We start from the raw sequence: 57,671 nt of genomic DNA on the forward strand, positions 1-57,671 counted from the left end.
CATGACGTACAAGAGAAGCGTCACCCCGTCCACCAAGAGCCAGTGACAAAGCATCAAGTAAAATAGACTTCCCCGCACCCGTTTCTCCAGTTAAAATAGATAAACCCGCTGTAAAATGAATATCGAGCGTTTCGATCAAGACAATATTATGAATCGAAAGCTGTATTAGCATAGAGAATCAACGTGCCTTATTCTTATCGCCACTTAAAGCATGTGAGATCCAAGAAGATTTATGCTCCCGTGGCGACATACTATTCTTTTGCAATAGATTATAAGAAAATTTATACCATTCACTTTTAGGATAATTACGTCCTAAAATAGCAGCAGCTGTCTGCGCTTCCTCAATTAAACCAATAGCAAGATTAACTTCTGTCAAACGGAAAAGCGCCTCTTCAACTTGATTTGTATCAGAATACTCCTCAACCACTGTACGAAATCTTCTACTTGCAGCAAGATAACGTCGCTCTTCTTCATAATAACGGCCAACCTGCATCTCTTTACCAGCTAACTGTTCTCGCCCAAAACGTATTTTAGCTTTAGCGTCATTAACATATTCAGAGTTCGGATAGCGCTCTATGAGAAGCTGCATAGCAGCAATAGCACGTTTTGTATCGCGTTGATCCCGTGTAACATCAGGAATCCGACGAAAAGAAGAAAGACCGATAATATAATAAGCGTAAGCAGAGTCATCTGCCCCTGGATAAAGAGTAATATAACGCTGAGCCATACTAATAGAATCATCATACTTTCCGAGCCGGTAATTCGTAAAAGCACCCATCACCAGAGATTTACGACCCCAGTCCGTATAAGCGTATTGCTTTTCAATTGTAAGAAACTTTTTCGATGCGTCCACAAGCCGCCCACTATCAAGACTAGCAAGTGCCTGGTTATATAAAACATCTGGTGGGTCTATTTTTAAAACATATGCAGACGGATCAAGGGTATTTTTCTCCTTAAATAAACAACCCGCTAATACACAGGTGCTCCCCAAAAACATCATCCCTAATATCTTACGTAAAATGTTAGATTTCTTATATGCTACATTTTTAATAGATACATGAGATTTTATCATAATTTTTTCGGCCTCCAGAGACTGTCATCTTGTTGTAGCAAAAACTGTTCATTAAAGGTTTTTATACCATATCACGTCAAAAACCACTAACCAATTTAATGGCTTAAGGTTAATCATCCCCTTAAAAATCAAACAAATTGCAACAAAATTTTTTCAATTTTTCTTTCACTCTTCCTATAAATGACTTTTTTCGTAACATGATTCATTGGCCAAAACAGCTTTTACCAATTGCGAATTCATTCTATGCCCACTACAATAAGAGCGAAATAATCCAATAAAAGGAGCTCCAAGCAAAGCAGTATCACCAATTGCATCAAGCATTTTGTGCCGAACACATTCATTCTTCCAATAAGGTCCATCTGAATTCATGATTTTGTCATTAAGCCCGATAATGAGAGAATTTTCTAAAGAAGCTCCTATCCCCTTTCCAGAAATCCATAATTTTTCCACGTCTTTGACAAAACCAAAAGTGCGCGCACGTGACAAGTCATCTCGAAAGCTTTGTGGGGTAAGATCAAAAGTTAAATGTTGTTTACCAATAGAAAAAGAGGGAAAAGAGATCGTTATATCAAAACGGCGCCCATCAAAAGGTAAAAACTCTGCAACACCACTAGTGCTCTCGATCCGCAACGGCTTTTTTATAACGAAATAGGAACGCAACACATTCTGCTGTACAACACCAACTTCTTCAAAAGCTTGACAATACTGCCATGAAGAACCATCCAAAATCGGAATCTCATAATTCGACACTTCAATAATAAGATTATCCAAATTATAAGCAGCAATCGCAGCCATCAGATGCTCAATTGTTTCAATTCTGAACTCTCCATGCCCAAGCGCTGTTGATAATTCAGTCGCTCCCGTTTGTGACGCATGTGCTTGAAATATTCGCTGTGTCCCATTCACTGTAAAACGCTTAAAAACAATACCACACCCAACGTCAGCTGGACAAACCTTCACTACAGATAAACAACCACTGTGAACACCAATACCTTTAAATGTCACTGTTTTTTTAAGAGTTGACTGATATTTTTGCACCAGATTCATCCTATTACTTCATTGAAGAGTTTTTACGTCTTTTAAAAATATTTATAAAACGATAAAGATTACATTCATAGCAAATAATAAACCCGCTTAATAATAAGCGGGTTTATAAAAAACAGAATACTTCTCCCCCAAAATACAATATTACTGTACGAAACTTTTACTCATCATAAAAGAAGAAAAGTATCTTTCTTCTTTTCGATTTTTACCAATTAATTTGCCTGACGACGCAAAAACGCTGGTATGTCCAACTGATCTTCTTCACTTATAAAAGTACGCTGATCTTGCGAAACATGGGGATGCAACTCACCAGAACGACGTGGAGCATAAACAGAAGCATCTTGAGCAAGCACCTGAGAATTTTTATTATAAACACGGACTTCCTGCTGCTGAGAAGATCTTACAGCCGGCTCTAGTTTGGCTTCTGGCTCGACCTCCTCACGATGCGTCAAACTTTGTTTCAAACGCTGCCAAAGATTGCGAGGCCCCTGGTCAGCAGATGACTTCTCACCTTGACCATAAACAACAGGAGGAAAATCCTTTAACTCAGGCATACGCATAGGTGAACGCGCTTGCATTTGTTGTACTTGCCTTTCTTTCTGCTGCACAACCCCTGCCATCTCATCAAGAACATGCGCCGTCGCCTCCATACTCACTGGTGCAACCATAGATGGTTGCGAACTACGGCTCACTTGCATACGTGGCACATTTGATATCTGCCCATGCACAGCACTTGATCCATAAGCAGCAGCATTCGCATTTCGTGCAGCAATAGTTTCTATAGGCTGTGCAAAAATTTGACTTTTAGGACGAAACTGTTCTCCAACCGCTTTGCTCTTTTCTATTTCAAGTGCTTCGATCACTTCTACCATCGTCTCAGAACGCAAGGGAGGTGACTGAACATGAAAAGAACTTTGCGGTATTCCGGGATCGTTCTTACGAATTGAAGTCGCGTGTTTTTGAAATTGAGAATGAGAAGGTTGAACTACATCACTAACCTCACGATCAATCCCCGTTGCAACTACAGAAACACGGATCACACCCTCTAGTGACTCATCATCAATAGCACCAAAGATAACATTGGCATCTGCATCCACTTCTTCGCGAATACGATTAGCAGCTTCATCGACTTCAAACAAAGTCATATCACGACCACCAGTAATAGAAATTAAAAGACCACGAGCGCCGCGCATAGAAGTATCATCCAACAGCGGATTAGCGATAGCTGCTTCAGCAGCAGCCAAAGCACGCCCTTCACCAGATGCCTCACCGGTTCCCATCATCGCACGACCCATTTCGTGCATAACAGAACGAACGTCAGCAAAATCAAGGTTAATAAGGCCTTCTTTAATCATTAAATCCGTAATGGAAGCAACACCAGAGTAAAGTACTTGATCAGCCATAGCAAAAGCATCAGCAAAGGTTGTTTTCTCATCCGCAATACGAAAAAGATTCTGATTAGGTATAACGATCAATGTATCAACAGATTTTTGTAATTCTTCAATACCAGCCTCTGCCGTTTTCATACGGCGAGCACCTTCAAACTGAAATGGCTTTGTCACAACACCAACGGTCAAAATACCTTTTTCACGAGCAGCGCGTGCAACAACAGGTGCTGCCCCTGTTCCCGTACCTCCACCCATACCAGCAGTAATAAAAACCATATGGGAATCTGCGAGATGGTCGATAATTTCATCAATACATTCCTCTGCAGCCGCTTGTCCAACTTCTGGTAAAGCACCAGCGCCTAAACCTTCTGTAACTGCTGCACCAAGCTGGATGACACGTTCAGCCTTTGACATAGCCAAAGCCTGTGCATCCGTATTAGCAACAACAAAATCAACTCCCTGAAGACCAGCATTAATCATATTATTCACGGCATTCCCGCCACCACCGCCAACACCAAAAACGGTAATACGTGGCTTTAATTCCGCGATATCTGGCCGATGCAGATTAATCGTCATTTCCTTTTCCTTCTCATAAGACATCGCAAGCCAAAGCGATGAAATTTAACTTTACCTCTATAGACTTACTTAAAAACTCTCACGCAACCACTGACCAACACGCTGAAAATACCTACGCGTGCCACTCGATAAATGATTCACTGCAGTCTGCATTGTTTTTTCTTCAAACCCCACCAATTGCGGATAAATTAACAATCCAACAGCAGATGTAAACGCCGCCCCTTTTGCAAGAGAAGGAAGCCTCGAAATACCTAAAGGCCGCCCTATACGAACATTTCTTCCCAATATAGTACGTGCCATTTCTGGCAATCCTGTTAACTGGCTTGCTCCCCCAGTCAAAATAACACGCTTACCAATGATATGACCAAAACCAGAACTATTTAAACAATCACGCACCATCTCTAAAATTTCTTCAACACGTGCACGAATGATACGCCCTAGAACAGCACGTGGATACTGGATTTCACGATGCTCGTTGCCAATCTCTGTCACATTAATCATATGCCGTTCATCAGCACTTGTAAAAAGCGCAGAACCATATACAACCTTTAAACGTTCTGCCTCTGGAAGGGACATAGAGAATCCACGCGCAATATCAAGAGTCACATGATGTCCCCCAATGGCAAGTGCATCAGCATGAACAAATTTTCCCTCAGAAAACACTGAAAATGTTGTTGTTCCACCGCCAAAATCAATACATGCCGCTCCTAAATGTGCCTCATCATTCATCAAAACAGCAAGACCACTGGCAAAGGGAGTTGCAACCATTGCTTCAACACTCAAATGCGCACGATTAATGCAAGTTTCTAAATTACGCAAAGACGCTGTTTCTACCGTTACCACATGCACATCCACGCCAAATAAATCCCCGATCATTCCAATAGGATCAGAAATTCCTTTATCTCCATCCAAAACATAAGAAACCGGAACTGAATGTACGACATGGCGCTCAGCATCAAAAGCTTTGCGTGAAACATCTGCAAATGCCACACGTACATCACGCTTAGTGACTTCACGACCATTCAAACGTACCATACCATTGATAAGAGCACTTTGTAATCGGCTTGAAGAAAAGTTCACAATCACCGAATCCACCACCAAACCAGCCATTTTTTCTGCCGCATCCACAGCTAAACGTATTGATTGCTCTGCTGCAAATATATCCATCACAACACCGGATTTAATACCGCGTGAACGCTGCACTCCAAATCCTAAAATTTCCATAGAATGTGTACGGCCATGTAAATAATGTGCATGCTTCAAAGGACGCAAACAAGCAATAAGACACACAATTTTACTTGATCCGACATCAAGAACCGTCAAAAAACGTGTTTTGCGCCCCCCGCCATGATGTGACTTGAGCAACATCATAGTTTTCCTGCCTTTCGCGTCTTTAAAACGCGTTCTTCTTCTGCCACAAAAGCACGATGACGTTCTAACGTCTCATCGGATAAGGCAACTGTAATACGATCAGAAAGACGTAAATCAACACGTAAAACATCACGAGAGAAAAAATTTTGCATCGTACCTGATTCAATAAGAGAATTAAGCCTTTCAAAGGCACCATTTTCAGGCAACATAACGCGTACCCCATTATCCAAGATAAGATCCCAACGCCGATCACCTACACGAACATAAGCACGAACATGATCGTACACTTTCGGATATGCCGAAAGCTCTTGAAGAAAGCCTTTGGCAGCATTTTGTGCACCTTGACCAACTATAAAGGGCAAATTCTGAACTATCCCTGTTTGAAAGGGCACAATAACGTGACCTGTACTATCAACAATATCCACCACGCCATCATGCTGCCAAATTGCATATGGCTTGCGCTCCACAACTGAAATACGCACGCGATTGGGATAAATCTTCTGAACATTAGCCGATTGAATCCAAACCTGCTTTTCTAAAAGAGAACGCGCCCTATCAACATCAAAAGTGAATATGGATGGAGCAACATCAAGCCCTAAAATCTTCAAAACCTGCTGTTTGACCACACGTTTATTGCCACTAATACTGACATCGGTAACCACAAAACCAATATCCGATAGTGCAGTCTTCACAATCATCTCCATACGACCACTCAATGAAAGGCCATAAAGCAACGTAAGAGAGAAAAAAAACAAAACCGCAAAAGAACCTAAATGGCGAGGCACATGCACACTGGTGAAGACAAGCCCAAATATGAACCAGAGAAAGCGACGATAAAGACGTGGCAAAACTGGCACTGAAAATACCACCATCGGAACATTTGTTTTATTAACATTCAACGCATACACGACGCGTCCTCCACCATCCACTGAACAATATCGCCGTAAGTACGACCACTCGCTTTTGCAATATCAGGGAAAAGAGATGTTGGTGTCATACCGGGTTGTGTATTAATTTCAAGCCAAACCACCTCTCCCGTTTCCTCATCAAAACGAAAATCAGAACGGCTAATACCTCGACAACCTATCGCCTGATGTGCTGCTAAAGACATTCTTTGCACATTTTGGTAAATATTTGATGAAAGTTGTGCAGGACAAATATGAAAAGAACCACCAGAGTTATATTTTGAGTTATAATCGTAGAATTGAAAGTGCTTTTCAGGAAGAATTTCACAAACACCCAGTACTTCATTTCCCATAACAGCACAAGTAAGCTCACGCCCAGGAATATATTTTTCAACAATCACTGCATCTGCATAAACCCATTCAGATCCCAAAATATTCAACGGTGGCACAGACTCACTTTCTTTTACAATAACTACACCAAAACTTGACCCTTCACAGACAGGCTTAATCACGTAAGGAGGCTCCATAGGATGCTCTTTCCCAACAGCAAAACGACTCATGACACAAGAAGGGGCAACAGAAACCCCAACGCTCGAAACAACAATTTTTGCACGCCCCTTATCCATTGCCAATGCTGATGCCATCACGCCAGAATGCGTATAAGGAATTTTTAAATATTCAAGAATACCCTGAATACGACCATCTTCACCAAATGGACCATGTAACGCATTAAAAGCAATATCAGGCTGCAACTGTTCAAGAACAGAAGCGATATGACCATCAACATCCACACGGCTCACACGATACCCCTGCGCTTCAAGAACATCAGCACAAGCAGTACCTGAAGACAAACTTACAGACCGTTCAGAAGAGAATCCCCCCATCAGCACAGCTATATGCTCATCTTTCATAACAACTTATCATCCTTTGCATACTATATATAGACAACACAGAAATCACTCATACCACATACAGGAAAGACCAAGATTTATCCTTGCGAATCAATAATCTAGCATTTTGCATAATGAATCAGACTGAGACGCATGACGCAAGAGTTTCTTTGTTAATTTATTGATTCTTAATAGATTTTTTTTATTATCTCTTTGAAATGACTCAATTTTTTATGATATTTTTTTATAACACTGAACAAATCAATGAAACGGATCAAAAGAAGAGACGATACGACCTTGCTCAAATTGACCGATACGTTGTATCTCCCACTGTAAGAGATGGGCAGAATGAGCAAAAACACGGGCACGCACTGTTTCTCCTAATACTTCAAGATCATAGCCTGTTGCTTGCCCTGTATTAATCATAAAATTACAGTGCATTTCACTCATTTGAGCGCCACCAATCTGCAAACCACGACATCCTGCTTCATCAATAACACGCCACGCAGAGATATCTTTAGGATTTCGGAAAGTTGATCCTCCTGTCTTTTCACGTACCGGTTGTACTCTTTCCCTATGAAAAGTAACTTCATCCATAGCAGCACGAATATTGTCTTTATTTCCTGGCTTTCCCTCTAATAAAGCAGCCGTAAAAATGAAATCTTCAGGAACAGCACAATGACGATAAGAATAATGCATATCTGCCAAACTTAAGGTATGACGCTGTCCTTTACGATCAAGTGCATAGACATCAACAACACGTGCAGCTGTCTCAACACCATTAGCGCCTGCATTCATTTTTAATGCTCCTCCAAGACCTCCAGGAATACCATGATAAAAATGAAAACCTGCAATTCCTGCCTCTAAAGCTGCCACTGCTAAATGTTTATCTGCTGTAGCAGCACCAACCAAAAAGCCCGTTGGAGTAACCTGTTGCACTTGCCCAAATCCTTTGGCCGAAAGACGAATAACAACTCCAGGAATCCCCCCATCACGCACCAAAAGATTAGAACCAATCCCTACAATTGTTACAGGAATAGTTTCAGGCAAATTTTGCAGAAAAAAAGCTAAATCTGCCTCATCAGTAGGCTGATAAAAAAGTTCAGCCAGTCCACCAGTGCGAAACCACGTTACCTTCCGCATATCCATATTAGGCGTAAGCTTTCCCTTTATGCAACCCAACGCAGGTTGCAATTGCTTCAACAGCGCTTCACCATCAATCAGCTGAAAATTCATCATTGTTATCAAATACCGCCAACTGGTTAGGCAAAGCACAAGCCCATTGTGTGATATTGCCAGCACCAAGAAAAACAACATAATCACCAGACTTAGCAAATGTAGAGACAATTGAAACAACATCTTCCAAACAATGAATCAAGCGCACATCACGATGACCAGCCATTTGAATATGTTCTACCAATTCCCTAGCACCAAAACCAGCAATTGGCTCTTCACCAGCTGCATAAACCGGCGCAATTAACACTATATCTGCATCATTAAAACAAGCTACAAAATCATCAAATAAATGATACAAACGTGAATAACGATGAGGTTGCGCAATAGCTATCACGCGCCCTTTTGCACTCTCACGTGCAGCACATAAAACAGCCTTTATTTCGACAGGATGATGTCCATAATCATCGAATATTTCAATGCCATGCCAACTTCCCGTTTGCGTAAAACGCCGTTTTACTCCCCTAAATTCTGCTAAGCCCTTTTTGATAGATTCATTTGAAATGCCAAGTTCATAAGCAATGGCAATCGCCGCAGTTGCATTAGAAACATTGTGTCGTCCAGACATCGGCAAAACCAAATTTTTCAATTCAATCTCTCTACCCGTTTTTCGAGAGCGCATGAAGACATCAAAATACGTTTTTTGACCATCCATAGAAAGATTAAGAAAACGAACATCCGCTTGTGGATTTGCACCATACGTAATTACCCAACGATCATCAATACGACTAGCTAATGACTGAACCTCTGGATGATCAAGACACAAAACAGCAAAACCATAAAAAGGAACATTCTCTACAAATTGCCGAAAAGCCTCACGTACAGCAGAAAAACTCCCATAATGGTCTAAATGCTCACGATCAATATTTGTCACAATAGCGATATCAGCAGGTAATTTTAAAAAAGTACCATCACTTTCATCAGCCTCAACCACCATCCAATCGCCCTCCCCCATACGAGCATTCGTACCATAAGCATTGATAATACCACCATTAATCACCATCGGATCAAAACTCCCGGCATCAAGAAGTGCTGCAATCATTGATGTAGTCGTTGTTTTCCCATGCGTACCCCCCACAGCAATTGCCCGACGAAAACGCATAAGTTCTGCCAACATTTCGGCACGTTTTACAAGTGGTAAATGCTTCTCTCTCGCAGCAATATATTCAGGATTTGTTTTTTTAATAGCAGTAGAAAGAACAACAAATTCTGCATCTCCTAAATTTTCAGCATGATGCCCTATATGAATGTTAATTCCTTTATCCTGTAAACGTTTAACATTAGCGTTATTAATTTGATCAGATCCTTGAACTTTATAGCCAAGATTATGAAAAACTTCAGCAATTCCACTCATGCCAATTCCACCGATTCCGACAAAATGGATAAGGCCTATATTAAGCGGCATTTTCATCAAAAAACTCCTCCTTTACATCTGACAGCGACCGCCCCATAATCAACGCCTCAGCCATATCAGCAAGACGACGGGTTGCATAAGGTTGCCCCACTTTTTTTGCAGCAAGCGCTTGTTTTTCCAATAAGTGCGGTGCACAACAGGCTTCTGTTAAGAGGAAAGCAAGTCTTTGTACGTCCAAATCTTTTTCTGATACAATTTGAGCACCTCCCGCACGAGCAAGCAGTGCCGCATTCGCTACCTGATCATGATCTAAAGCATGAGGGTAGGGAATAAGCAAAGCAGGCCGACCAATCACGGCTATTTCACAAACAGATGAAGCACCAGCACGTGACAAAATAAAATGAGACCATGCCATACGTTCAGCCATATCATCAAAAAAAGGAGCAACTTCTGCTTGCACATCCATCTGGCAATAGATTTTTATCAATTCCTCCGCATCACCAAAAACCTGCTGAACAATCCGCAAACGCTGACGTATCTTCTCATCAAGCAAAGAAATTGCTTTAGGGACAATTCGTGAAAAAAAAGAGGCTCCCTGACTCCCACCAAAAATCAAGAAATGAAACGGCTTCTCACCCTCTGAAGGATAATAAGAAATTTCTGCCGCATTGAGAACAGCCTCACGCACAGGATTGCCAGTCAAAAGTGTTTTATGAGCGTAACGATTATTTTGCGACAAAAACCCCCCTGCTATTGCATACACAAAAGATGCCAACGCCCGATTGGCACGCCCCATAACAGCATTTTGTTCATGAATAAATGTTACACGCCTCATAAAGGTAGCAGCAACAAGAGGAGGAAAGGTAGGATATCCTCCAAAACCACCAACAAGAACAGGACGTAGTTTATAAAAAAGTGCTAAAGATTGTCCCATTCCTTTTAACAATATCCAAAATGTTTTTATAAGAGCAAGAGGGTGACGTCGTGTAAATGTTGCCGATGAAATGATATGTACATGCTCTTCATCAAAGCAGCGTACAAAACGCTGTGCTCTTTCATCCGTTACCAAATGAACATCATATCCACGCCGCCTTAATTCAACAGCAACAGCTTCTGCAGGAAAAAGATGCCCACCTGTACCACCAGCTGCCAAAACAATAACTTTTCTATCAGTCATAAGGGGTATCCAAAACAGAAGGAGAGGAAAAAGCTGAAAGGCGTGCTTCCGGCCAGCGACGTGTTAAATTAAGCAAAATGCCCATTGAAAGTGCAATCGCCACCATAGAAGAACCGCCATAAGAAATAAACGGCAATGTCATACCTTTTGGAGGGATTAAATGAAGATTAACTGCCATATTAATCGCTGATTGAAAACCAATCATCATCGCTATGCCAGTAATACCAAGACGTATAAAGGAATCACGTGTATTCAATGCTATATAAAATGAGCGCATAACAATAAAGCAAAAAAGCATCATAATGAAAAAGCAGAGGATAATACCATATTCTTCAGCAGCAACGGAAAACACAAAATCTGTATGGCTATCAGGAATGATACGTTTTACCGTTCCCTCTCCCGGTCCTTGTCCAAACCAACCACCATTCAAAATAGCTTCACGTCCTACATCAACTTGAAAGGTATCGCCTTCACCTGTCAAAAAACCATTGATACGTTCGCGTACATGGTGCAAAAAAAGATACGCTAAAACAATTCCTATAAATCCTAAAATGAGAAATAAGACAATAATGCTCAGAGATACACCAGCAACAAAAAACAAACCGCCCCATGTTGCACTTATTAAAAACGTTTGACCAATATCAGGCTGTAGAACAAGAAGCACACAACAAAAAGTATAAAGGACAGTAGCGAGCATATAACCGGAAATCCTCCTGCTCCTTATTTGTTCTGAAAAAAGCCAAGCGGACATAACTACAAAAGCTGGTTTCATAAACTCTGACGCTTGTACAGAAAAACCAAAGAGAGGAATCCAACGCCGTGCTCCCTTTATTTCTGGACCAAAGAATAAGGTTGCAATCATAAGAACAACCGTTATAATTAACACAAGAGCGCATAAACGGCGAATATTACGCAACGAGAAAAAAGAAACCGTAACCATCGTAAAAAATGCTGGAATACTAAAAATAATATGCCAGCGAACAAAATAAAAACTATCTGCAATTCCGATTTTTTTTGCAATAGTGGGACTTGCTGCAAAAGACAGCATAATACCAATCCCCATTAAAATCAAACACGCGGCAAAGATAGAGCGATCAATTGTCCACCACCAATTCGCAATTGGATCTCTATCTGCACGCGTAACCATTATATTCATTTTATCCTTGTCATAATTCTACTCAAAGTGACATAGCTCCCCACTTTTTTAGCAAACACTTCAAAAACGGAATTACACGAGAAAAGATTCCGGAAGATTAACGCAAAAACATTTTTTATAATTTATGTTTCTTTTAACTGCATAACAAAAGAAATAAATGCTTCCCCACGCACTTCATAATTTTTAAATTGATCATAACTTGCACAAGCAGGTGAAAAGAGGATCACAGCTTCTTTCGCTTTACAACGCACCGCATCAGCTGCCGCCTCATGTACCGCATTTTCCAAAGTTAAACTCATCGAAAAAGGAAAAGAAGATCCAATAACACCAGCAAATTCTTTTGCCGCAGTCCCAATCAAATAAGCTTTGCGAATTTTATGAAAAAATCCTCTAAGAGAAACAATTCCTGCTTCTTTTGCCTGTCCTCCAACAATCCAAAAAATATTATTAAAAGCAGCAAGTGCAGGAGCTGATGCCTCTGCATTGGTAGCCTTGCTATCATTGATAAACAAAACTGACCCCATTTTACGCACCTGCTGCATACGATGAGCTAACCCTTGATAACTTGCTAAATGCTTGTTCATACGTGGATCAGTTATTTTTAAAGCTTGCAATGTTGCTAATGCCATCAGAGTATTTTGCGCATTATGACTCCCACGCAATGCAGCCATAGACGCGAGATCTGCAAGCATACGACGCCGCCCTTGGCAAACAGAAAAGAGCTGTGTTCCATCAGCGTAAAAACCATTTTTAACAAAATGTTCCTTGGAGACTGCTTTAACATTACAACCTTCATGAAGCAATTGTTGATACAAAACCTGACAAGCGGCATCATCAACTGAAATAAAAACATGAGAAGCCCCCGTCACTAAATTCTTTTTAGCTTTCACATAATGAGCAAAGCTCCCATGGCGATCAATATGATCAGGCGTTAGATTCAATAAAAGACCAACAGTTGGCTGAAGAGAAGGGGTGAGATCAATTTGAAACGATGAACATTCAATTACATAAATACGTTTTTTAACAAATGGCTTAAGCGTTAATATTGCAGTTCCAATATTTCCCCCCATCTGCACATCATAGCCCATTTTTTCCAATAAGTGAGCAAGCAAAGCTGTCGTTGTTGATTTCCCATTCGTGCCCGTAATAGCTATAAACGGAACATCCTCATCACAAAAACTATAATGTTGTAAAAAATGGTTACGCGCACGCACAAATAATTCAACATCACCGATAATTTCTATATTTGCTTGACGTGCTTTATCAACAGCCCAATGCGGCTGAGGATAAGTTAAAGGAACTCCCGGTGCAAGAATCAACGCAACAAATTCTGACCAATTTTCATATTGAAGATTTCTCGTTGGAATATTTTCTCTCTGAGCTGCTTGCACACCTGAAGAATTATCATCCCAAGCGATCACTTCTGCACCACCACTCATCAACGCTTGTGCAGCAGCTAATCCGGATTTTCCTAATCCAAACAGAGCAACTTTCTCCCCCTTATAACACGCAACAGAAATCAAAATTTCACCGTAATTTAAGTGTTGAAAGACCAATCAAAGCAAGAACAATCGAAATAATCCAAAAGCGTATCACGACTTGACTTTCCGTCCAGCCTTTTTTCTCAAAATGATGGTGTATCGGTGCCATAAGAAACACACGCTTTTTTGTTAATTTGAAATAACCAACCTGAATAACAACTGAGAATCCTTCCAGAGCAAAAAGCCCTCCAATAAGAGCCAAAACAACTTCATGCTTGGTTGCTACAGCAATACTGCCCAACAGTCCTCCAAGCGCCAATGAACCAGTATCCCCCATAAAAATAGCTGCAGGCGGCGCATTAAACCACAAAAAGCCAAGCCCTGCCCCAACAACAGCTCCCAATAAAACAGCCAATTCACCTGTCCCCGATACATAATGAATTTGAAGATAATCAGCAAAATTGATATTACCAGAAAGGTAAGCAATTAGAGCAAAAGACAAAGCAGCAACCATCACAGGAACAATAGCCAACCCATCAAGACCATCTGTCAAATTAACCGCATTCCCAGTAGCTACAATAACAAAAGCAGAGAAAGGAACGAAAAACCAGCTCAAATTGATAAGGTAATCTTTCACAAAGGGCAAAGCCAATCCAGGCGAACCAACTTGTAAAAAAACAAAAGCAGCAATTGCTGCAACCAAAAACTCTAAACTTAGCCGTGCTTTACCGGAAAATCCTTTCTCCGTTTGTTTGGTAACCTTAAGATAATCATCGTAAAAACCAATTATTCCAAAAGAAAGCATAACGAATAAGGATACCCAAAAATAAATATTTGATAAATTACACCACAAAGACGCTGAGACTACAATGCCGGTTAAAATCATCAAACCGCCCATAGTAGGCGTTCCAGCCTTTTTAAAATGTGTTTGAGGACCATCAGCGCGAATTGGCTGCCCTTTTCCCTGTCGTAATTTAAGAGAGGTAATAATGCTAGGACCAAACAAAAATACAATGAGCCCCGATGTGAGCATAGCTGCTATAGTGCGAAACGTAATGTAACGAAACACACTTACGCCTGGGAGCCAATCACTAAGCGAAGAAAAAAACAGCATCATGATATAAAAAAACCTATTGAAATTACAAAGAAACCACTTCATAGTGATCAAGTAATGCAGTCACAATATCTGATGAATGAAGACTGTGGGATGACTTAATCATAAGGAGATCCCCAGTGGAAATTTCTGCCAAAATAAGTGGTAAAATTTTTTCAATATTTTCAGCATAATGAACCTTAACGTATGCAGCCAGATCAGTGGCTAAAAACTTCATTACCTCACCAAATAAAAAAACTGGATTAGCACCAGAGAGATATACAGGCTTTACTAAATCACGATGAAGTTTTTCACTATAAGCCCCTAACTCCAGCATGTCACCCAAAATAGCAATTCGCCTTCCTTCCACACCGACTGGCCCTATAGCAAGCAGATCAAGTGCCGCACGCATAGATGCAGGATTAGCATTATAGCTTTCATCAATTAAATAAAATTCGCCACCACTTGGCAAAGACAATCTATAACGAACACCACGCCCCTTTTGAAGAGAAAAATAACTCAAAGAAAGCAAAATAGGTTCTAAATCAACACCAATGACATCACAAACAGCAATAACAGCTAAACTATTTTGTGCAATATGTCGTCCAGGAGCACCAATTTTTATTGCCCTATCTTGCCCAGAAATACTGACAATCATACAGGAATAATCTGTTAAAAGACGTATATTTCTCGCCTGATAATCAGAATTTTTAGTCTCACCAAAGCTTAAAATCTTTTTTACACCACATTGCTTTGCTTTTTGAACTAAATAAGGAAAAAAATCATTATCTGCATTTAAAACGGCAATACCCTCCTCATCCAGTCCTTCAAAAATTTCAGCTTTTGCATCTGCTATTTCTTCAAGATTTTTGAAGAAACCCATATGTGCTGCAGAAATATGCGTAATGAGAACAACATGTGGATGGACCAACTTAACCAAAGGGCGAATCTCATCTTTGTGATTCATACCAATCTCAAAAATACCATAGTCACTCTCCGTAAACATTCGCGCCAAGGTAAGGGGCACTCCCCAGTGATTATTCAAAGAAGCAGAATTCGCGTGAACCTTCCCAACAGTTGCTAACACTTGTTTTAGAACTTCTTTTGTCGTTGTTTTGCCCACCGATCCTGTTACCGCTATAATTTTAGCCTTTGAGCGCTTACGTGCAGCTTTTGCAAGTTTTTCTAAGGCTTGTAAAACATCAGGAACAACAATGAGTGGAGCGGATATTTTTTCCATATCAGTCAAACGATTTTCCGCAACAATAAGAACACCTGCACCTCGTTCATAAGCTTGCACTGCAAAATCATGACCATCAAGATGATGTCCTTTGATACAGAAAAAAATATCGCCTTCTATAAGAGTACGACTATCAATAGATACACCGGAAAAAGTTTCCGGTATATCCCCAATTGCATAACCATCAATTGCTGCAATAAGTGATTGTTTATCCCATAAAGCTTTCATTTAATCCGTTCCTGCAAAGCTTCAATCGCTCTCAAACGATCTGAAAAAGGATATGTTTTTTGCCCTATAATTTGACCATTTTCATGACCTTTTCCAGCAATGATTAATGTATCCCCTGCTTTTAAAAGCCCAACTGCATAAGTAATAGCTTCACCACGATCTGCTATTTCGATGGCTTTTGGCGCTGCTTGTAAAATATCTTTGCGTATTTTCGCTGGCATTTCCGTGCGAGGGTTATCATCTGTTACAATAACAATATCAGCCTTATTTTCTGCAATTTTTCCCATTAAAAACCTTTTTCCTTGATCGCGATCACCTCCACAACCAAAAACAAGGATTAACCTCCCTTGCGTAAAGGGACGAACAGAAAGTAACACTTGCTCCAAAGCTTCCGGTTTATGTGCATAGTCTACATAAACAGAAGCATTATTTTCTGTCTTTCCAACCAACTCTAAACGACCGGGCGCTCCCTGCAAAGTTTCAAGAGAACGAAATACCTTATCAGGCGATACACCCGTTGCAATTGCGAGTCCTGCCGCCATAAGCGCATTATTCACTTGAAAATCTCCAGCTAAAGGTAAATTAAACGTATAGATATTATTTTCCAAACGACATTCAACACATTGTTTCGAACGTTGATGTTCAACACGATTAATAGTAATAAATTGCCCTTTACGCCCAATTGTTAAAACACGACGACGCGCTTGTGTAATAGTATCAATAACCTTTTGCGAATAAACATCATCCGCAAAAACCAAAGCAGAAGAGTCTCGGGGTAAAAGCGTATCAAATAACCTCATTTTAGCACGCAAATAATCCTCTACGCTGGTGTGATAATCCATATGATCACGCCCTAAATTAGTAAAGGCAGCAGCAGTAAGACGTACTCCGTCAATTCTGCTCTGATCAAGTCCATGAGAAGATGCTTCAAGGATTGCATGTGTAACACCTTCATTGGCAATTTCAGAAAGAAGACGCTGCAAGATGACTGGATCAGGTGTTGTAAGAGAACCATAATCATTTCGTTTAGGAGAAACAACACCTAGCGTTCCTATACTCGCAGCACATAATCCAACCTCTGTCCAAATTTGCCGAACAAAAGAGGCAACTGATGTTTTTCCACTTGTCCCTGTCACAGCAACGACAGTTTCAGGTTGAGCACCATAAAAACGTGCAGCTGCTACCGCTAAACTATGACGAGCATCCAAAACACGCAAAAGAGGAATAGATAAATTCTCCAGAACAACATCATAATCTGTAACGATTGCTTGTGCACCACGTTTTATAGCATCATTGATATAGTGTCTCCCATCGTCTTGATGACCTTGAAGAGCTACAAAAACATAGCCAGGTAAGATTTGCCGAGAATCTGCACTGATTCCTGTTATTTCCATTGAAGAAAGACGCTCATCTTCAAGACATTCTGTAAAAACTGTTCTAAACAACATAACAACACACCTTTATATGAATTTCATCGTTTTTTAACGAAACTTGAACTGTTCTCTGTGCTTAAAATAGGTTCATATTCTTTCTGAAAATCTGGTTTTATTCCAAGAAAACTCGCTGAACGGCGAATAATGTTAGCAAGCATCGGCCCTGCATTCATTGCTGCTATTGCTGAATACTTTCCATCTTCAGGCTGAGGTTCATCGATAATTGTTAAAACAACATAAGCAGGATCTTCAATGGGAAAAGCAGCGAGAAAACTATTGAAATTTTTTGTTTTAGAATATTTTCCATTTTCAACTTTTTCAGCTGTTCCTGTTTTACCACCAACGCGATAACCTTCTACTTTTGCATTACGCCCAGAACCGATATCACTATTTAATTTATAAAGGTAACGCATATTTTGACTCGTTTTAGCCCGCAGAACTTGTTTTGCATGTTGTAAAGCTTGATCTTTTGTGCGTTTTAAAAACGTAGGAGAAATTAACCAACCACCATTCATGAGAGCAGCAGCAGCTACTGCTGTTTGCAAAGGCGTTGTTGCCATACCATGTCCAAAAGAAATCGTCATAGAATGGATATCTTTCCAATGATTTGGCGTAAGAGGATAGGCAACTTCAGGCAATTCTGTTGTCATTCGATCAAGTAAACCAAGTCGTTTCAAAAAAGCACGATGTCCATCAATCCCTATCGCCATTGCCTCCTTAGCAGAACCAATGTTAGAGGAATAAATAAAAACTTCCCATAATGTTAAGGGACGATTTTTTCCATGAAAATCATGAATAATAAAACCTCTACCTGCTTGTAGAGGTTTTGAAGCATCAATAATACTGTCTAAATGGAATATATCTGAATCAAGGGCCATTGCGGTCGTAAAACTTTTAATGATAGAACCCATTTCAAAAGTTCCAGCAGTCATCCGATTGAAACGATCACTTTTTAAAGAATCAACGGGATTTCCAGGATCAAAATCTGGTAGTGATACTAAAGCCAAAACTTCATTTGTGTGGATATTTAAAATAACAGCTCCTGCAGCAATTGCCTTATAACGCTTCATTGCCTTCATAAGTTCATCATGTACAATTGTCTGAACACGCACATCAATCGAAAGCTCAACTGGTTTTAAGGACTCTTCCGTTGCAAGACCAGCAGCACGCAAATCACTCAAACCAGCATCATCGATATATTTTTCCATACCCGCTATGCCTTGATTATCCACATTAACCATACCGAGAATATGTGAAAGCACAGGCCCACTGGGATAAAAACGACGAATTTCGGTACGAAAACCAATTCCTGGAATACCAAGAGCCATAATTTGCGTTTTCTGCACTGGCGTTAATCCACGCTGAATCCAAGAAAAGCTAGACTTTTTTTTAAGACGTTTATAAGTTTCCTGCCAATTGAGATCAGGCAAAACTGTTGAGAGCAATTCTATTGTTTCATCGATATCAATAATACGTCGTGGCTCAGCAAAAAGCGAATAGGTTTTAATATCTGTTGCCAATAAACGACCATTACGATCAAGAACGTCAGGCCGTGCAGTCAATTGAAGGACTCGTGGTCCTTTTGCTTCTTCAATCTGTCCACCTTCAAACCCATAAGAAATAAGACAAGCCCCTATAACACTATATAAAATAAGAAAACAGAAAGAAGAAAAAAGTAAACGTAGACGAGAAGAATACGAACGACGAACAGAAAAATTATCAATATTGAACTGTTTTTTTAAGCGCTTTTTCTTCTGCGAAAAGAGAAAGTATGATTTCATCACCGCACGCCTTTTCGAACAACACCATTCGCCTGAGAAGTACGATTATTTGCCAAAATATTTTTCCCTTCCTTCAAGAGATTTTTTTTAATCACTTCTTCAATTTGATCATATACACGTACTGGAATACTTTCAAACTCTACAACTTGGTAAGGCTGGATACTCTCTAAACCAAGCTCTTTCTGATAACGTTTTGCAAGTTTTTGCATGCGTGAAGGCTCTATCATCACAGCCCACTCAGCGTGAAACAGACTCACCGTATTTTTTTCTGCAGCTATTTTTTGTTCAAGACGACGAACTTCACTCATTCGTTTTTGGACATCATATTTAACCTTATAAGTAAGACCTGCCATACAAATCATAATCATAACTAAAATCATATCAAATGTACGAAAAACTGTCATCTCTTGCCACCTTCAAAACTGGCAATCTTTGCTAATCTAAACAATTTCATATCTGCAGCAAGACACTCCGCTTCAGTACGTACGCCAATACGCAACCTCGCAGAACGTGAACGAGGATTTCGCTCCAACTCCTCTTTATTTGCAGTTATCCCCCCTTTAAACAAAGGAAAAAATGTTGCTGGAGTCATCTCTATTTCAGGAAGATAGCGAGACCTCATACTCTCTCCTGAACGAGTAGAAAAAAATCTTTTAACCATACGATCTTCAAGAGAATGAAAACTCACGACTCCCAAACGACCTCCTGGTTTCAAAACGCGTTCAGCGGAAAATAAGCCACGTGCAAGTTCACCAATTTCATCGTTCACATAAATGCGAAGAGCCTGAAATACACGCGTTGCAGGATGAATGCGCTCTCCACTTTTATGCCCCACCAACACCTCAATGGCATGAGCAAGATCACCTGTACGTAAAAATGGCTGAATACAGCGGCGCTTTTCAATCATCCGTGCAATTCGCCCTGCATAGCGTTCCTCTCCTAATATTTTAAAGATTCGTGCTAGCTCATCACTTTTTAAACGGTTCACAACATCAGCAGCAGTAAAACCAGTCTGAGCCATTCGCATATCTAATGGACCATCTTTTTGAAAAGAAAATCCTCTTTCAGCTTCATCAAGCTGCATTGAAGAGACACCAATATCCAAAATAACAGCATCCACCTTCTCTTCAACCACGCAATCCAACTGTGAAAAATTCCCTTGCACCAAACGAAGTCGTGGAAAAAATTCATCAACAAGCGATTGTCCCTCACGAATAGCGTGAGGATCACGATCAAGAGCAATAACCTGTGCACCTGCATTTAACAAAGCACGCGTATAACCACCAGCACCAAAGGTACCATCAATCACTTTTGCCCCAACCAATGGTATAAGCCCAGCTAAAACTGGCTGTAATAACACTGGAATATGGCGTTCAGCTCTCTTACCCTGTTTTGTCAAAATAATCCGTCTTGATTTATGCTTTTTTAAATCAATAGCCATCAATGGCAACTCATATCAGGACCACTAAAACTTCACCCCCTCTCTAACAATGAAAAGAAATGAAGCTAAAGTTAACCGGATACATATCCTAACACATTTATACTTAAAGAAATGTTATAATTAAAAAAAACACGCTTTGTTTGAGTGTAAACTTTAAAAAAAAACATACACCCCATAGAAAAACCCCTTATACAATGCTAATTGTGTACAATACCAATAATAAACATAGCATCAATCATAAAAAAATCAGTCGGCCTGTAAGCCGGGTTCTGTATGGTAAAGCGTACACTTTACATGGCAACCATTCATCTGGGACGGATGTTACCATCCGCCTCTTGCAACCTACCCGAATGACTCGCCCGGAAACTGGCTGCAAGTTAAACCTTGCGCGTCATTTCTATTTGGTCTTGCTCCCGGTGGGGTTTACCTTGCCACACTCATTACTGAATGCGCGGTGGGCTCTTACCCCACCCTTTCACCCTTACCTATAAAAATAGGCGGTTTACTTTCTGTGGCACTTTCCCTAGGGTCACCCCCGCCGGGTGTTACCCGGCACCGTTTTTCCGTGGAGCCCGGACTTTCCTCACCTGCCGCCTTTAGGCATTGGACAAGCGCGGCTGCCCAGCCGACTGACGCTTTATTTATAAAACATTTTTCATCAAGTGAAAAGAGTCCTGCAAGATATTTTACAAATCTGAGAAAACCCATTGCTTTCAATGGTCACCTTCATTTTAAAGAAGCCAAATAAGTCTTGACTTTTGAGCAATACTTTTCCGAAATGGAATTCATTTTTTTTGCAGCATGACCTGCATTATATTTAAGGATTGTGCCACATGTATCGCCAGCACTTAGTTTATATGCCCGCGCCAAATAACGCATACCATATTCAAGATTAATCGCAGGATCATAAAGATCTTGCACTGATCCCTTAAAACCCAACCCTCTCGCAGTAGATGGTTTAATTTGCATCAAACCTATTTCGCCAGCAGCCCCCTTTGTAAGAGCCTTGTAATCACTTTCAACTCTTACAACAGCATGTGCCAAATTAACAGGAACATTGTACTTATTCGCAAATTTCCGAATAAGAAGCTCATAAGGACGAATAAGAATCTTAGAAGTAATAATCTCTGAGCCTTCATTTGATCCTGCAACACTTAACACGGTATGAGCCCAACTTACATCAAACACAAAAGATAAAGCAAATACTGCACTTAAAAGAATTTTCAAAAATTGCATTTTCTTTCTCTTCATTAAGACATTCTTAAATCCTACTTAAATCCCAACTGCAACGGCTTGGTGGACGCATTGTACATAGAAAAAAAACGAAAGAGCGGCCTGAAAATGAAAATATTAAGACAATTTCAAGATAAATTTTAGTATTGGAAGAAAACCACTCAATACACGAATTATATATTTCTGTATTTCATAATATAACCAAAAATAAAAAAACTTATAAAACAAACTTTGATATGCTAAATAACTGCAGGATACTTCCTAGGAATAAAAACCGTTACCAACTATTCCTTATGGCTGATAAACACTGACTGAAAAAATTCTCTACCAGACAAATCACCCAGCAAAACCAATCATCATATAAAGGAATCTCATAAACACGCACAAACAGATAGGTCTTCGGCCTATAACAAATTTCAATAATTACTCCCATCTGTTTTTTGAAAAATCCTATAAGCAATTGTACAAACAATCTCAAAACCGCATCAATAGAAATCTCTATTCATCTTCATGCAAATACTTTGTGCATACTGTGATTTTATCAAACTTGCTTAACTCCACACACAATCTCTAGAAATCACAAAAGGAATAAGTATACTAAAATCCGCAAAAAAGAGACCTCAAAACTTTACCATTCTCTATCGCCCTATGATATCAAAAAAATGGGTATTATACCTCTTCTGTAAGCTTTTGAAAACTGCGCGAAAAAATCTTATAAGATTAACCAAAAACACATAATTTCTTAAAGAAACGACTAAAAATAAGCATCAGCAACAGCACCACGAGAAATAGCTCTGGATAAAACCACAGCACCCACCTCACCCAACTTTCGGGCTTGCCCAATACTCTGTCCCTTCGCAGAAGCAATAGCGACGATATCGTGATATACTTGCTCAATCAATTGCTTTTTTTGTTGAGGATTTAACTTAGAGAGTTTCATGATAATACCTGGAAAAGAAACTTCCAATCTCTCTATAATCATCCCTTCTATAACACTAACTTGGTTAGATTCTATAACACTAACTTGGTTAGAAGAAAAAGACCGATTAAATAAAAACAGATAAGTAGAAGGATTCCGAAAAACAAAAAGACTTGCCGCAAAAAATAAAAAGAAAAATACAATGACAAGAACCCTACGCCTGAAGGACTCCGTTACTTCTACCTTATATACCAAAACTCACTCCAACGCTCTTACATGCACCACCCATCAAACTTTAACATTAAATTCCCCAAAGCCTGACTGAGAAAATTCCCAGCCAGGCCAGACAATCTAAGGGATCCACGCGGGGGGGGGGAGGAGGTTCCCCGATCGTCCTCTCGCATCAACCACTAAGAAGGCGATGCAATATTCTTGCTATGGAATAAAAAGCTTTAAACAACAAGAAATTCTTGTCATCTTTCATACAAAAAAGTATAAAAAAACTATAAACTGTCTAAAAATGGAAAATTTTAGGCAAAAAACATTCAAAATGATCCAATTTGGAGCAACTTTATTTCAAAGGTCATCATTAGAATCTATGAACTTCGTTATTTTCATAATAATTTTTCCTCAAAACCCTATGTCCGTAAAAAAATTAAGTTGTATAAACCTTCCTTGCTATGAAGAACAAACACTTAAAACCAAATATAAAGCGCAGATCTTTTAACCATTTGAAATTGCATAAAAATTAAAAACGTAGGTGTAAGGAGGACATAAATTATTCCATTCAAAATGATAAACGAGCACAGTCTAAATAAGATAATAAAGAGAAATAGAAAATCTTCCCTGTTTTCATGATATTTTTTTAAGAATCACCATAAAAAAATATTGTGAAACTGTCTCTGCAGTAACAAGATCAATTGTGAACTCGAATAAAATAAATTTCACGAACAATTTAGAGCTTAGAACGTATTTATTTAGAACCACTAATTATCAGCACTTAAGTTGACAATAAACTCTTTTATTACCAACTACAAATTCCAACGTACTATCATAATAGACAATAATCATTGAAGACATTTCCTTCCCATCTCTCTTCCTTAAAGTGTACTGCACAATGATAAAAGTGCGATTTTTTGTATTCCCAATTATTTTAACATATTATCTTTAGAGAGATTACACAGTACCTATTTTTTATTTTTTGCATTCTTTAATGGGATCGTCCCTTCACGAAGAACGACATAATTATTGCACTGCTCATTCACGCACTTGCTTTAAAAATACAAAGCAATGAACTGTTTACTATAAATCAATATCTTGATCAATTCAACACATGCTGTTTCAATAAGCGATAAATAGCAGTCTTTAACCGACTTTTCTTCTATAAGAATACCTTGTTATATAGCCATAGCAAAATATTGAAGAATCAACGCTCTCATGCACAAAGATACAATACAAGGTAAAAACAACAACACTGCAACGATTTATTAAAATTCTCTCTTTGCACTTTTAAAAATCAAAAAATAAAGTATCTTAACCAACATATTATGCAAACTCTACTTTTTTGTCTTTTATATCATCAACCAATAAACGTGGATCGCGAGCAAGCCAAAGCTTAACTATTAGCCTCTCATTGTTTTCATTTTGCAAAAGAGGGTAAATCATTTTCTCTAGAATAAATCCGGCATTTTAAAGCCATTGTTCTATTTGTAAATCTGAAAATCCAAAAGGCATAGGAGAAAAGATAAGAATGTAAATACTCGACCTCATGGCGAACAAAATCCACAATCAGTAAACGTCCATGAAGACGCAAAGCACCTGCAATCTCATGAAAAACCTCTTCGGGACTTTCAAGAAAATATAAAACCCTATGAAGAATAACCAAATCAAAAGTTGTATTCCCAATAAATAAATGCAAAACATCGCTATCGAGGATAATTTCAACTTCATGCGTATAAAAGCCTGAAAACAATTTTAAGATAGAGGTTGTACCCTTACCAATATCAAGATTGTCTCAAATGGTTTATCACCAATAATTTCGCGTAAAGCGTTTTCTACACCGTAATCTGCAATAGAAGAAAACCGTAACGCATCTCACTACGCCGCATTTTGTAAAAAATACTTTTTTCCCATTTTTCAGTACTGTTTTTTTATATTCTTCAAACGTACTAAATCGTGCGCTCTCACCATATCATGCTCTAGCAAAGCTGAAAAAATAGCCATCACAACATCTTCACCTAAACGATCATGATAAAGCTTAAAATAAATCGATCCGCTTTTCTGATAATGCTCAACCAATTGTGCTTCATACAATAAATGTAAGGTCTGATAACGTTAAATCTCCATGGTACAAAAGTACAAAAATCTGCAAACGACTTTATTCTGCTATAGTTTTCAACAGTATAATCATTTCATCTAAGTTTATTATTTTTTCAACAATACTCCTTATTGCTCAAATAAGCATTTATTTCTATTAATAAAAAATTAAACAGAAAATATAGTGTTGCATCATGTATGTTCATATTTTTTTGATAATAATAAAAAACAAGTAATTGCTAAAAAAATAACAGTACCCTTTCTCGCTATTCTTTCCGTTGGAAACAAAGAGACTGGTACTGCAATCGTAAAATTATAACGAAAAATTACAAGCCTCTATTATAACTTGATGAGAAACAGGTAACCCTCTACGCTATCAGCATATCAAACATGATAACATATTCTGTAAGAATATAACCAGGATTCTACGCTCTATTTCTTTCTTAGATGTGACGAACAAAAACCTCACACTATGGCGGACAACTCTCTTTTTCGAAAAACAAAGATAACACCAGACACCATCACCATTTTTTCAATCAAAATTAAATAAAACAAGCAATGCTAGCGTGTCAGTGGCTTATAATTCATACGTTTAAGATTAAGAGAATCTGCACCAAAACGACGGACTTTATCAGCCTCATATTCGGCAAAATTACCTTCAAACCATTCCACATGACCATCGCCTTCAAACGCTAAAATATGAGTTGCCAACCGATCAAGAAACATACGATCATGCGATATGATAACCGCGCAACCAGCAAAATTCTCTAATGCATCCTCTAATGCACCCAACGTTTCAGTATCAAGATCATTTGTCGGTTCATCAAGAAGAAGAACATTGCCTCCCTCTTTTAAAAGCTTAGCCAAATGTACGCGATTACGCTGACCTCCTGATAAACTTGCTATCTTCTTTTGCTGATCTGCACCCTTAAAATTAAATGCCCCGCAATAAGCACGACTGTTCATTTCATGTTTACCTAATTTAATGACGTCATTACCGCCAGAAATTTCCTCCCAAACGGTTTTATCACCATCCAATGAATCGCGACTCTGATCGACATAACTAATGTGAGCTGTTTCCCCGATGCGGATTTGACCTGAATCTGGCTGTTCCTGCCCCGTCAACATTTTAAACAAAGTAGATTTTCCCATACCATTAGCACCAATGACTCCAACAATTCCGCCAGCAGGAAGCTTGAAAGAGAGACCATCAATCAAGACACGCTCTCCATATGCCTTAGAAAGATTATCAACTTCAATGACAACCTGCCCCAATCTTTCGCCAATAGGAATAATAATTTGCGCCTCTCCAGGACGCCGTTCACGTGCAGCTTGAACCAACTCATCATAGGCTTTAATCCGTGCTTTGGACTTTGCTTGCCGTCCCTTTGGGCTAGAAGCTATCCATTCTTGTTCGCGTGATAACACACGTTGACGAGCAGCCTCTTCACGTCCTTCCTGCGCTAAACGTTTAGCTTTAGTCGCCAAATAAGCAGAATAATTCCCCTCATAAGGGATACCTTTACCGCGATCTAATTCTAAAATCCAATCCGTTACACTGTCGAGAAAATAACGGTCATGCGTCACCAAAAGTACCGCGCCGGAATATTCATGCAGATGCCTTTCAAGCCAAGCTGTAGTTTCAGCATCCAAGTGGTTTGTTGGTTCATCCAAAAGCAATAAATCCGGTTTCGATAAAAGTAATTTACAAAGCGCAACACGCCGCCTCTCTCCTCCTGAAAGCTTTGTCACATCCTCATTTGCTGGTGGACAACCAAGAGCAGCCATAGCCATTGCTACTTGACTTTCTAAATCCCAAAGATTCTGACTATCGATAATATCCTGTAGTTGCGCACTTTCATCAGCCGTTTCCTCACTATAATTCATCATCAATTCATTATAACGCTCAACAATTATCTGCTTATCGGCCACGCCTTCCATCACATTACCACGCACATCTTTACTTGTATCCAGAATAGGCTCTTGTGGAAGATAGCCACAACGTGCCCCTTCAGAAAGCCATGCTTCTCCGGTATATTCTTTATCTATCCCAGCCATAATACGTAAAATGGTTGATTTACCTGCACCATTCGGTCCTAAAATACCGATTTTTGCATCTGGATAAAAAGACAGATGAATATTTTCTAAAATTTTCTTATTGCCGTAAGCCTTGTTAAGACCAGCCATATGATAGATAAATTGACGTGCCATAAATTTCTCTTTAATATTGTGCGTTATAGGAGGTTAGGATTTTGAAAAAACTGCTTTTGCTTTTCTAAACTCTGCAAGAGATAAAGCTTGCGTTACACCAAAAGCTTTTCACTTTATATTGATACGTTTTTTCTAATCTCACAACCCCTCCTAAGGTTTTAAATGCAAAAAAATGCCCCTTATCAAAGCAAAAAACAGCTCTTTTTAGCTGTACCTGAAACTTGTTATCAAACATCTCCTCTCTTTTCTATACCGAATATAATATTGTGTTCTTATCGCATTAAGCCAACTTATCAATGTAATAAGATATCACAAAGAAAACCTATCCTCTATGCCCCCTCCTTTTTCACTTTATGGGCTTTATATTTCGCAGTAAAAAATCCTACTCTTTTTTCATCAATTTTATGTCACGGAAGACAGTGGTCTTCACCCTTTGCTTTAATGTGGCTCAAATTACGTTTACAAAATGACCGCCGTCTTCTAGGATCTGACGTCCCAAGCCCGATGATCATGAAAGCTCTCCACCAACATGTAGCGATGAGTGACTCCAGTGCACTACCCATTGGTACGTGGTTGCAATTGGTAAAAAACTATAAAAAGAATTGTGAAAACTCATCTACTCCCTTTTTTTGGCTTGATAATTATAATACCAATATCCACCAAATTATCTCAAAACTTCAAGATGAAATATAGTCTCTCAAAGAATATCACAAAAATAAATCTCCTATAGGAATATGTTGATGGAAAAAAAAGCCTTAATCGTTATTGATATCCAAAATGACTTTTTACCAGGTGGAACACTTGCAGTACCACAAAGTGATACCATTTTACCGATCGTTAATAATCTCATAGAGCATTTTGATCATGTCATTTTAACACAAGACTGGCACCCTAAAAACCATTGCAGCTTCGCTTCTTCCTACCCTGAAAAAATGCCCTATGATACTATCAATCTTGACTATGGCCCCCAAATACTATGGCCTGATCATTGCGTAGAAGGAACAAAAGGAGCAGACTTTCATACATCTCTCCAAGTTGAAAAAGCACAACTTATCCTCAGAAAAGGTTATAATCAAGAAATTGATAGTTATTCTGCCTTTTTTGAAAATGATCAAAAAACACCAACAGGCTTACAAGTTTACCTGAAAGAACATGGTTTTACAAAGCTCGCTATGTGCGGCTTGGCAACAGATTTTTGTGTTGGTTTCTCTGCACTTCACGCTATACAATGCGGCTTTAAAGTCAGCGTTTCCTTAAATGCCTGCGCTGGTATTGATCTAAATGGATCACTTAACACGATGCTAAAAATTATGAACGAATCCGGTATAGAACTCTTAATGGCTTCCTAAAGTACCTTTTTTGTCCTGTTCTTGTAATGCATAAAAAATTTTCAATTTACTCAGATTTAGACACACCATGTTTATTGAAGTGATAGCGCTTAAAGCGAAGAGAAGAATAAAATGCCATTCCAATAATACAGACTCCCACAAGCCCTGTTAAGACTTCAGGAACCGACAGAAGAGTTTGCAGATACATAATCACTGCGAGAACTAAAATTGTATAAAAAGCTCCGTGTTCCAAATAACGATAATGCAGCAATATTCCTGATTCAACCAACATAATCGTCATAGAACGAACGTAAAATGCACCTATACTAAGGCCAATTGCAATAATAAAAAGATTATGGGAAAAAGCAAAAGCACCAACTACACCATCAAAAGAAAAACTAGCATCTAAAATTTCTAGATAAAGAAATGCCCCTACTCCTCCCTTGGCAACGGTAGCTAAAGTCGTTTTTGGAGCATCCAAGAGCAAACTAACTGCTTCAACAGCTATAAATGTCAAAAGTCCATAAAGAGAAGCAAGTAAAAAAACCATTTTATCTTCTGTTACAACCTGTCCTGAGAAGAATAATATCAAAGCCAAAACGATTGCAATATCAATCCCGACAAGCGCCCCAATCTTTTGAGCTGGTCTCTCTATAAAAACGAGCCAATGTACTTCTTTTTCAGGATCAAAAAAATATTTCAAACCAACCATCATGAGGAAAGTTCCTCCGAAAGCCGCAATTGCAACATGAACATCTGTTAAGACTGCGGCATATTGATGTGGTTCCCATAGCGCTAATTTTACTGCAGCAATTGGATTAATGCCAACAGCAACAGCAACTACCAACAACGGAAAAATAAGCCGCATCCCAAACACTGCTATTAGAATGCCCCATACCAGGAAACGACGACGCCAGAGTGGATCCATTCTTCCAAGAACACGTGCATTGATAATAGAATTATCAAAAAATAAAGAAATTTCTAAAACGCTTAAAACACAGCAAATAAAAAAATATTTAAAAAAACCAATAACACTTCCAGTTTCAAACCAACCAATAGCTCCTCCTAAAAAGACACCAATAATTGTGAAAAAAAAAGGCCATCCAAAATAGCCTAATAGAACCATGATCTATTTCCTTAAAAATTTATTTCTTTAAATTCATCTGCTAAACAAATCGAAAGATTGTATCACTTAATGCAAAAAAAGATAAAATACCATGGGAAATCTATATGGAATTTTTCTCCAAAAAAACAAGAAAAAAATCAGTAAAAACATTTTTTATTGGAAATGAAGAGAAGTGTTAAATAATATAAAAATTCAAAAATCATTATCTATGTACTATCAAAATAACTTTTTATATATTAAAATTAAAAAATAGAGAAAAATGAAAACTATAAATATTAACATTACATCATGTGATATTAATACATACTGTGCCTTTATTGGTCAAAAATTATACCATGATGATTTACTGAGGGAGATAATTCGTGGCACGTCCTGAAACTGAATCAAAAACTATATTTGGAAAACGCTTACGTTATATACGCCTTGCATTGGGGGATCCATCACGTGAAGCATTGGCTAAAAGTTTTAGCATGACAAAAAACTCTATTGCTTTTTATGAACGTGGAGAAAGGGAACCCAATCTGAGTGTATTACAAACATATCGCACATTGTACGGTGTCAATATTAATTGGCTTTTAACTGGGCAAGGGAAAATGTTTGATGCTGAATATACTAAAGGTGACTTTGATTGGAACTACTTCATAAAAAAAATTGAAGGGCTTGAAGAGATCCTTTCCAATAGCGATCGTAGTGAAAAACTAAATCAAGAAAAAATCGAAAGCTCTTATGAGAAGTTGCAACAATATTTGTCAAGACAGGGTTCATCTAATAAATACACACCCAAAGCCGCAACCTCTTTGATCGATATGAAGGCAAAAATGGCCAACTCTTATGCCCTTAGCTTATTTATTGATTTATTCATTCGAAGCATATCGCAAAAAGAAGTTATCGCTAATCAATAACCGTTCATAATAAAATAGACGAAGAAATCAAAGAAAAACTTTATCAACATGAGAACAAAATAAGAATAGTTTTTCCCATGCTGATGAAATTTGGTGTGTCATGTAATTTTTTTTCGTAAAAATAATTGAATGTTCCCGCATGGAAACAATGAATAGAATTTTTTGCTATTCTTAAAGAGAAATAGAACGTTATTAAATTTAAATAAATAGATTTTGTATTATAAAATACCTATTTGCAACTTATTGACAATAAATATTTTCTTGTTACAAAATATAGTTCTCATAGAAATTATTTGTTTAAGGAAAAATTAAGGAAAATATATTGACTACTTACTGCAGAGACATACTTTAAATTCTCATAGTCAGAGGGGTTGAGTATTTATCCTGTAAATTATCGACTATTTTATGAGGTAAGAAGTATGTATTTTGAGGTGTTTCAAGGGGTTCACAAGCAATGGTACTGGCGTCTAATCTCAGGAGATGAACAAAAAATTGCTTTTTCGAGTAAGGGTTATCCAACAAAACAAGACATTCTCGTAAATATTGAGAAGATAAAAGAGATCACACATAAAGCCACTATTAGAGAGCTACAATCTTAACGTTCCTTACCATTAAGATAAAAATTTCACTCTGTGTATTTTGCACTTTAGGTAATGAATGGAAAAAGCTGATTTTTCAGCAATGGGAAACATGAGTGGTTTTTTATATCGTTTCTCATATATTAGTAAGTAATTCTCAATAAAGCTTTTCGTGGGTGCTACATCTGTTTTCCAAACTAACAATTAAGCAACTCTTGAATCTATCAACCGGCAAAAGTAATGTTTTTGCTCTTCATGCAACTGATACCGACCTTTCTTGCAGTATAATTCTCGACAATATTATATAATAATCCAAATAGCTATAAATTATCTATCAAACTACAAGAGAGTATATAAAAACCGATCTTGTGTTAGATTTCGATAAAACATTTGCAGCATCCATGGCATTTCAGTTATAAACAAAAAGATTGTAAATATTCCTCAACAAGACAAAGTATAAACATGAAAATCTGGCATATACGGAGAAACAATATCAGAGAAGATTTTTTTCCAAACTTACAATACAGTTTATCCAATGTTCAAAAAAGGGTTGTCTTAAAAGCTTTATAGAAAAGAAACGTGAAAAATCGGCATTTACCAGGTGCTTTTGAAAAGCGAATTTTTTAAAATTTCAACGATAATGAAAATACAACACCGCATTCTACAGTCAACATTTGTTATTACTGATCACTAATATGTCAAAAACAAAACTTTTTATTAGTGTGGATATAAAGCTAAAATAGCGCACTTTGTTTAGAGTGATATGTGGCCTCGTTGCGACTTAAACTACAACTACAACAGAAATGCTGTTCTCACTTTAAAACAATAAGTAATGCATTCTTCTCTCTCAACCTGAAGAGATTAAGAGTCTGACTTAATTCTTATCAAGTTTGGTGAAATAGATCTCAAAAAAGAAAGAAATCAACGGAGAAATTTAATAAGAAAGAATAAAATTTACATAATTTTTGCGTAAACGATAAACAAGAAAAATCAAGAAATCACATTTTTGCAAAAAAACTAATCCAAGTCAACTAGAATGAGATGCCTGACCTTCTGCTCTGTAATTTAATACAAAATCGTTCAAGCATCTACTTTATTGTCATTCTGAAGCGTTTTTCCTTTCTAGGATATATTGCTTTTCCCCTCTCTTCTTTTGACGTATGCCCCTGTCACGCTTTTTAGCCATCCTAACAAGGATACCTTAAAAAATCTGATAATGTCACACCACACTGTTAAGAAAGCTGATAAACACTATAAACATGAACAGTATCTGTAAACATGATCTCTGTAAGCCATTAAAAATGCACATAACGAATCATACCACCTTCACAGAAGCATGTTTGAACATTAAGCATTTTATTTATTATCAGACCATCCACACCACAAATTGTTAAACTCATTCTCATATCTAGATCAAATAGAGAATCATATGAAACCATTCGCGATCCTATAAAAAATATTTTTATGTTCTTTAACTATCATTTTCCTCAAAAAGAAGGAGAGAAAAAGATATGTGAAATATGCTAGAGCAATAGTTGGCATCATAAAAATGAACTTAAGCTATACTAATTAAGGAATTTCAGTGATAGTGAAGCTTTTTGACTAAAAAAAATCCAAATAGAACTAAAAAACTCAAGTAGAAGATATAAAAAATTCAGAAAAATAATGAATCTGTCTCAAAAAATCAGAAGAAAACATTAGAGAAGCAAGCGGAATCAGCAGAAAAACAAAAGCCGGGCTTTAAGGCAAAGAAAATTATCATTTTAAATACAAATGCAGCCGTATTCAATAATCAACCTAACCTTCCAACAATTGAAATATTATGATTTTCAAAAAATATTATCCAAAAAGCAATTCAAATACAAGGCACCAATATACTCGAAGAAAGGCTATTTGATTTTACCAAAAAAATATCTTAAGAAAAACGCAGAAAAAACTAGCAATCACTCTACAACAGAGCAATGTCTTAACTTTATTTTTCCCCTAAAAGATCATTCAGTTGGCTTTAATGAAGTGTTAGAGTTGTCTCTTTGCATTTTAGCCTTAAAGCCACAATATTTAGCACTCTACATCTTCCCATCCAAAACAACATGCAAAATGCTTAAAATAAAATAATGAAAGTTGTATATTTCTGTTCCTTTTCTTATGCTTGTTAGATTGCATTTACGGAAAGCTTCTCCTCCTATTCTTTCAAACCTCATGACCCTCTCATATTCCTAACAAGTGCCTCATGATTTTTTTAGATCCAATATTATTTTTCTCTATTTCATCTCGCAAATTTTGTTATTTTTTCATAAAAAGTAAGAAACATGATAAAGTGCATATAAATGACAAATTATGAATATCACTGCTCTCCCAGAGAACAAATGTTCTCTGCATTCATCTTATTCTTCCTACTTTTTCTGTCGGATCATTATGACCAATTTATTTTCCTCATCTCATAAAACTTCCTTGCTAACACCAGACCATTTCGATGCCTATTCTTTGAAGATATTTTATCTAGAGACCTCATTTTCTTAACTAATGCCTCCTCCAAAATTGTTTGAGTAATATACGCATCACCACAAAGATTGGCATTGTCATCAATGACTATCTTTACATAAGTGTGAGCATTAGCAAAAACTGCAGCCTCACCAACAACTCAATAGTCGCCTTAATAAACAAAACTTACCTCTCTTCATTTACAGCCTCCTACATCAGCTCTTCTCAACATTTCCAAAGTCTTTTAGAATGCACAATATGGATATAATCACTTTTTTGCTTCATCCTTAGATTTAATCTTTTCCTGATGTTGCTGCATAACTTCTTCGTACTGTTTAACTTGTCGTTTCAGCTTTGCAATCGCCTGATCGCGTCTTTTAATCACCATATTTTGCTCTCTAATTGCTCTATCTCGTTCTTCTGTTATCTTTATAGAATCCCTTAAGAATTCATGCTTTATATTTCTTGCTTCTTCTTGAAAAGCTTTAGCCTGATCCCGATAATACAAAGCAAATCGCAATATAACACCGCTGAAAAGCAAAACAACAATCATTATTACCCATAAAACTTCGTTTATACTCATTTTGATCTCCTTAAATTACAGTAAAAGATGTGTTTTGTTTTGCTCTCTATCAAAAAAAGAATGCAAAAAGCCATATGTGCCAAGTATGATAAATCACTCTCGACATACTTATTTCCTCTACAAAAACAGGCTAATAAATGTCGTAAAGCAGCTCTACTCCATACCCTCACGTCCATTGGATTTATTTACACCAAAAGCAAGAACATAATTGATTTCAAACAACGCTCACGGTGGAAAATACTCAACACTCGCCTTACTTCCATTGTTCTTACTTGCCTCTTTTGCACCATGGAGAATACAGCAACATATGTAAATCTTTTCGTCATTGCGCAAATCTTCACAATCACAAACCTCGGCATTACAGTAAATTTTTGCCTTTTTACGAATCTTTACATGACCGCAAACTAAAGCGCTGTCATAAATCTGAGATTTTGCGAAAAATTTACGTGCCTTACCATAAACTTCAGAAGAATTTGTGATACAGACATGGTCATAAACTTCTGCATCACCATAAATATATGCATTACCACTCCCTTTGGAATGAAAGATAACCTTTACCTTATTGGAAACATGCGCACTTCTGCGAACTTTTATAGGACCATACGCTTGTGCGTTGTCATAAACAGCAGTAACGCTAGACATAAACGACATATAATATATTTGCGCATTATCATAAACATAGTTTCCATTGCAAATATAAGAATCATTATAAAATCTGGCATTCTTAAAAACATATCGATCTTCGATAAAAGATCTACTCCTTGTACCACATTCTAACCAATAATTAGCTTGATCTCTAAAATCATCAAAACCACTTTTCTTGAAGTTTACGAAATCTCTCAACACACGCATGTGATACACCATATAACGATGACCCCATTTATTAAAACAAAAGGAAAAACAGCATTTTTACCCGTGAATTTGTATTTCTACAGCCATAATTCTTTTCCTTAAGGCTGCAAAATTCGGCTGTGTTCGCACACCACCTTAACGCGCAAACTTCTTACAAATGTCAATTTTGGAGTATATCTTGATTTATAATGCCACTGCGTATACTATCAGGATAGTACTTTATGAACGCACGAATGCGTATTTCCATTTCTGGTCATACGTGTCCACCCTGTAACAATCGTAGAACTAAGCAACCGTTTTTATTGATTCAAATCCGAAAGTGTATGGGGGCATTTTATTACTAATTAAAAAAAACTCTGTATCCTTCATAAGCGAAGATCTCCGCATGGATATTTTCACGCTCCTTTATCATATATTCTGAATTTGCAACACGATAATAACGCTATAGCGTCAATGTGTAAAGGTCTAAAAATGACAAAGACTGAAAAAGATTGGTTCCAACGTTTAATTGAACTGATAAAAAGTGATGGACGAACGATGATCGAAATAAGCAAAGCAGCAGGCTGTGGACAAAACTACGTACAACAAATGATAAAAGGAGGGAAAAGACCCTCTGTAGATAAACTCATGGCTCTTCTTAATACACTCGGAAATGCTAGCGCCATATATGTAATAACAGGTTTTAACATCTCCGATGAAGATTTAAAACTCATAGCTTTGATTTCGTCTGGAGATAAAAAGAAGATTGAAGCTTTAAGTCTTCTGCTGACTGAGAAGAAGCAGTAACATTTTCTACTCTTTCCAATATCTCCTGCTTTTGAGTTTTAGACAAAGCCTCCCATTTTACAATAATATGCGGTAAAACTTTCTCAAAGTTTTCTTCATTCTTCATATTTTTCTCCAATATAGTCGAATTAAATAACGCTAAAGCGTTCACACATACCCCCATACCTGAGAAAAAACTAATTGCAATAGGCAGTATGGAATCAGTTGTGTAAACAAACTGGTTTTTATAAAATTAGGTGGGATTTTATTGGTTATGTACCATGATGAGACAAAAAACATCACACGGTCCAAACTTCTTTATAAAACAATTGACATCATCACTCTTATCAACAACGTTGATAATGCTGTTCAGATCTTGTGAGTCGAACCAATAATTAACCGATGTAAAAATATCTGTGAAGATTTTACTGAATTCTACGTGAGAGAATGAGAACAGGCTTACTTTAAAAAAAGTAATATATCACGATTCTATTCCACACAACACTACTTACTGTTTTTTAAACAACATTGCGAAACAAAAATATAACAATGCGATATGGATAGTTCTTATGAACAGCAACGTTGCCTACAACTTTTTTCCCCTGTTTTTCAAAAGAACCTCTCTCTCCTCTGCAAGTGCCCTCAAAGTCTGACGCAGAGATCTATCATAAATAGAGACGATGATACTTAAAAAGAGACAATAGATCAAGTATTAATGAATTTTACTTTAAGCAAAAATAATGAACTGGCCAACAGATTTACATAAATAAGGAAACTTATGAAAAATATAAAGAGTTCTTCACAATCAACACAGGAAAAGAGTTTTGGTTAGCAGCATATTTTAAAAAAGTACTTATTGTCTTATCAGGATAAAATAAAAAAAGACCTTATAGATTGTTTTTTTATGACGACTCAAGCTACAAATGAAATAGAATAAGTCATTCTTCCAGCAAAAATCATAATAAAAAGCATCGACTTACTTTCTCAAGGACTCCAAAAATAAAGCAATGCATTTAAAAAGCATCATAATGGAACAAAAGTGTCAATTTACTGATAAAACAGTCAATATTTGTAATCATAATTTACATTGTATCCGTACGTTGAAAGACTTCGCAAAAATCAGAGCGGTGTTTTAGGAAACTAAAAACAACAAAAATATTAAATTTTAATCATGAAAAATGTCGGATTTTCCGCATCATAAAAGTTTTAAACAATGTGCGTTATTCATAGCGATATTCAACTTTAGAATAAATCTGGTTGTGGAAATGGTTAATCATAACACCTGTGTCTTAGACAGTACATCAATTTACAATGAAATGAACATTTTGAAGAATACACAGACTTACGATGACATCACTTCAACTAGAAAAAATGAAGAAGTAGAAATTCACTGATAGAATTCATATAATCTCAAGAGATTGGCTCCTAACGATTAAATAATTATTTTCAATATATGCATTGTTTGACGTCAAAGATAAATTATGCATAAAAAAGTTGTAGATGTGGCTCAGCGTCCACCCCGTGAACATGAAGTAATCAATTATGCATGTACTTTAAAAGAAGTCCAAACAAAGTTGCAAATTAAGAGAAATCAAGCCCATTGATGAATAGCTTACCTCTCTTAAAACAAAGTTCCAAGAGTAATTTCAACAACCTATCCAGACAAATTATTAAATATGTCAAAAAATAAATATGACAAATTTTCACTTTCTTAAGTTATAAAGACTTCACCCCCTCCTCATCTTATTAAACACGTTCTCCAATATGATCAATTTTATAATAACGCGCATTGCTTATGAACCATAGAATAAGCAGAACCTATGGAATGCAAGAGCTTATTAATACCAACAAAAGTGCTCTTGCCGAATCATAAAGACTCCATCTACCTCAAATAAAAAACTTGTTACGGGTTCATTGACATTGTCACTCAAAGAGCATTTTAAGCGTGTTAATTGCTATAGCCTAGCAAACACAAACAAAGAAAAAGCATTCTAATAAAAATTTCCTATGCCATAGGGGAAATTCCTAAAGAACAATAAAAACACTTATTACAATAGACGTTGAAAGATACAAAAAACTTTAACAATCTCTCAAATTTTCTGAACGCGTTCAATGGTCTTTTTAAAGATAAGCCAAACTGATGGCAAAAACTCTCCTCAAAAACAGGGGTGACTTCCTGGCTTGGACAAAGATAAAGTAAATTCCAAACACATATCTATCTCCCCATTTTACCTAAACCAAGCGTAACACTTAAAACTGATTCTCTTGAGACACAACCTGCCTTTTATGATAAGGTGTACAGATTAAGGAAATCAACCGCAATACGTAGTGCCCCAATTCAGATACAATGGAAGCACAGCTTAAAGCACTTTTTGCTGAATTAAGAGATACCGTTCCTTTATAAAATAAACACTGACCACAAAAACTTTCTCTTAAATCAATAAAAAATCTCTCCCAAAATTTGGAATAATAATCCTCATAATGAATGTAAGTCTGACAGAAGGTTTTGTCTAAGTAAGAAGAATGGGAAAAGGGTAAGAATATGTGATAACATGTTGTTTTTATAAAAATTTTCTATTATTCATAAAGATTCCCTATTATCAAGTGCATTCGTCATCAAAGATAGTTTTGTAAGAAGACAGTAAAAAAGATATTTAAAAAAATACAAAAAAAACATACAAAACTAGGTGAAGAGCTACAATAAAAGAACAATCATAAAGTTCTCTAACTGCTAAAAAAGCTCTTCATTCTATTAAGCATTGGTGGGCCCGGAGGGACTTGAACCCCCAACCAAGCGGTTATGAGCCGCTGGCTCTAACCAATTGAGCTACAGGCCCCACAAACAATTTCTCTCTAGACTAAAATTTTTTATGCTACAAGGGCTTGATCAAATTATAAACCACCTTTTTCTCTTTTTTATCGATTTTTTTTCTACTACCCTAATTTCTTTACAAGAACTCCACAAAATGAAAAGATAGTCAATCAACAAATGAAAAGGAATAGATATGAAAAAAGTAATTTTCAAACCATTGCAAAGTTATCCAATTAAAATAACTATGATAACACTTACACTGCTAGCAGCTTCGCCTATCACACACGCTGAAGAAAGTAAAATGAAAAATGCAACTATTACGGTTACTGCAACCGGTGAAAATCAAGCAACACCAGATATGGCAATTATCAATTTCGCTGTTGTTACACACAATAAAACTGCCCAAAAAGCATTAGCGGACAATAATAAATCTATGAATGATATTGTAAACGCTTTTAAGAACAATGGCATTCAAGAAAATGATCTGCAAACATCAGGCTTGTCCATTTATCAATCTAACCAAGGTAAACATCACGAAAAAAAGAACAATGGAAATGGAATTGTCTATCATGTTTCAAATTCTTTAACAGTACGCATTCGTGATCTTTCCAACGCCGGGAAAATATTTGATCAAGCAATGGCGCTTGGCGTTAATTCAGTGCATGGCATTACCTTTACCAATGCCGATACAAAACCATTCTATCAAGAAGCACGGAAACAAGCTATTACTGAAGCGATTGAAAAAGCAAAAACTATAGCAGAGGCTGCTAATTTAAAATTAGGAAAAATTATTAAAATCAATGAAACCGATGACAATTATTATTCAAGGCCACATTTAATGAGCAAGACAGTAAATGCAAGCTACACAGATACAGCTTTTTCAAGTGGTGAACTAAATTATAACGTGAGTGTCACCGTAGTATTTGCTATCAATTAAGTCATATAATATTATCAATCACCGAGTAAAACAACCTTATTACCGGTTTTCATAGAGAATGCCGGTGATATCTTAAAGGTAATCTTCTTCAGAAGACAATTCATCTTCATAAATCTATATTTGTTTACGCACAAAAAATTGTGTTTGATGGACTGTCTGATAATTTCTTGACACCAGTGGATGCCACCAATAAAGATCTTTCCCCTCATAAATTAATTGATAAGTACAACTTTCCGGAAGCCAACGAATCGTTTTAATCGTTGCAATATTCAACGATATACAATCTAGAACAATTGATCACAGTGAACATAGCCCCGACACCAGCAAATTTTACCATCTAAAAGATAACAAGCAACACTGGTGGCATAGATATCTCCAGTATCATCATCTTCCACTTTGTGTAGACAACAACGCCCATAGCCATCATAAAGACTCTCCCTCTCAGAAAGGGAAACCTCTTCTAATTTTTTTTTACTTTCTAAAAGGAAGCCTTTTTATCCATAACAGTAGCCACAGTTTTTCCAAATAAGAGAAGCTATCAAGAAGCGAAAGAAATAATTTAAATCTCCATAATTGTATACATTTTTATCTATTAAAAAGAATATCCTATTCAATACATTGCCTCAAGACAATTTTCTTAAAGCTCAGCTTAGTAAAAATGGAAAACACTTTAAACACACATCTGTTGTGAACAAAACATAAATAAAGCTTGTATATACAATGATACATATTGCATTCTTGAGGCTTTGCACCTTCAATTAAGATTTGAAAAAAAGATAGGAAGATCATAATATACCATTGTTTAGAGAACAAAATCGTTCTCGAACTTTAAAAATGAAATGCACACGACCTAAAAGAATACTATAATTCAATCGAAATTTTTCATATCCACATACAAACATAACCGCTTTTATGAATGCCTCCGCACAAAAAACTTTACCTTCTCTTCAAAAAAATAGATGTAATCTGATTTAAGGATTCTTATATATTATCTCTGTTAATAAACTTACCAGTGCACGCAAGATAACGCTCTAGATATATCTACTCTTTCAAAAAATGACCTTATAATTTCAGGCCGCTTTATAAACCATAATACAAGATAACAAAATCAAGAAAACATTTTGACAATGCAAATTCTGTAAAAAATATTCAACATCCAATCTTTTATCTTTGGCCGAAAGATACCTCAAGAACTACATGATATACCTCTCTTTCATCCATCTTCATCAATAAAGTATACATCTTTGAAAAAATACAACACTGTTAAGAATCAAGAAAACTACGCAATTTGCGTGAACGACTGGGATGCTTTAACTTACGAAGCGCCTTTGCTTCAATCTGACGAATGCGCTCGCGTGTCACTGAAAACTGTTGACCAACTTCCTCCAACGTATGATCAGTGTTCATTCCTATACCAAAACGCATTCGCAAAACACGTTCTTCACGTGGTGTTAATGAAGCAAGTACACGAGTTGTTGTATCACGCAGATTAGCTTGAATAGCTGCATCTATCGGCAATAATGCATTTCTATCTTCAATAAAATCACCCAAATGGGAATCATCTTCATCACCAACGGGTGTTTCAAGTGAAATCGGTTCCTTTGCAATTTTAAGAACTTTTCGCACTTTTTCTAAGGGCATAGAAAGTTTACTAGACAATTCTTCTGGTGTAGGTTCACGTCCGATTTCGTGTAAAATCTGACGAGATGTGCGAACAATTTTGTTAATTGTTTCAATCATATGAACAGGGATACGAATGGTGCGTGCCTGATCAGCAATTGAGCGTGTAATTGCCTGACGAATCCACCATGTTGCATAAGTTGAAAACTTATATCCACGCCGGTATTCAAATTTATCTACTGCCTTCATCAAACCGATATTGCCTTCTTGAATAAGATCAAGAAACTGCAGACCACGATTAGTATATTTTTTTGCAATTGAAATTACGAGACGTAAATTAGCTTCCACCATTTCCTTTTTTGCAATCGTTGATTCGCGCTCACCTTTTTGCACCTGTGTTACAATCCGACGAAATTCGCCAATCGAAATAGCCGTTTCTTGTGCCAAATGTTGTATTTCGCTGCGCAAAATTTTAATTTCTTTCGCTTCACGCGTAGAAAACTCTTTCCAACCACGTCCAGACAAAGTTGCAATATAATTAACCCAATCTGCATCCAATTCACGACCTTGGTATTCTTTTAAAAATTCCTCATGACTAACACCATAATTATTAGCAATCCGCTTCAGCTTACCTTCATTATGAATCAATCTCTTATTGATATCATAAAGCTGCTCAACCAAAGCCTCAATACGATTTTGGTTCAAAGAAAGAGATTTTACTGCCTGAACCAATTCGCTTTTCAATTGAATACATTTTTTCTTCTGTGAAGGTGAAAGAGCTCCCTCTTTACACTCTGCCAAACTACTTTCAACATGCTGATCTTGTAATTTTCGCAATTTCACATAGGTTTCAGCAATAAAATCCAAAGTTTCCATGACCTGAGGACAGAGCTCATTTTCCATTGCAGCAAGCGATAAATTAACATCATCGTCTTCCTCATCATCCTCCTCGATACCTATATCTCGCGCAATATTCTCCATATCACGCATGCCAGAAGAAGACTTTTGCTCTTTTACCTTTTGGACTTCATTTCGTTCAATAACAGGAGCCTGCTTAGCTTCTGGACCTGCATAAGTCATTTCAAGATCAATAATTTCACGAAGTAGAATACGCTGCTCTTTTAATTCTTCACGCCAGATAATAAGAGCCTGAAAAGTTAAGGGACTCTCACAAAGCCCAGCAATCATTGTTTCACGCCCTGCTTCAATACGCTTAGCAATGGCAATTTCACCTTCTCGTGAAAGGAGCTCAACAGCACCCATCTCACGCAAATACATGCGCACTGGATCATCGGTGCGATCTATTAGCTCACGCCTGGCTGTCGTTACAAGCGCATTGCTCGTAACCTCTACTAAATCGCCCCCCTCTACCGTAACCTCTTCTTCATAATTCTCAGACTCACCCTCATCATCCACGACATTAATACCCATCTCCGAGAACATCGCCAAGGTATCTTCAATTTGTTCAGATGTAACCTCATCAGGAGGAAGAACTGCATTCAGTTCATCCATTGTTACATAACCATTTTTTTTGGCAAGTTTAACCATTTTTTTGATGGCATCATCAGAAAAATCGAGAAGAGGACTATCCACACTCGCTTGGGTCGTTACTTCTGTATTGTCTTTCTGTTTAACCTTTGTTGCCATACCGTTAACTCCACTTGATCACTCTGCAAATTCCACGTGACCAGTTTGTTGCGTTCCCACTTAGCGTATCAATAACTTCCCATATATACTTCTCTACTTCCTCTGAGAAGAGATCTCTCTTAGAAACAAATACATTTTGTATACGCTCTTCACTCACAGAAAAACACGGGAAAACTCCGGAAGCTTCCCCGACACCTCTCAGCCTTTCTGAGATAATCTCTGCACGCTATAGTAAGAACCAATTTCCCGCTATTCCTAAAATTTAGTCATCATTTTTTATAAATGCAGCTCTACATAAAACTTCCTTACACTCGGCCTTAGGTGACTGATTCGCTCTTAAAAAGCGAATCATTTTATCTTATCTTGCTTATTCCCGTCTATTTCTTCATCAAACCAACTTCCAAATCCTTCAATTAAGGCTTCTGTTGCTTGCATCTGTTCCAGTTCTACTTTTATTTCACGCAGCAGATCAAACACCTCACTCTTAGGATTTTCTACGAGTTGCTCTTCAATATCTTGTAATCTCTTATGTAGGTGGTATTCTTGAAGATGCAAGTAGATGGCTTGTTTTAATATAGTACGGGCATCTTCTATGGGAGCACCAGCAAAGATGGTACGCATACCTATATTTTTCACAAGATTTTTCATGAGCTCTAAAAGAGCTTTTTGCCCTCTTTCTTCTAAAAGTGCAACCATTGTTTCTTTATCATGAAGTTGCTGATTTCCAAGAATTTCCAACATGGATTGATGAAAGCCTACTAATTGAGTGTTTTGTAACTCCAACTCAGCAAAAACTTCAAAATTTTCATACCATAACTCAGGATAATAAGCTAAAATCAATAAAATGACGGCCTCACGCAGAGGAATAGAGTGCGAAGAATTACGTACGATGTCTGAATTTGCCAAAACAGAAAACGATTGATCTTTTAATACCCTATTTGGGGAGAATTGATGAGAGTGTCCAGAAATTTTTTTGTTCGAAAAAGAGGGATGAAAAAAGTCAAAAAGTCGTTTCTTTATATCCTGCAAATAATAACGTCGTATATCTTCATCCTTAATCGTAAAAATTTGCTGTTTGAGTTGTTTTTCTAACGCTGCTCGCGCCTCTGGAATTTCAAAATTCTTTCCATGTGTAGCGCGCCACCATAAAAGTTCAATCAATGGAATTGATTTTTGTAAAAAAGAAGTAAAAAGCTCTGCACCACCAATGCAAATAATTTCATCTGGATCTTTACCTTGTGGCAACAAAACAAAGCGCACAGACACCCCAGCTTTTAAAAGAGGTAACACACGATTAGCAACACGAAAAGCAGCCTTTAAGCCGGCATCATCTCCATCAAAACACAAAATTGGATCGGTCCCCATTTGCCATAAAAGCGTAATTTGCGCTTCTGTTAATGCTGTGCCCAAAGGGGCTACAGCTCCCTCAAAACCAGCTTTAGTCAATGCGATGACATCCATATAGCCTTCAACAACGAGGAGTGAGCGATTTTTCTCATCACCAACCAAGCGGCTATTTCTGCGAGCAGACGCTGCGTTATAAAGCATATCTCCTTTATGAAACAACGCTGTTTCAGGGCTGTTAAGGTATTTTATCCGTGTATCTTTCTCTAACGCACGCCCTCCAAAAGCCACAACACGTCCACGTAAATCCTCAATAGGAAACATAATACGATTTCTAAATCTGTCATAGGAAATCGTTCCATCTTCACCCATTTTGAGAAGTCCACAATCTTCCATTTGTTTTATTGAAATACCACGCGCATTCAAAGCTTCTTTCAAAGCTGTATGCCTTGCCGGAGCAAAACCAATCCGAAAGCGCTCTGCAAGTTTTGGCGTTACACCACGTGCATCAAGATAACGACGCGCCTGCGCACCTACTTTATCACGTAAACTATATTGAAAAAAATCCGTAGCGATCTTCATAACATCATAAAGATCAGCCTTTTCCATTTGGCTCTTACGACTCTGTTGATCAAAAAGAGGGAGTTTTATTCCCGCAAAATCAGCCAAACGCACTACACTTTCTGAAAAATGCAATCCATCAAGCTCACAAAGAAAAGTAAAAATGTCACCACTTACACCACAACCAAAACAATAATAACGGCCTTTATGGTCATCACAATGAAAGCTTGGTGTTTTTTCACCATGAAATGGACAACAACACCAAAAATCCCCCCGCGAAGGTTTACTTTTTTGAGGATCAAATGTTACCCTCTGGCCAATAACTGTTGAAATTGGCAATCTTGTACGCAGTTCATCAAGAAAATCAGGCGAAAAACGCATTATCTCTCACAGAGTTTTAAAATTCTTTTTTGCATATTTAACGACTTTAGAGCATAATTCCAAGACTTCCTCTTAAGAGGTTGAAAAATTTTAAAGACTGAGCAGCATACGATTTGAGAAAAGGAGAGTAAAAAAAGTGACAGAATTTCTCGTTCAATACCCATGGTTAGAGACGATTTCTTGGCTGATTATTCTTATTCTTATTGCACTTCTCATTAATTTTTTAACACGAAAGTCACTCATTCACGGAGTAAAAACTCTTAATTCTCTTCTTCCCAAGAAGACAACTAATGATATTAAAAACGCCATTCAATTCATGGCTAATATTGTTTCAGCCTTTATTCTTGCAATTGGTGTTAATTTTATACCAACATTGCCCAGAGCATTAAGCACCATCACCAGCAATGTTGCTAACGCCTTAATCATTTTTTTTGTTGTCCTCACAATTTCTGCTCTTCTCAATGTCATTAATACCCTTTACGAACAACGACCAGCAGCACGAGTAAAACCAATAAAAGGTTATATTCAAATTGCAAAAATTGCACTTTTTACTGTCGCGGTTGTTTTAATGGTAGCCACCTTGATTGACCGCTCACCTCTTATTCTCTTCTCTGGTCTTGGTGCAATGGCAGCTGTCCTCATGTTGATTTTTCAAGATACGCTACTTTCTCTCGTTGCAGGCATCCAAATTTCATCTACCGATATGGTACGTGTCGGCGATTGGATTGAAATTCCCAACCTCAGTGCAGATGGTGATGTCATTGAAATTGCACTTCACACTGTCAAAGTTCAAAATTTCGATAACACAATCACCTCAGTGCCTATCCGTAAACTAGTGACCGATCCATTTAAGAATTGGCGTGGAATGCAAGAAGCAGGTGGACGACGCATTAAACGCTCTCTCTTCATTGACCAATCAAGCATCCGCTTTCACACAGAAAAAGAACAAAAATATCTTTCTCGTTTTAATTTGTTAGAAGATTATTTTACACGAAAAATACCAGAAATTACGGAATGGAACGCTCGATTAGAAAAAAATCATGATGTTTTAGCCAACACTCGCCGTTTAACCAACATTGGGACTTTCCGTGCTTATGTTGTTGCTTACCTACAAAAAAATCAAAACATAGCGCAAAACATGACGCTCATGGTACGACAATTACCTCCAACAGAAAATGGTTTACCTTTGGAAATCTATTGCTTTACCAACACAACGGTTTGGTTAGAATATGAACAAATTCAATGTGATATTTTTGATCACCTTTATTCCATTCTTCCTAATTTTGGTCTAAAGATTTTTCAAAATCCAAGCGGCTATGATTTAAATCATTTATTAGAAAAGAAAGCAAAATAAAACGATACACTTCAATTCGTCAATTTTGAGATTGATCCTCTTTATGATAACAGAGAAAGAAAAAGTATCATGAATACTTCATTGGTACTCCTTCATCTTGCAGGCGCTATTTCTTTACTTCTTTGGGCTACACGCATGGTGCGCACGGGAGTTGAGCGCGCCTATGGTGACAGACTTAAATACAAAATATGCCACGTTATTTCCAAACCATTTTTTGCTGTAAGCTTTGGGCTTTTTACAGCTATGATTTTACAAAGCTCTACAGCAATAACGCTGCTTGTTGGTTCTTTTGTTGAATCTGGTTTTGTATCTGGATTAGCGGGGCTGCTGGCTGTACGTGGGGGGGAATTAGGATCGGCATTGGTTGTAAAAGTTCTCTCCTATGATCTCACCATCGTTGTGCCATTGTGTCTTTTAACCGGAACTTGTATTTTCATGACAACTCAGAAACGTAATTGGCGTCAAATTGGACGTATCATCATCGGTATTGGCCTTTTGATTTTATCTTTACAAATGATAAGCGCAGCTACAGAGCCTTTACGAGATAGCGCAATTTTGCCTAGTATCATTAGCTATCTTTCAACCGATCCTATCTCCACTTTTTTATTAGCAGCAGTACTTACCTATCTCTTGCATTCATCGATTGCCGGAATCATTTTGCTGGTCAATTTTGCCAACTATAACCTTATCCAAGCACAACTGTGTATTATTATGGTCCTAGGAGTCAACTTTGGTTCTTCTCTTATAGCACCACTTTTAACACGCAACGCTTCTCCTAATACACGACTCGTGCCATTGGGGAATTTACTCATGCGCGGAGCCGGTTCAATCCTTGTCCTTATTTTATTTCTCTTCTTTCAACCACCTATCACGTGGCTTGGTAATGAAACTTCTACTCAAGTTATTAATGCCCATATCATTTTCAATGTTTTCATTCTCCTTGCAGGGATACCAATCTCGAAATGGGTGTTACAACTAACTACTAAGATTGTCCATTTAAGCACAAAAAAAGTGCAAACTGATAAAATTCTTAATTTATCTGATCAAACAGCTCTTGATGATAGCGTTCTTGAACGTCCGGCTCTCGCACTCTCTAACGTCATGCGTGAAGTGATTCATATTTGTGATCTTGTGGATATCATGCTAGAAAAAATCATAGGACTTTATGAAAAACCTGATCCCGGCATCATCCGTGAGCTTAACCAGCTGAACACCATATTAGACAAAAAGCATATCGCAATAAAACTTTATCTTGCACGATTAGCTGGACAGAAATTATCGGATGAAGAAGCCCTCCAAACACAAGAACTTCTAAGCACTTGTATAAAATTAGACCAAGCAGGAGATATCATTATTCATAATATGCTTATGCTGGTTAAAAAGAAACAACAAAAAGGTTTACACTTCAGCAATGACGGATGGAATGACCTTCTTCGTTTCCATGCCATTGTTCTGGCCAATGCGCATATCGCATTTAATGTTCTTGTCTCGCGTAACACACACGCCGCACATTTACTGGTACAGAAAAAAGATCAGCTCCGAAATTTAGAAAAAGAGATGAATTTAAAACATTTTAAACGCCTGCGTGAGGGTGAGCTTAAAAATGTAGAATCGTCCAGTCTTCACCTTGACACTGTACGCGATCTGAAACAAATCAACTCCCTTTTGACCTCGATGATCTATCCAATTTTAGAAGCAAAGGGATTACTCAAAAGTTCCCGCCTGCGTAATCCTAATGAATAGAAAACAGTGAAATTTTAACTTTGAGAATACTTACACGAGAAGAATAACGGTTGTCATTCAAAGAAAATATATCATAAGAAATACAACTCTTAGTCGGATTTCAACTATTATATCAATGTTTTTAGAGATTCAATTTGCATAACAATTTGCAAAGAATTAAACAAAAATAGCTTTAAATATCATTGATAGCATATTGCTAAACTTCTTTTTAAAAATTTTTGAATATTAATTTTTTTCCATTAATATAATTTTAAATTTTCAAATACTGTTATAATAATTTTAAATAAAGTATATTCATAAATAACTTTACTAAAAATATAATTTAGAACTATTTTAACTTACTTTCAAAAATAATTTCTGTTTTTACGGAAAATTATTGCTAATATGGACACTTTTTGTTATTATAGAGTAGTTTGTAAGCGTTTATAATTTTTGGATAGAACGCTGCATAAAGAAAATGTTCACGTGAGTTGAAAATCTGTAAAGTAAATATTGTAATAAAGTGTCTAGCAGCGATATCTTCCGCTTCTGAAGAGTAATAAGCCTTGACCTTTACAAAGCTTACCCTAGTTAAAACTAACAGTTTACAGGCAAAGGAAGGAAAATGTAATGGAAGACGCAAAGATCGGTTGGATTGCAGCTATTATCATCGGGGGACTTGCAGGTTGTGCTGCTCAATATCTTATGAAAAGCCAAACAGGGGTGTTTCTAAACATTATCCTAGGAATTATTGGAGCCGCATTAGCCAGTTTTCTTTTTGGCCTTTTTGGCGTCAGTTTTGCTGGTTGGGTTGGTTATCTTATTTCAGGTTTTGTTGGAGCCTGTATTCTTATATGGTTAGGACGGCAAGTTCGATCATAGAGCATTTATTCGTTGCTTAAAAGCACCTTTTGTTCTGAGTGCAAGGTGTGAATTATTTGCACTATAATTTTAGAAGTTGAAGTCATGGGAGGAGTGGTGGCAGGATGCTTTAAGTTGCAGTCTTTTTGCATCACCATCATTATATCATCAAGCGAACAGTGGGGAAGCTCTTGAGTAACTCATCTCCTCATATGCATCAATATGCCAGCGTACTCGTACCTGCAGGAGTGAGGCTATTTTAGTGCAATACTGACTTTCTTTTCTATAACTCATTTTCAGATCTTATCGCCTCGAACAGAGAAGTGCTACAGTATAATCCTTATAATTACAATTCTCATAAAAATGGGATATGCTCATCGGAGATTATCAAACCAAACGCATCTTACTAGAGCATCAACACCACCAATAAATACTCTTATAAAAACCAATACCGAAAATTAAAACTTTTATCGTACAATGCTAAACCAATCCATAAGTGCACCAATGAGTTATTTTACTAGAAGATTCAAATAACCTTTTGAATTCATCGACAAAAACAGTGTTTTCTTAGGTTTTACACCTTAAGTTAAAATTTGAGAGTAAAGATAAAGCAGTGGTAATATTCCATTTGTGTGGAACGTTCCATTTTTAAAAACAGGCATGTTAGCAGAAGTGTTCCATCAAATAAGCCAAAGATTGGCAAAGAATATACTGTTTAATGAAGATCAGTCTTTCAGATACGCATAAGAATTAAAAATTTACCCATCATTTTGCTGAAAAGATTCAGTTTTTTTAAACAACAGGAACTCAATGGCGATAACTTCTGCTTATCCTTAAGCAAATCACATAGAATCAATAAACGTCATAATCCTGATGTCAGAAAGGAACCCGATTTGCAAGAGTTTGTTAACACCTACGGACTGTAGACTAAGATGATCTGTAACGATCGATATCACTTTTGTCTAGGGGCCAACTCTATACTGTGGACTATAGATTATGCAGGTGGCTATAGATAAGATAAGCATGAGAGAAAAAACATCAAAATATTGATTTATAAGAATAATTAATCATTCTGCAACTTGAATGAGAGCCCCGCATGTCGTAAGACTTTCTCATTTTAAACCTTCTTATAGTGATCAATCAAAATCACTCACTTACGCATAACAAACAGGATTAGCGTGTGAGAAAAAACTCTTCAAGAAAGGAGTAAAAATACCTCTTATGAACCATTTCCATGCAAGGACTATCAAACACAACATTTGAAGCTAACAAATAGAATGACGGTGCTAGCTTATTACTGCATCCTACCCTTCTTTCCCGTTAAAAATTTTTTCAAATAGGAAAACACCATAGAACAATGATAAAAATTCTAAAAAAGAACGGCACCTTATCGAAAGGTTTTTCAATAAACTCAAACATATTAGACATATCTCCAGTGATTTGTTAACAAGCTCCTTCTTTTACGGAATTCTTGATCTCTATTTGAATTATCCCCTAGAGTAGAAAGATTAAATACACAAATAGGGTTACGCTAAGAAAACACCCTATTCTCTTTTATATTTTCCTGTTTAGAATATTGCTACCTTTGCATTTCTGCATTACAATGTAGTGTTTTTTCTTGCACAAAACATATGGAATACGTTTGTAGATATAAAGTGAAATGATGTTTGATCCTAAAGATTCTATCTTGCCACCTCTGAAATGGCTATCTGATCAAGATCCTCCAGTACCAACTAGTATCAAAGATTGGCTCATGGAGTTGGGATCTATGACACGTCGATTTGAAAACCACTGCACTTGTATACATATCGAACCACAACGTGAATGTTTTATTACGCGTGACAAGCTAAAAGAAGAAGCTGCGCATTTGCCCAAAAGCGCACGTTATTGGTTACGCGAGGTCATACTGATGGGAGACAACCAACCTTGGCTCCTTGGGCGCACAGTGATGCCGCAAGAAACCCTATTCGAACACAATGAAGCACTTATAAACTTAGGGGCTGTACCATTGGGACGTTATTTATTCAGTAGTGACAAATTGACCCGCGATTATATCCATATCGGACGAAAAGATACACTGTGGGCACGCCGCTCCCGTTTACGATTAACAGGCAAGCCATTGTTATTAACCGAACTGTTTTTAGCAGCTTCACCTCTTTACACAACAAATCCCATATAAATGGAAGACATCAATATCTTAAAGAAAAGCACAATATGAAACAGAGAGAAAATGTCTTGTTTATATCTCGGCAGAAAATACCACTCACGTGTTTACTTCAAAGCATTTCTCTACACTCAACTTTCTAAAGAAATATTACTTATCAACATGAATGACTCTGCATTATCTGTACGCTTGACAAGCTGCTAACAATCAAAATAGTTTCAAACACCTTTTGCGCTTGATAAGATTTACAGTACTTTTCATCAAAGCTTATTGCCAAATTTTAGAATAATGCATTTTTCCCTACAAAGAGTTTCATAGAATTTCCTTTAGTCCGTAATAACCAGAAAGGATCGCGCAATCCCTGATCGCAAAGCCAATTCAATGGACCATCCATTAAACGAAGCATAGCAAAACATATTTTATCCTGGACCTTTAAATTCAAAACAATTTAAACTGCTTTATCCACCTTGGTGATGCAATATAGATTTTTCCGATTCTGTTCGAGCAAATTATCTACGGTGATTTCTTCCACAAAGTCAGTTTTCTAAAAATTTACCAACCTAACCATATATTCTCCACAGTTTAGATTCCTATACAGCTCATTCTCTAAGCTAGAGAAAAATCAAAACAGAAATAAGGAATCTCATAAAAGAAAAATTTTTATCAAATCGTTAGAAGAAAACACCTAAAATATTTTATTTTTATTGAAAAAGCCTTCAATGATAGGTTCTTTAAAAGCATTTTCACTAATCCTTATATGTCTTACAAAGCATAACAAAAAAATAATGAACATCAAAGTCTTAGAAAATCCAAAAACAACACTTTACCTCTTCACGGAATAGACCTATACTTCCGCGCTTAAGCAAAACATTGTAATAACAATACACGCACCATCTTTTATGGTGGTGTTTTTTGTGTAAGGTTGATCATTATACCTCTCAGATAATAAATTGTGGACTCACACTATGACACAAACTATTGCATCTCCCAAACCTTGGAGTATAAACAAACCTACAGCCCTTTTAATACTGGCCGATGGAACAGTCATTGAGGGTAAAGGAGCAGGCGCTACAGGTTTTGCTGAAGCTGAAATATGTTTTAACACAGCTATGACAGGTTATGAAGAAATCCTCACCGATCCCTCCTATAAAAAACAAATTGTGAACTTTACTTTTCCTCATATTGGTAATGTGGGAACAAATAGTGAAGACATTGAAGATCTCATGCCCCTCAATTGTCATGGAGCAGTAGGTGCTATTTTCAAAGCAGACATTACCCATCCATCTAACTACCGCGCAAATGAAAACCTTAATCAATGGCTCAAAAGGCGTAAAATTATTGCACTTTTTGGTATCGATACACGAGCATTAACCGTTCTTATTCGCGAAAAAGGTGTACTAAATGGCATCATCGTCCATGATCCAAATGGAAATTTTGATATCAATACTCTGAAAAAACGTGCTCAAAAATGTACTGGTCTCGTAAATCTTGATCTAGCAAAAGAAGTAACATCAAAGCAATCAATGAAATGGAATGAAAAACCATGGGTTTGGAATAAAGGCTATAAGACAAATAATGATGCATCCAATTTTCACATTGTCGCGATTGACTATGGCATTAAGCGCAATATTCTGCGACTTATGGTTGCACACAGTGCACGCATAACCATTGTTCCAGCAAACACAAATGTAGAAAAAATTCTGGCAATGAACCCTGATGGTGTTTTTCTTTCCAATGGACCAGGCGATCCAACCGCCACAGCCGATTATGCTGTTCCAACCATTCAAACACTCATTGACAGCAATATACCGCTTTTTGGCATATGTCTCGGCCATCAACTTCTAGCTCTTGCTATTGGAGCAAGAACCATAAAAATGCATCAAGGGCATCATGGTGCAAATCATCCTGTTAAAGACTTTATTACCGGAAAGGTCGAAATTGTTTCAATGAATCATGGTTTTGCTGTAGAGACAGCATCTTTGCCGCAGCATGTTGAAGAGACACATATTTCCCTTTTTGACAACTCGAATTGCGGTCTTCGCATCATCGGAAAACCAGTTTTTTCTGTTCAACATCATCCCGAAGCTTCTCCCGGACCACAAGACAGTCACTACCTATTTCAACGTTTCTTCAATCTGATTATGGATTATAAAAAAACAGCTTAATCAAAAGAGCTTATTTTTTGGATTTTTCCTAATAATTATAGTGTTTTCTTTGCGTAAAAAGATGTTGCTTTTGGTAAAAGAGTAGCTTCCACTCCTTCTAGAATTATAATCTTTATTTCTTTTTTTAATTGTTTTAGCAAAAAAAGCACCAAACAAAATCTCAAGAAATTAGTGCACCCGCAAAGCAAAAATTATCGTTGTAACGACAAGCATAAAAAAGCTTCCCACAAAAAGAACTCTAGAAAAATAAAATACTGCATTTTCATGCGCAAATTGTTCAAATAAAAACATATAAAAAATGGGGCAAAATATTGAACTTAATGAAATAACCAAATTCCATGGCTCCCTACAATTTCCTTGAACATTTATGGGGATCTGTGCTGAAGCGATAACATGCATAGGTGCATGAACAAGATATTCAAGCATTGTACAAGCAAAACCACATACACCATCCACCTTTGCGTTGCAAATTTAGCCAAGCATAGCAATCAGTGCAAAACAGAAAATCCACCATCGCAATACATCAATTACTCCATCGCTTAGAAAAATAAGGCAAAATGAAAGCGACCACAACAAACTTGTCTATCCCGAAAACAATATAAAACAATCCAATAAACAATGTATTCCAATCATAATGTTCTTTAACAATGAATGCCCAAACGCTTGGCCATACAAATTCCGCAAGCCAATAAAGAAAAAAGACTAATAACACTCAAAGAACTGTTGAATATCATCTGAATTGCAAAACAGTACCTAAAGGATTTGCAAACTTAATATCAAAATCACACCTATTCTGTATAGGAAAATCTTCTGGAAGCACAACCAAAGTAAAAATAAATAAAATTAATGAGTGAAAAACCAGCAGAAAAAAATGGAACACACGGACTAAATTGACCTAAATAAACGCCGATAAACAAACCTAAAACAAACAAAATCCTGATATCTATTCCTCACAAACCAAAATTGCGTGCAGGTCCTAGTTATCAGATATATCAGCCACATAAGTTGTGCAAGCTGCAAAACTCGCACCCCTCATCCCTGAAAAGACGCCCGATAAACAACACAAAATAGCCCCCATACTATAGCACATATAAGTAAGATATTATCAAAAGCAAAACAAATCACAGAGATAAACAAGATAGGACAGCGATCATAACAGTCAGAAAGATTGTCAATGAGAAGAGGCAAATAAAAATTGCATCACTGAACAAGCTACAAGTAACTTCCCTCTTTCCACAGAAGATGTAGTCATATCCTTTCCAGTTAATTGAGAAAAATACTCGGGCAAAACGGGAACAACAATTTACCAATCCTAATTTTAATCTAATACAGAACATTACATGTACTTTTATAAAGTATCATGATTATTTCCAATTTATCCCTTCTGATGAATTAAATGATCTCAAATCCCAGTCTAATAATCCGCTAATAATTCTATGAATATATAAATAATATTGTAAAATACACCAAACGAACAAAGACATATTAGATTAACATATCAAAAAATAATCACAGTTTAAATTAATATAAAATTTTATAAACGAAATATAAATTTATGAAACTAAATATTTTTCAGTTTAAAAATCTTTGTAATATAAATTATAAATTAATTTAATCATTTACAATGTTAATATAATATTATTATTTTTTTATTTAATACATACAATCATTTTTTCAGAAACTAATTATATTATATAAAATTTACCATCGCAGAAAATACTTATATTATATACAATCTATAAAAAATTATAACTATATCTATTGGTGCTATGATTTATTATATGCTATCACTAGCTCAACGACGCAATTTGATTAGCGTGGAAAAATATTATTTTTAGTGATGGTTAGTCGATAAATTATTATTTCAAAAATGGTGCATAAAATGCAAAAAATACTCCAATTTATTTTAATCTCAGTGTTGATTACAGGATGTGATTTTAAAGATTCTAGTACAAATAAGGATGTTTCAGAAAACAAAACAGAGACACAACAAATAGCCGGAGTGAACCTAGATCCGTATACTTTAAACAAACTGAACATTCTTCTTGAAGAACGTTCAAAAGCTAATTACCATAATATAGGAGAAATGATTGACTTTCTGTCTAAAGCTTTTTTAGGAACACCCTACCAGGCCAATATGTTACATGGCTCAGAAAATACACCTGAAAAATTAATAATTGACTTTAGAGGTTTAGACTGCTTCACTTACCTGGATTATGTTGAAGCATTACGAAAATCGACGTCACAAACAGAATTCATCAATAACGTCATACGGACTCGTTATGTTGATGGTAACATTAATTTTTTGAATCGGAAGCATTTTTTCACTGACTGGGCTTATAGAAAATATAAAATTGCTAATGATATCACTGCACAGATAAGCCCTAATGCGGTAAGTACTGAAAAATATCTCAATAAAAAATCGGATGGTGCAAACTACCTCCCTGGATTACCCGTAATTAAACGTAATATAACATATATTCCAAGCCAATTTATCAATGAAGAGGTTATAAACCGTTTACAATCTGGTGATCTCATTGGTATTTATACTAAACTTGCTGGACTAGATGTGACCCATGTAGGATTCTTTATTATGACTGATAATGGTCCTATGTTACGAAATGCTTCCTCACGAAAAGAAAACGAAAAGGTAGTTGATTCCCCTTTTATAGATTATGTTGGCAAAACACCAGGAATTATCGTTTTAAGAGCTCTCCAATAATTTATGTGGGGATAAAAATCCCCATATTAGCAAATATATACTAAAGTTATTAAGCTAAATATCCAAATCTGTATACGTTAACGTTATACAGACACAATACTTTTTTATATTTAATAGCAAAACTGAAGAGTTTTTGTCTAGCTTCATATATTGACACAATAGCCCACTTAGTACCAATAATTATCATTTCATTTTTTTGCCATAATAATTTGATCGTAACGCTAAAATTCTATTTGTGATTTTGATATAAATTTCTTATCGCTGCCTTATTTAATTTACATATTATTGTGCAAAAAAGTGCGAAGAATTATAATTAGAAAATTTATAATGACAAAAATAACAACGATAAGCGCGTTATAGTCTATTACCTAGCATAAATTCCCATTTCATTCCACAAAATTCCATGTGTCTGTAAATAACTCTTTATATTTCATCACAAACAGTAGTGTTTAATTTTGAGTTTGTTGCATTTATTATCAAAAATCATATTCCCCATATTCATATAAAGTTGATCAGCCCCAAAGAAGATAATTATCTTTAATCCTATGAAAAAAGCATGGAAAAGGCATTTTATAGCTTACTTTCTTTGTCTATTAACCTATAAAATTATTTTAGTATCAAAATTTAAATTACTCTGTTTATCGTAATCGGACAGGAATGTTTGTCACAGGAAAAAACAATGCCAAAACGCACAGATATAAAATCTATTCTTATCATTGGAGCAGGACCTATTGTGATTGGTCAGGCATGTGAATTCGACTATTCTGGCACACAAGCCTGTAAAGCATTAAAAGAAGAAGGCTACCGAATTATTCTGGTTAATTCCAATCCCGCCACCATTATGACGGACCCAGACTTAGCTGATGCAACTTATATTGAACCCATTACTCCTGAAATTGTTTCTCAAATTATTGCCCATGAACGCCCAGACGCCCTCTTACCAACTATGGGAGGACAAACAGCACTCAATACCGCTTTATCATTAAAGCGTATGGGAATTTTAGACCGCTATCATGTTGAAATGATAGGTGCAAATGCCGATGCTATTGATAAAGCTGAAGATCGCGCTTTGTTTCGTAAAGCAATGGCAAAAATTGGTCTGGAAACACCACGTTCTATGTTAGCCAATGCAACTGAACTTAAAGAAGAAAATCGCCAACAACACGCCAAAAAACGCAATGAACTTAAAGCTCAACTTTCTGGTGATGCTCTTGATAAAGCACT

The 57,671-nt window shown here is 36.9% G+C and carries 42 protein-coding genes, 1 tRNA gene, 1 other RNA gene and 1 pseudogene (2 of these 45 cut by a window edge); 13 read left to right on the top strand and 32 right to left on the bottom strand.

Going from position 1 to position 57,671, the window contains the following annotated elements:
- From recN to ettA, 23 genes are all read right to left on the bottom strand, one after another.
- Nucleotides 1-172, bottom strand: partial view of a DNA repair protein RecN gene (gene recN / locus O9A_RS06095; protein WP_034459724.1) — the 5' portion only. The gene continues 1,490 nt to the left of window position 1, outside the view; the window shows 172 of its 1,662 coding nt (coding positions 1-172); its start codon is at nucleotides 170-172; the stop codon falls past the left edge of the window.
- A 6-nt stretch (nucleotides 173-178) separates the two neighbouring features.
- Nucleotides 179-1,072 carry an outer membrane protein assembly factor BamD gene (locus O9A_RS06100; protein WP_034459726.1) on the bottom strand — a complete coding sequence of 298 codons (894 nt, stop codon included), beginning with the start codon at nucleotides 1,070-1,072 and terminating at the stop codon, nucleotides 179-181.
- A gap of 174 nt (nucleotides 1,073-1,246) precedes the next feature.
- A complete protein-coding gene (gene lpxC / locus O9A_RS06105; protein WP_034459728.1) occupies nucleotides 1,247-2,119 on the bottom strand; it encodes a UDP-3-O-acyl-N-acetylglucosamine deacetylase in 873 nt (290 codons plus the stop codon).
- Nucleotides 2,120-2,328: 209 nt separating this feature from the next.
- Nucleotides 2,329-4,080, bottom strand: coding sequence for a cell division protein FtsZ (gene ftsZ / locus O9A_RS06110; RefSeq protein ID WP_034459730.1), 1,752 nt, complete (start codon nucleotides 4,078-4,080; stop codon nucleotides 2,329-2,331).
- Between the two features lie 69 nt (nucleotides 4,081-4,149).
- Nucleotides 4,150-5,451 carry a cell division protein FtsA gene (ftsA, locus tag O9A_RS06115; RefSeq protein WP_034459731.1) on the bottom strand — a complete coding sequence of 434 codons (1,302 nt, stop codon included), beginning with the start codon at nucleotides 5,449-5,451 and terminating at the stop codon, nucleotides 4,150-4,152.
- A complete protein-coding gene (locus O9A_RS06120; protein ID WP_034459733.1) occupies nucleotides 5,448-6,359 on the bottom strand; it encodes a cell division protein FtsQ/DivIB in 912 nt (303 codons plus the stop codon). Before O9A_RS06120 ends, ftsA begins: the two co-directional genes overlap by 4 nt.
- Nucleotides 6,347-7,267 (bottom strand): D-alanine--D-alanine ligase, encoded by a 921-nt coding sequence (locus O9A_RS06125; protein ID WP_034459735.1) that lies wholly within the window; start codon nucleotides 7,265-7,267, stop codon nucleotides 6,347-6,349. The genes O9A_RS06120 and O9A_RS06125 overlap by 13 nt, the downstream gene beginning before the upstream one ends.
- A gap of 240 nt (nucleotides 7,268-7,507) precedes the next feature.
- Nucleotides 7,508-8,485 (bottom strand): UDP-N-acetylmuramate dehydrogenase, encoded by a 978-nt coding sequence (gene murB, locus O9A_RS06130; RefSeq protein WP_034459736.1) that lies wholly within the window; start codon nucleotides 8,483-8,485, stop codon nucleotides 7,508-7,510.
- Entirely contained in the window at nucleotides 8,463-9,890 is a 1,428-nt protein-coding gene (murC, locus tag O9A_RS06135; protein ID WP_034459739.1) for a UDP-N-acetylmuramate--L-alanine ligase, read from the bottom strand. The genes murB and murC overlap by 23 nt, the downstream gene beginning before the upstream one ends.
- Entirely contained in the window at nucleotides 9,874-11,010 is a 1,137-nt protein-coding gene (gene murG / locus O9A_RS06140; protein WP_034459741.1) for an undecaprenyldiphospho-muramoylpentapeptide beta-N-acetylglucosaminyltransferase, read from the bottom strand. The genes murC and murG overlap by 17 nt, the downstream gene beginning before the upstream one ends.
- Complete coding sequence (locus O9A_RS06145; protein WP_034459742.1) at nucleotides 11,003-12,157, bottom strand: FtsW/RodA/SpoVE family cell cycle protein; 1,155 nt, start codon at nucleotides 12,155-12,157, stop codon at nucleotides 11,003-11,005. The genes murG and O9A_RS06145 overlap by 8 nt, the downstream gene beginning before the upstream one ends.
- A 131-nt stretch (nucleotides 12,158-12,288) precedes the next feature.
- Nucleotides 12,289-13,689, bottom strand: a complete 1,401-nt coding sequence (murD, locus tag O9A_RS06150; protein WP_034459744.1) for a UDP-N-acetylmuramoyl-L-alanine--D-glutamate ligase — start codon at nucleotides 13,687-13,689, stop codon at nucleotides 12,289-12,291.
- 4 nt (nucleotides 13,690-13,693) lie between these two features.
- Nucleotides 13,694-14,764: a phospho-N-acetylmuramoyl-pentapeptide-transferase gene (gene mraY, locus O9A_RS06155; RefSeq protein ID WP_034459746.1), complete on the bottom strand. Its 1,071-nt coding sequence runs from the start codon at nucleotides 14,762-14,764 to the stop codon at nucleotides 13,694-13,696.
- A 22-nt stretch (nucleotides 14,765-14,786) separates the two neighbouring features.
- The gene (locus tag O9A_RS06160) at nucleotides 14,787-16,208 is read right to left on the bottom strand and encodes a UDP-N-acetylmuramoyl-tripeptide--D-alanyl-D-alanine ligase (RefSeq protein ID WP_034459748.1); all 1,422 of its coding nucleotides are present in this window, start codon (nucleotides 16,206-16,208) and stop codon (nucleotides 14,787-14,789) included.
- Nucleotides 16,205-17,656: a UDP-N-acetylmuramoyl-L-alanyl-D-glutamate--2,6-diaminopimelate ligase gene (locus tag O9A_RS06165; RefSeq protein WP_034459750.1), complete on the bottom strand. Its 1,452-nt coding sequence runs from the start codon at nucleotides 17,654-17,656 to the stop codon at nucleotides 16,205-16,207. Before O9A_RS06165 ends, O9A_RS06160 begins: the two co-directional genes overlap by 4 nt.
- A gap of 23 nt (nucleotides 17,657-17,679) precedes the next feature.
- Nucleotides 17,680-19,422 carry a peptidoglycan D,D-transpeptidase FtsI family protein gene (locus O9A_RS06170; protein ID WP_034459752.1) on the bottom strand — a complete coding sequence of 581 codons (1,743 nt, stop codon included), beginning with the start codon at nucleotides 19,420-19,422 and terminating at the stop codon, nucleotides 17,680-17,682.
- A complete protein-coding gene (gene ftsL / locus O9A_RS06175) occupies nucleotides 19,422-19,826 on the bottom strand; it encodes a cell division protein FtsL (RefSeq protein WP_034459754.1) in 405 nt (134 codons plus the stop codon). The genes O9A_RS06170 and ftsL overlap by 1 nt, the downstream gene beginning before the upstream one ends.
- Nucleotides 19,823-20,821, bottom strand: a complete 999-nt coding sequence (gene rsmH / locus O9A_RS06180; protein WP_034460266.1) for a 16S rRNA (cytosine(1402)-N(4))-methyltransferase RsmH — start codon at nucleotides 20,819-20,821, stop codon at nucleotides 19,823-19,825. The genes ftsL and rsmH overlap by 4 nt, the downstream gene beginning before the upstream one ends.
- A 284-nt stretch (nucleotides 20,822-21,105) precedes the next feature.
- An RNA gene (gene rnpB / locus O9A_RS07495) (RNase P RNA component class A) lies at nucleotides 21,106-21,496 on the bottom strand.
- Between the two features lie 93 nt (nucleotides 21,497-21,589).
- On the bottom strand, nucleotides 21,590-22,099 hold the full coding sequence (locus tag O9A_RS06190) for a lytic transglycosylase domain-containing protein (RefSeq protein ID WP_034459759.1): 510 nt from the start codon (nucleotides 22,097-22,099) through the stop codon (nucleotides 21,590-21,592).
- 751 nt (nucleotides 22,100-22,850) lie between these two features.
- Complete coding sequence (locus O9A_RS06195; RefSeq protein ID WP_051665596.1) at nucleotides 22,851-23,270, bottom strand: hypothetical protein; 420 nt, start codon at nucleotides 23,268-23,270, stop codon at nucleotides 22,851-22,853.
- A gap of 1,384 nt (nucleotides 23,271-24,654) precedes the next feature.
- A complete protein-coding gene (locus tag O9A_RS08690; protein ID WP_425348740.1) occupies nucleotides 24,655-24,987 on the bottom strand; it encodes a class I SAM-dependent methyltransferase in 333 nt (110 codons plus the stop codon).
- Between the two features lie 905 nt (nucleotides 24,988-25,892).
- A complete protein-coding gene (gene ettA / locus O9A_RS06210; RefSeq protein ID WP_034459763.1) occupies nucleotides 25,893-27,542 on the bottom strand; it encodes an energy-dependent translational throttle protein EttA in 1,650 nt (549 codons plus the stop codon).
- 162 nt (nucleotides 27,543-27,704) lie between these two features.
- Between ettA and O9A_RS06215 the strand changes: the two genes are divergently transcribed.
- Together O9A_RS06215 and pncA are read left to right on the top strand one after the other, a co-directional pair.
- On the top strand, nucleotides 27,705-28,235 hold the full coding sequence (locus O9A_RS06215; RefSeq protein WP_034459765.1) for a hypothetical protein: 531 nt from the start codon (nucleotides 27,705-27,707) through the stop codon (nucleotides 28,233-28,235).
- Nucleotides 28,236-28,282: 47 nt separating this feature from the next.
- Nucleotides 28,283-28,891 (top strand): bifunctional nicotinamidase/pyrazinamidase, encoded by a 609-nt coding sequence (gene pncA / locus O9A_RS06220; protein ID WP_034459768.1) that lies wholly within the window; start codon nucleotides 28,283-28,285, stop codon nucleotides 28,889-28,891.
- A gap of 46 nt (nucleotides 28,892-28,937) precedes the next feature.
- On the opposite strand, the gene O9A_RS06225 is transcribed toward pncA, so the two are convergent.
- Nucleotides 28,938-29,996, bottom strand: coding sequence for a DUF475 domain-containing protein (locus tag O9A_RS06225; RefSeq protein ID WP_034459770.1), 1,059 nt, complete (start codon nucleotides 29,994-29,996; stop codon nucleotides 28,938-28,940).
- Between the two features lie 362 nt (nucleotides 29,997-30,358).
- Between O9A_RS06225 and O9A_RS06230 the strand changes: the two genes are divergently transcribed.
- Nucleotides 30,359-30,898 carry a helix-turn-helix domain-containing protein gene (locus O9A_RS06230; protein WP_034459772.1) on the top strand — a complete coding sequence of 180 codons (540 nt, stop codon included), beginning with the start codon at nucleotides 30,359-30,361 and terminating at the stop codon, nucleotides 30,896-30,898.
- Between the two features lie 419 nt (nucleotides 30,899-31,317).
- The gene (locus tag O9A_RS06235) at nucleotides 31,318-31,497 is read left to right on the top strand and encodes a YegP family protein (RefSeq protein WP_034459775.1); all 180 of its coding nucleotides are present in this window, start codon (nucleotides 31,318-31,320) and stop codon (nucleotides 31,495-31,497) included.
- Between the two features lie 2,728 nt (nucleotides 31,498-34,225).
- On the opposite strand, the gene O9A_RS06245 is transcribed toward O9A_RS06235, so the two are convergent.
- Entirely contained in the window at nucleotides 34,226-34,540 is a 315-nt protein-coding gene (locus tag O9A_RS06245; RefSeq protein ID WP_034459780.1) for a hypothetical protein, read from the bottom strand.
- Nucleotides 34,541-34,765: 225 nt separating this feature from the next.
- Nucleotides 34,766-35,392, bottom strand: a complete 627-nt coding sequence (locus O9A_RS08405) for a hypothetical protein (protein ID WP_245262475.1) — start codon at nucleotides 35,390-35,392, stop codon at nucleotides 34,766-34,768.
- 471 nt (nucleotides 35,393-35,863) lie between these two features.
- Between O9A_RS08405 and O9A_RS06255 the strand changes: the two genes are divergently transcribed.
- On the top strand, nucleotides 35,864-36,178 hold the full coding sequence (locus tag O9A_RS06255; protein ID WP_034460272.1) for a helix-turn-helix domain-containing protein: 315 nt from the start codon (nucleotides 35,864-35,866) through the stop codon (nucleotides 36,176-36,178).
- Here the strand turns inward: O9A_RS06255 and O9A_RS08410 are convergent.
- Nucleotides 36,102-36,284 (bottom strand): hypothetical protein, encoded by a 183-nt coding sequence (locus O9A_RS08410; protein WP_084790515.1) that lies wholly within the window; start codon nucleotides 36,282-36,284, stop codon nucleotides 36,102-36,104. The genes O9A_RS06255 and O9A_RS08410 overlap by 77 nt on opposite strands.
- Nucleotides 36,285-38,917: 2,633 nt before the next feature.
- Nucleotides 38,918-38,994: transfer RNA gene (locus O9A_RS06260), tRNA-Ile, on the bottom strand.
- Between the two features lie 168 nt (nucleotides 38,995-39,162).
- Here O9A_RS06260 and O9A_RS06265 point away from each other — a divergent pair.
- Entirely contained in the window at nucleotides 39,163-39,906 is a 744-nt protein-coding gene (locus O9A_RS06265) for an SIMPL domain-containing protein (protein WP_034459783.1), read from the top strand.
- Nucleotides 39,907-39,978: 72 nt separating this feature from the next.
- Here O9A_RS06265 and O9A_RS08415 read toward each other — a convergent pair.
- From O9A_RS08415 to dnaG, 3 genes and pseudogenes are all read right to left on the bottom strand, one after another.
- Nucleotides 39,979-40,376: pseudogene (locus tag O9A_RS08415) on the bottom strand (YcgN family cysteine cluster protein); the annotation flags it as partial.
- A 793-nt stretch (nucleotides 40,377-41,169) separates the two neighbouring features.
- Complete coding sequence (rpoD, locus tag O9A_RS06270) at nucleotides 41,170-43,173, bottom strand: RNA polymerase sigma factor RpoD (RefSeq protein WP_034459786.1); 2,004 nt, start codon at nucleotides 43,171-43,173, stop codon at nucleotides 41,170-41,172.
- A gap of 348 nt (nucleotides 43,174-43,521) precedes the next feature.
- Nucleotides 43,522-45,459, bottom strand: coding sequence for a DNA primase (gene dnaG, locus O9A_RS06275; protein ID WP_034459787.1), 1,938 nt, complete (start codon nucleotides 45,457-45,459; stop codon nucleotides 43,522-43,524).
- 136 nt (nucleotides 45,460-45,595) lie between these two features.
- Between dnaG and O9A_RS06280 the strand changes: the two genes are divergently transcribed.
- The 5 genes from O9A_RS06280 to carA all read left to right on the top strand — a co-directional run bounded on the left by O9A_RS06280 (nucleotide 45,596) and on the right by carA (nucleotide 53,725).
- Complete coding sequence (locus O9A_RS06280; protein ID WP_034459790.1) at nucleotides 45,596-46,813, top strand: mechanosensitive ion channel family protein; 1,218 nt, start codon at nucleotides 45,596-45,598, stop codon at nucleotides 46,811-46,813.
- A gap of 69 nt (nucleotides 46,814-46,882) precedes the next feature.
- Nucleotides 46,883-48,556, top strand: a complete 1,674-nt coding sequence (locus O9A_RS06285; protein ID WP_034459793.1) for a Na/Pi cotransporter family protein — start codon at nucleotides 46,883-46,885, stop codon at nucleotides 48,554-48,556.
- Nucleotides 48,557-49,165: 609 nt separating this feature from the next.
- Nucleotides 49,166-49,417 (top strand): GlsB/YeaQ/YmgE family stress response membrane protein, encoded by a 252-nt coding sequence (locus tag O9A_RS06290; protein WP_034459796.1) that lies wholly within the window; start codon nucleotides 49,166-49,168, stop codon nucleotides 49,415-49,417.
- Nucleotides 49,418-51,056: 1,639 nt separating this feature from the next.
- On the top strand, nucleotides 51,057-51,575 hold the full coding sequence (gene ubiC, locus O9A_RS06295; protein WP_034459798.1) for a chorismate lyase: 519 nt from the start codon (nucleotides 51,057-51,059) through the stop codon (nucleotides 51,573-51,575).
- Nucleotides 51,576-52,525: 950 nt separating this feature from the next.
- Nucleotides 52,526-53,725: a glutamine-hydrolyzing carbamoyl-phosphate synthase small subunit gene (gene carA, locus O9A_RS06300; RefSeq protein WP_034459801.1), complete on the top strand. Its 1,200-nt coding sequence runs from the start codon at nucleotides 52,526-52,528 to the stop codon at nucleotides 53,723-53,725.
- A gap of 168 nt (nucleotides 53,726-53,893) precedes the next feature.
- On the opposite strand, the gene O9A_RS08040 is transcribed toward carA, so the two are convergent.
- Nucleotides 53,894-54,181 carry a hypothetical protein gene (locus O9A_RS08040; RefSeq protein ID WP_154656376.1) on the bottom strand — a complete coding sequence of 96 codons (288 nt, stop codon included), beginning with the start codon at nucleotides 54,179-54,181 and terminating at the stop codon, nucleotides 53,894-53,896.
- A gap of 1,426 nt (nucleotides 54,182-55,607) precedes the next feature.
- Between O9A_RS08040 and O9A_RS06310 the strand changes: the two genes are divergently transcribed.
- Together O9A_RS06310 and carB are read left to right on the top strand one after the other, a co-directional pair.
- On the top strand, nucleotides 55,608-56,447 hold the full coding sequence (locus O9A_RS06310) for a DUF1460 domain-containing protein (protein WP_034459803.1): 840 nt from the start codon (nucleotides 55,608-55,610) through the stop codon (nucleotides 56,445-56,447).
- 679 nt (nucleotides 56,448-57,126) lie between these two features.
- A protein-coding gene (gene carB / locus O9A_RS06315; RefSeq protein WP_034459805.1) for a carbamoyl-phosphate synthase large subunit crosses the window boundary here: on the top strand, nucleotides 57,127-57,671 show its start. It continues 2,941 nt past the right edge of the window; the window shows 545 of its 3,486 coding nt (coding positions 1-545); it begins with the start codon at nucleotides 57,127-57,129; the stop codon falls past the right edge of the window.

The organism is Bartonella koehlerae C-29 (genome assembly GCF_000706625.1).
Taxonomy (GTDB): Bacteria; Pseudomonadota; Alphaproteobacteria; order Rhizobiales; family Rhizobiaceae; genus Bartonella; species Bartonella koehlerae.

Bases quoted from the DNA above. Each gene is read 5' to 3' on its own strand.
- O9A_RS06100 (WP_034459726.1), bottom strand. From the start codon at position 1,072: ATGATAAAATCTCATGTATCTATTAAAAATGTAGCATATAAGAAATCT.
- lpxC (WP_034459728.1), bottom strand. From the start codon at position 2,119: ATGAATCTGGTGCAAAAATATCAGTCAACTCTTAAAAAAACAGTGACA.
- ftsZ (WP_034459730.1), bottom strand. From the start codon at position 4,080: ATGACGATTAATCTGCATCGGCCAGATATCGCGGAATTAAAGCCACGT.
- ftsA (WP_034459731.1), bottom strand. From the start codon at position 5,451: ATGATGTTGCTCAAGTCACATCATGGCGGGGGGCGCAAAACACGTTTT.
- O9A_RS06125 (WP_034459735.1), bottom strand. From the start codon at position 7,267: ATGAAAGATGAGCATATAGCTGTGCTGATGGGGGGATTCTCTTCTGAA.
- murB (WP_034459736.1), bottom strand. From the start codon at position 8,485: ATGATGAATTTTCAGCTGATTGATGGTGAAGCGCTGTTGAAGCAATTG.
- murC (WP_034459739.1), bottom strand. From the start codon at position 9,890: ATGAAAATGCCGCTTAATATAGGCCTTATCCATTTTGTCGGAATCGGT.
- murG (WP_034459741.1), bottom strand. From the start codon at position 11,010: ATGACTGATAGAAAAGTTATTGTTTTGGCAGCTGGTGGTACAGGTGGG.
- O9A_RS06145 (WP_034459742.1), bottom strand. From the start codon at position 12,157: ATGGTTACGCGTGCAGATAGAGATCCAATTGCGAATTGGTGGTGGACA.
- mraY (WP_034459746.1), bottom strand. From the start codon at position 14,764: ATGATGCTGTTTTTTTCTTCGCTTAGTGATTGGCTCCCAGGCGTAAGT.
- O9A_RS06160 (WP_034459748.1), bottom strand. From the start codon at position 16,208: ATGAAAGCTTTATGGGATAAACAATCACTTATTGCAGCAATTGATGGT.
- O9A_RS06165 (WP_034459750.1), bottom strand. From the start codon at position 17,656: ATGTTGTTTAGAACAGTTTTTACAGAATGTCTTGAAGATGAGCGTCTT.
- O9A_RS06170 (WP_034459752.1), bottom strand. From the start codon at position 19,422: ATGAAATCATACTTTCTCTTTTCGCAGAAGAAAAAGCGCTTAAAAAAA.
- ftsL (WP_034459754.1), bottom strand. From the start codon at position 19,826: ATGACAGTTTTTCGTACATTTGATATGATTTTAGTTATGATTATGATT.
- O9A_RS06190 (WP_034459759.1), bottom strand. From the start codon at position 22,099: ATGCAATTTTTGAAAATTCTTTTAAGTGCAGTATTTGCTTTATCTTTT.
- ettA (WP_034459763.1), bottom strand. From the start codon at position 27,542: ATGGCACGTCAATTTATCTATCATATGGCTGGTCTTAACAAGGCTTAC.
- O9A_RS06215 (WP_034459765.1), top strand. From the start codon at position 27,705: ATGCAAAAAAATGCCCCTTATCAAAGCAAAAAACAGCTCTTTTTAGCT.
- pncA (WP_034459768.1), top strand. From the start codon at position 28,283: ATGGAAAAAAAAGCCTTAATCGTTATTGATATCCAAAATGACTTTTTA.
- O9A_RS06225 (WP_034459770.1), bottom strand. From the start codon at position 29,996: ATGGTTCTATTAGGCTATTTTGGATGGCCTTTTTTTTTCACAATTATT.
- O9A_RS06235 (WP_034459775.1), top strand. From the start codon at position 31,318: ATGTATTTTGAGGTGTTTCAAGGGGTTCACAAGCAATGGTACTGGCGT.
- O9A_RS06245 (WP_034459780.1), bottom strand. From the start codon at position 34,540: ATGAGTATAAACGAAGTTTTATGGGTAATAATGATTGTTGTTTTGCTT.
- O9A_RS08405 (WP_245262475.1), bottom strand. From the start codon at position 35,392: ATGCGTGTGTTGAGAGATTTCGTAAACTTCAAGAAAAGTGGTTTTGAT.
- O9A_RS06255 (WP_034460272.1), top strand. From the start codon at position 35,864: ATGACAAAGACTGAAAAAGATTGGTTCCAACGTTTAATTGAACTGATA.
- O9A_RS08410 (WP_084790515.1), bottom strand. From the start codon at position 36,284: ATGAAGAATGAAGAAAACTTTGAGAAAGTTTTACCGCATATTATTGTA.
- O9A_RS06265 (WP_034459783.1), top strand. From the start codon at position 39,163: ATGAAAAAAGTAATTTTCAAACCATTGCAAAGTTATCCAATTAAAATA.
- rpoD (WP_034459786.1), bottom strand. From the start codon at position 43,173: ATGGCAACAAAGGTTAAACAGAAAGACAATACAGAAGTAACGACCCAA.
- dnaG (WP_034459787.1), bottom strand. From the start codon at position 45,459: ATGCGTTTTTCGCCTGATTTTCTTGATGAACTGCGTACAAGATTGCCA.
- O9A_RS06285 (WP_034459793.1), top strand. From the start codon at position 46,883: ATGAATACTTCATTGGTACTCCTTCATCTTGCAGGCGCTATTTCTTTA.
- O9A_RS06290 (WP_034459796.1), top strand. From the start codon at position 49,166: ATGGAAGACGCAAAGATCGGTTGGATTGCAGCTATTATCATCGGGGGA.
- ubiC (WP_034459798.1), top strand. From the start codon at position 51,057: ATGATGTTTGATCCTAAAGATTCTATCTTGCCACCTCTGAAATGGCTA.
- carA (WP_034459801.1), top strand. From the start codon at position 52,526: ATGACACAAACTATTGCATCTCCCAAACCTTGGAGTATAAACAAACCT.
- O9A_RS06310 (WP_034459803.1), top strand. From the start codon at position 55,608: ATGCAAAAAATACTCCAATTTATTTTAATCTCAGTGTTGATTACAGGA.